A 56,059-nucleotide genomic window follows, 5' to 3' on the forward strand; every position below is an offset into this window, starting at 1 on the left:
CACTTTAGAGCCTTGTAGTCATACGGGTCGTACGCCGCCTTGTGCAAAAGCACTGATAGAGTCTGGCGTCATACGGGTTGTCGTTGCTGGGCTAGATCCAAACCCACAGGTGGCAGGTCGCGGTGTGAAATTGTTAGAACAAGCGGGTATTGAGGTGACGGTTGGTATCCTTACCGCGCAGGCAGAAGCGTTAAATAAAGGTTTTCTAAAGGCCATGCGTACCCAAATGCCTTATGTCAGGCTTAAGATTGCGACCAGCCTTGATGGTCGTACGGCGATGGCGACAGGTGAATCAAAGTGGATTACAGGTCCAGCTGCGCGCGAAGACGTGCAAAAACTGCGTGCGCAAAGTGGCGCTATCATTACTGGTAGCGAAACGGTTATTGTCGATAACCCTCAGTTAAATGTACGCTCTAACCAACTAAGTATAGCAATTGAACAAGTTCCACATCCTAAAGTGGTGATACTTGATAGGCGAGGTCGTTTAAAGCATGATCTACAGTCTGACTATCAGTTATGTCGTCGCCCAGATACCCTGTATTGGCGTGAAGATAATTTAAGAGAGTTATTAAGGGTATTAGTCACTGAGTATCAGTGTTATGACGTATTGATAGAAGCAGGTGCCAGTGTTGCTGGTAGCTTCTTACAACAGCAATTGGTAGATGAGTTGATTGTGTATCAGGCGCCATGTCTGTTAGGGCAAAAAGCGCGAGCGATGGTTGAAATTAACCCCTTATCGCTAGCGCAGCAGTTGCGTTTTGATATTCAATGTCATGAACAGCTTGGTTCTGATCTAAAATTGACCTTATTACCCATTTAATTGTTAATTATCTATCCACATTTTTAATGCAAGATATGATGGTTAGGAATAAATAATGACTACTAATATTAGTTTCACATGAAACTGTGTATAACTTTGTTCCACATGAAACTTTTGATTTTGATTAAATGTTATTTATATAGATAAATTATAGTAAAATCAAATACTTGCATAGTAGCGATTAGATATATAAATATTGAGTCAAAACAATATTAATTGTGGATAACTTGTTAATAACTAAGGCTTTTAAGCTTGCAGGTAAGTATTATCCATTACTTATCCACAGTTTATCCCGAAATATATGTGATATAGCACGTTTATTGCTGAGAAAAGCTATGTATAACGACAATAAAATAATGAGAAGAGGTTGATATGTTTACCGGAATTATAGAAAGTGTGGGAAAGGTTAAGTCGATGCAACCTACAGGCGGCGACATTCGCTTGACTATAGAGTCTGATGGCTTAGATTTTAGCGATGTGAAGCTTGGAGACTCTATAGCTTCTAACGGTATCTGTCTGACGGTTGTAGATTTCGGTCGTAATCATTACTCCGTTGATGTTTCACGTGAAACTATGGCGCGAACAGCGTTAGAAGATTTGAAACCGGGGCATATTGTCAACTTAGAGAAGGCAATGCTACCGACTACACGTTTTGGTGGGCATATTGTCGCAGGTCACGTCGATGGAGTAGGGGTCGTTAGTAAGTTGCAAAAGGATGCACGTTCTATATATATCGAAATTGAGATACCAAAAGAGCTGGCGCATTATACAGCGACGAAAGGATCTATTACTCTTGATGGTATTAGCCTCACGACTAACTTAGTGCGTGATAATATTGTTTCACTCAATATCATTCCGCATACAGCTCAAGTGACCAATATTGCACAGCATTGGTTGGTAGGAGACAAGGTCAATGTGGAGGTAGATATTGTGGCTAGGTATTTGGAGCGTTTATTAAATAAGTCGCAGGAAGACACTGCAAATATTAGCCCGCAAAGCAATATTACTGAAGCTTTTTTAGCAGATAATGGCTTTATGAAGTAAGTCATATTTGATACAACAGTCTTATCTTACTGCAAATTTTATATTAGCAGTAAGTGAGAAGTATGGAAGCTATCTTTTTTTGGCATGGTTTTGTGTAAGTGATCACTAACATCCTTTATGAGTTTTAGTGGTATTTTTTAGGGTTTAATTAGTGCTGTTAAGACGTCTTGTAGTTTATCCTTATTAATAGGTTTGGCTAAAAACTCATCCATACCTACCTTTAAGCACGCTGAGCGGTCTTCTTCAGTATTGTTCGCTGTAAGTGCAACGATAGGAATATCATCACCTTGCGCTCTAATTGCCTGAGTTGCTTGCAATCCATCCATCACTGGCATCCGGCAATCCATCAGAATAAGATCAATCTCTCGACGCTGCGCTTGCAGTATATCTAATGCTTGCTGACCGTCTTCTGCCACCACGCTACGATAACCAAGTTTGGCGAGCATTTTGCAGGCAATTTTTTGATTGGTAGGACTGTCTTCTACCACTAAAATCAGAGGTGAGATGATTTCATCAGACCTATTATCTGCTGACACTACAACGCTGTCGTTATACTTAATATCTGCTGCTTGTATGAGTATCTGTCTGGTAGGAAGTGTTAAGCGCAGTAGCTCAGAGAGCAGTAAATTCACATCTAGCGGCTTGGTTAAAAATCCATCACATCTATCCAGTAGTATAGAAGCGATACGGCGCTCAGACTTCATACTGAGTAATATCTTTGGTAGCGATACATTAGCCAATAAGTGATTTAATGTATGCTGTCTGTCAATATTGCTAGATAACGTATTTGCTAACTCTTCTTCTTTTATTTGTTCCTCTACCATATTGGCATGGATGCTTTTTTCATCTTTCATCTTTGATTGATTAGATAAAGCAAGCGTAATGCTTTCATAATAATCGTAGTCGAGGAGCAATATTGGAGCAAGTGTACGCTGGTTTTGCATCAGTTCGTCGTCGAGCTGCTGTAGGGTCACGCTATCAGTAGACGTAAAAATAGTGACTGTTATAGATAAATGGGTACATAGGCGTTTTAGATGTTCAGCGGCAAGTGGCTGATTGATGATGGCAATAAGATGCAATCGCGTTAACTGTTGATTGAGATGGTAGATGGGTTGGTAGTTTGGATTTTGGCAAGGCAGATAAAGATCAAAGGTACTTCCAATATCAGGTGTGCTGTGTAACTCTATAAAACCACCCAATAATTTAGCAAAACTATGAGCAGTTGTTAGTCCTACATCTGCTTGACTGACTTGAGTATGAATTTGGCTGGCTTTTTGCGAGTAACTCGACTGGTCTAATTGCGTGTTTCCTAGTTGAGCTGTTTGATTAAAATAACTATGAATTTTATCTCTCTGGGTTGTCTCTAAGCCAATGCCACTATCTTGAATACTAAAGCGAACCCAGTCATGCGCTGGGTTTGTTTTTTTATTGGTATTATTAGGCACTAATTTATTAGTTGCACCGTTCACTAAATCATTAACCAGAATGGTATTTTTGGCTGATAGTTGTTCTGTATTCACAGCTTCAATCGTCAGTACAACGTAACCTGAACTGGTATATCTAATAGCGTTATCCAGTAAGTTACGTAAGATTGTCTGCAGACGTTTATGGTCGGTATCAATGAGGCGAGGGCAATCAGGCGTGAAAAAGTATAGTAATTCAAGCCCATGTTGTCTCGCATCTTTTGTGACTAAATGACTGACATGTTGCCCTATTTTATAAATGTCGACAGTTTCAATATTCAAACGAGTTTTTCGAACTTCTATCTCCCCTATATCCAGCATCTCGTTGAGCATAATAAGCATAGCATGACTGGTTTCAATCAGAGTATTGACAATCTGATGCTCTTTGACAGTCAAAACGCTAGTATCAATCGGTTCCAAAGTATCAATCATAGCCTCTAATGGCAGCCGTAAGTCATGACCCATCGTTGATTTGAGTGTATTAAATTCATCGAGTTGTCGCTGTATTTCTATATTTTGTTGCTGCAGCTGTTCGTTTTGACTTATCAAATCATTAACATTATTCAGTAAGACTGTAAAACCGTGAACCTGACCATGCTCACCAAACCACGGGGTAATATGTAGCTGATAAGCTTTTTTATTAGCCAGCCCATGTACCATAAACGTACGCGTAACACGAAGATTTTCTAGTTGTTGCAGCAGTAACTGGGTAGATTCATCTTCAGTAAAAACAAAATCTGTTAATTTATAATTGCTGTCATTTTGAAAGGCAGTAGAGAATACTTGCTCAAAACGTTGATTAAAGAAGCTAATTTGACCTTGTCTCATAACCATCAGCATCGGTAGTGGGGCATGATCAACCAAACGCTCTAGGCGATGCTTTAGAGTGGTAATATGACGATGATTGTTATGCAATTGATAGTTAATCCGACTAAGTGCATGACCCAATTGCAAAAATTCAGGCGTAGATTCTTTGCTGACAAACGGTGGTGGTGTATACGCCTCTTTTGCATGACTGCTTAAGTTGTCGGTATAAAGCAGTAACTGTACCCAATTGGCGCGGCGTTTTAAGGTATATAGTAGTGCCAAAGTAAAAAACATGATGGCGGTCATTAAAGGCAACCAATAGCGATAAGATACCCAGTTAATATTGAGCGGCTTATGACGCAAAATGGTATAAAATTTATGACCACTTTTAAGCTCGATGGTCCCGACTAGTTTTTCGTTGGATAACGTATAGGTGCTATGAGTATTCTTATTTGATAATAGCGAAGTCTCAATGCTTGGAAACATAATTCCCGTAAATTCAGGTTCATCAGCTTCAGTTTGATGGTAAATGAAAGTTTGGCCGGAGGGCATCATAAAAATCAGCTGATAACTGATTCCTGCCAAAAAAGGCTTCTCTACTATCTTTTTAACGGCGGGGTTTATAGGATTATTAAGCTCGGAAATCTGATACTGCAGGGTATGAAACGTCTCTACACTGTGCTGCTTACTCTCATTCTTCATTTCATGAAACATGATGAAATAATACAATGACAACATGGCAAGTAATGTCAAAGTATAGAAAGCCAACAGGCGTTGCAGAGACTGAAATTGTGGCATAAAGGCATGACCCTAAGTCGGCATAATAATACACAGTAAATTTAAAATGGTTTCGTTAGATTTTACTGCTATATTCTTTATTATTAGCCTACAACAAAGCAATAAACAATATTGATAGCTAGCTAGTATATGACAATGTGAAAAATGAGACTGAATCTTATTGCTATTATAAAGATAATCAGGCGCATTAGTAGCGCTTGATTGTGGCTATTACAGTCATGGCACAACGCTACAAACTCCCCTATAATAGCTTTATTACTTATTAATACTGCCTAACTATGACCACACTTGCTTGTACTCCTGATGTATCTCTTAATAATGATAACTTTAAACCGACGTGTACAGAGCCGTTAAGAGTGGTATTTGCTGGCACGCCTGAGTTTGCCGCCGTGAGTCTTGAGGCATTAATCAAGCAGCAACAGGCATTGAATATCAGTATTGTAGCGGTCTATAGTCAGCCTGATCGTAAAGCTGGCCGCGGACAAAAGCTGGCGGCATCTGCGGTCAAGCAAGTAGCATTGGCACATGATATCGCTGTTGAGCAGCCAGAGACTTTTAAAAAATCAAGTATAGAAGGGGTGACAGCAAGGCAAACCTTGAAAGATTATCAACCCGATGTAATGATTGTTGCTGCTTATGGGTTGATTCTTCCTATTGGTGTCTTAAATACGCCGACTTATGGTTGCTTAAACATCCACGCCTCATTATTACCACGCTGGCGTGGTGCAGCGCCTATTCACCGCGCATTATTGGCGGGTGATAGTGAGACTGGCATTACCATTATGCAGATGGATAAAGGGCTTGATACTGGAGACATGCTTTATAAAGTCAGTGCTAGTATTGAGTCTGATGATACGGCTGCCAGCCTACATGATAAAATGGCTGAGCTTGGTGCGACCGCCATTATTACTGTGCTACAAGATTTACCACACTATCAAGCTCAGGCTATAGTACAAGATGACAGTCAAGCCAATTATGCTGAAAAGTTAGTCAAAACTGAGGGTGAAATTGATTGGACGCAGTCTGCCACTGTGATTGAACGACAAATTCGTGGCTTAACTCCTTGGCCTGGTGCTTATACCTTTTTGGCAGGTCAGCGTGTCAAAATTTTAGCCAGCTTGCCTGTGAATGCATCGCAACCAACCGATAAACAAGCAGGTACAGTTATTAGTGTGGGACGCAAGGCGATTTTAATCGCTTGTGGTCATAACGATAATATTGATATTAATATAGACGCTAATACGCTGCAAGCCAGTACTTTAGCGATCACTCAGCTACAGTTTGCAGGTAGCAAACCTGTGAGCGCCGAACAAATCTGCCATGGCAATCAGCTCAATGATGGCGACCAGTTTAGTAAAGAAGCGAAATAACTCCATTTAGATATACTTAATCCAAATCGCACAAGACGCTAACTATTAGACGTCAAGGAAATTCAATTTAATGAGACAAACCAGCACTGCGCCAAGAAACAACAAGCTCAAACCATCAAGCAACCTTATCATGAATGGTAGCGTCCGCGTTCGCGTCATTCGTACTTTACTGGCTATTCAAAATGGTCAGTCGCTTGCAAGCGTCCTTGATCCGTTACTAAACAGTTTGCATGACGGTGATAAAGGTTTTGCTCATGCGTTATTGCTAACCACGTTGCGCCAGTGGTATGCCCTTGAGCGTCTACTCGATAGTCTGGCTGATAACTCGATTGATGAAAAAGAAGTACGTACGACGATTCAAGTAGGTTTGACGCAGCTGCTCTATTTGCAAGTGGCTGACCATGCGGCAATTCATGAAACGGTTGAAGCAGCAAAAGAAATCGAATTTGCGCATGCGACGGGTTTAATCAATGCCATCTTGCGTAAGGTTGCTAAGAACCCAAGTAAGTTCCGTAAGAAGTGTGATAAAAAACACAGCTTACCGAATTGGCTTGCCTATCAACTTAAGCAAGATTGGAGTGAGCAGTATGAAGATTTGATGCAAGGTTTACGTCAACCTGCGCCGATGTTTTTGCGAGTGAATACAGCGGTTACCTCGGTAGAAGATTACCAGCAAGCATTAGTAGAATTTGAAGTTGAAGCAGATTTGGTTGAGCTAACCAGTGGTTTACAACTTGAGAAATCGTCGGCTACAGCGACATCTAATAGCATATTAACCCAAGGGTTAAGATTGCATCAAAGTACCGCAGTCAATGCTTTGCCTCAATTCGCTGAAGGCGCTGCTAGTGTACAAGATATGCATGCTCAGCTTGCAGCGCCGCTTATCCATAATGCTCTACTTAATAAACTGAGTATTAAAAACAATGATACAGACGGCGATGTAGATACAAGCAACGACGAAGTCCGTATTTTAGATGCTTGTGCCGCGCCCGGTGGTAAGCTTGCTCATTGGTTAGAATTAATCAGCTCAAATGAGTCTTCGTTGTTTCACGTGAAACAAGATAATGCTGAAACGTTGCCTGTGATTTCGAAAGTGAAGATTACTGCGATAGATAATGAAGCGCCACGTATCGAGCGCATTCATACTAATTTACAGCGCTTAAATTTAAGTCAGCACGACTTGAAGCAAGCTGAGAAAAACATCGAGCTCAATATCGTCTGTGCTGATGCGACGACATGGCAAGGGGCTGGTAAGAAAAAGAGCAAGCTCGTATTTGACGCTATATTGCTAGATTCACCTTGTACGGCGACTGGCGTGATTCGTCGTCATCCTGATATCAGTATCTTGCGTACTGAAGAAGACGTCGAACAAACCGCACTTTTGCAAGCCGATATCTTGCATAATCTATGGCCACAACTTAAGGTTGGCGGTTACCTGTTATATGTTACTTGCTCTATCCTAAAGCAAGAGAACGTCGAGCAGATGCAGGATTTCATGACTCATTATAATAATGTAGCAGCTGTTGAATTTAGCGACGGTTGCAACTGGGGTATCGAACAAGCGATTGGTCGCCAGTGCTTGCCCATTGATAGCGAAAGCGGTGATGGTTTTTATTATGCCTTGCTGCAGAAAACTGCTGAATAAACCGTTTCAACTAATAATCTCATTGTAGACAGGACAATCTAATGAAATATATCAGTACCCGTGGTCAGACAGCGCCGATGGATTTTAGTGATGTGTTATTAATGGGTCTTGCACCAGACGGTGGTTTGATGTTGCCTGAGCATTATCCGAATATTGATAGTGCGACGCTTACTGAGTGGCGCGCGCTGAGCTATCCACAGCTTGCGATGGCGATTATGCAGCGCTTTGCGACTGATATTCCTGCGACTGATTTGCAGGATATTATTGAGCGCACTTATACCGCTGATATATTTGGCTCTGATGAGATTGTTCCTGTTCGCAAGCTTGAAGACAATTTACATATTTTAGGCTTGTCGAATGGTCCGACACTGGCATTTAAAGACGTTGCCATGCAGTTTTTAGGTAATGCTTTTGAATATGTGCTCAAAAGAAAAGACGCGCGTATTACTATTATTGGTGCAACCAGTGGCGATACGGGCAGTGCAGCAGAATATGCACTACGCGGTAAAGAAAATATCGAAGTCTTTATGCTGTCACCGCACGGCAAAATGAGCGAATTTCAGCGCGCGCAGATGTATAGCCTGACTGATAAAAATATCCATAATATTGCCATCGACGGTATGTTTGATGATTGCCAAGATATCGTCAAAGCGCTACAACAAGATGCTGATTTCAAAGCGGCTTATAACTTAGGTACAGTTAACTCGATTAACTGGGGTCGTATCCTAGCGCAGATTGTTTACTACTTTAAAGCTTACTTTGCCGTGACTTCAAGTAACGATGAAAAGGTTAGTTTTAGTGTGCCATCAGGCAACTTTGGTAATATTTGTGCTGGTCACATTGCACGTGAAATGGGTCTGCCAGTTGATCGTCTAATCGTCGCGACTAATGAGAACGATGTACTGAACGACTTCTTTAATCAAGGTGCGTATCAGCCGCGTCCGACTGCCAAAACCTATATTACTTCAAGTCCTTCAATGGATATCTCTAAAGCTTCTAACTTTGAGCGTTTTGTTTATTTGTTATTAGATAAAGATAGCGCGCGCGTTCATGAATTGTTTGAAGGTGTGAAATCTGGTCAAGGTTTTGATTTGCCTGATTTGATGGAGGCGGTCAATACTCGCTACGGTTTTGCAGCAGGTAAGTCGACCCATAATGACCGTTTACAAACCATTAAAGCGCTTTATGAGCAGCATGGAGAGTTGGTTGATCCGCACACCGCTGATGGTATCAAAGTTGCTAAAGAGTTACAGCGCGAAGGTGAAGTGATTGTTTGTGCCGAAACAGCATTACCGGTTAAGTTTGCCGATACGATTGTTGAAGCAATAGGTCAAATAGATATTGCTCGTCCAGCCCATACTGAAGGTTTAGAGAGCTTACCGCAACATGTGGTGGTGCTTGATAATGATGCTGAGTTGGTTGCTGAGCAAATCCGTCAACAGGTCACGCCAAATCCTGCCTAGTCGATTTTATTTTTAGTTAATTGTTAAAATGAATATCCAGTTTAAGGTTACGCTATTGTAAAAAAGTGTTTATGATTGTGTTATGGTGGATATAATTGTAATATTAGAAATCGCGTCAGTAGGTCATCGGTTTACCAGACGCTTTTTTAGCAATCATACCTGTCACTCATATCAGTCACTAACACTGAATAGCTGCTCTATAGACGTTATGATAAGGTGCTATAAGTCTTTATTTTTCCTTAATTCTTTGTTGTTATTTTTAAATAAAGGTAAAATAAGCCAACTTAAGTAGCCTTGATTATGGCGCTAACAGCGTTACATATTGTGGATATAACCATGAAGATGAGCTTAAAAAATATCGTAAAAGCGCTATTGGTGACAACCTTTAGTGGTGCAATGCTGATGAGCACCGCCCACGCTAATAATCCACCGCCGACCATTAAAGCGGATGCGCCCAATCGCTATATTGTCAAAAAAGGCGATACTTTGTGGGATATCTCAGGACGTTATCTGGATAGTCCATGGCGCTGGAAAGAAATTTGGGCGACCAATAAGCAAATCAAAAACCCTCATCTTATTTATCCTAATGACGTTCTGATTTTATGCGTCATACAAGGTAAAACTCTGATCGGCGTTGATACGGGCGAGGGTTGTGCAGGGATTGAAAAACAGTTAACAGGTAATGTGGTGACTACGACAGTCGCTGTTACCTCTGCTGTCAATAGCATTCCGCCGATTCCTTGGTCTGCCATTCAGCATTGGCTTGATAAGACACTGATTGTCAATCCGCAAGATTTTAATACCACGCCTTATATTCTAGCCTCTAAAAAAGGCAATTTAATTACGGCTAGTGGTGACAAGGTTTATGCCAAAGGCGTGCCACTGCTTGTAGGTCAACGTTATGGTATCTACCGTGAAGGCGAGATGTATATCGAGCCAAAAACGCAAAAAGTCATTGGTTTAGAAGTCACACAAGTGGCAACGGGATTGGTTACGTCTACGGCAACCAATGGCGTGACGAGCTTGCAGCTTATCGACAGTTACGGTAAAGAAGTTCGTGAAGGCGATCGAGTATTTGTTGAATTAGACAATGCTATCCCACCAGTCTTTTATCCGACGCCTGCAACCGTTAATCGCGGTGGTATGATTGTTCGTGTGATGGATTCTATCAGCTCAGCTGCCAAAGGTAGTGTGGTGGCAATTAACTTGGGTCGCATACATGGTGCGAAGCCGGGTGATGTGTTGACTGTTTATCAAAAAGGCGCAGTCATACGTGATATCAAGGACAATGATACACCGGTACGTTTGCCAAGTGAGCCAAGCGGTATGGTGATGGTGTTCAATAGTTTTGACAATATCAGTTATGCTTATGTACTTGAGTCTGAGCTGCCACTGAGCATTGGTGATCAGCTGTTGCCACCTCCTTATTTATAACCCTGCCTTAAGTTTTAGCGAGCAGATCTTAAATAAGCCTATAAGAGTCATACGATGATGACGGTAGCCACTTTTACTTTATCAGATGAGCAGCGTGCAATACTGGCGCTGTGGTTTGAGTTAAATGCGTCATTATCCTCTTATCATAAACTCATTCATAACTATGATAGTGCGCAGCTTGCGTGGCAAGCTGGCGTAGAGTCGTGGCGTCAATTAGGGATTCATCATAGCCATTTAACTCGTCATGAACACCCAGAGAAAACGCGCGCCAGCATCGATACCATTCAACAAGCATTGATAGAAGAGAAGTACGGTCTATTATTTGCCGACCAACTTAATTATCCTGCTCAATTGTTAGAAATCTACGATCCGCCGCCGCTGTTATTTTATCGAGGTAATAGTGAATTGTTGCGTTGGGCGCAAATCGCTATTGTTGGCAGTCGCAAGCCGACGGTACACGCACAAAAAATTACCTTTGATATGGCACAGTATCTTGCACAAGCAGGCTACGTCATTACCAGTGGACTTGCCATTGGTGTGGATAAACGTGCCCATCTTGGCGCATTGGCACAAACCGATGTAGCGTGCCAAGGTCGGACAGTCGGCGTTATGGGGACGGGCATTGATGTTAATTATCCCAATCATCATGATCGTCTGTTTAGCCAAATTATTGAGCAAGGTGGTTGCATCATCAGTGAACTATTACCGCATACGCTACCACATAAGCATACTTTTCCACGTCGCAACCGCTTGGTTGCAGGGTTGAGCCTTGCGACCATCGTCACTGAGGCAACGATTAAAAGTGGTTCGCTAATTACTGCGCGCCTCACATCCGAGCAAGGCAAGCAAGTTTTTGCAATTCCAAGTCATATAGACAATAGTAATGCTGAAGGGTGCCATCATCTAATACGTGAGGGTGCGACCTTGGTTTATCATCCTCAGCAAGTATTGGATGATATCAGTGTGCAATTGCCAAGCCAGTCTAAGCAGCATCAACTTGATCATAATTCAAAAGCACAAAGTCTTGATAAGTCAGTATTTAAGCAGTCTGCTACCATTAAAAAAACAATAAAACCTCAGGAAGTGAAGCCAGCGCCTAGTATTACTGTACCTGAGCATCTAACCACCTTGTTTGAAAAGTTGGACTGGCATGGTCAAGATTTGGATGCACTTATCCTTGTGACTGAGCTTGTGCCCGCACAATTGATTGGGCAGTTGATGGAGCTAGAGCTATTGGGCGCAGTGACGGTCCAAGGTGGACGCTATTTACGTATTTAATGATACTGATGTTTTTAAATATACTTGCAGCACTGCATTTTTTGTAAAATAAATTCACGCTATCTCTTTTCATTCTCTTTGTTCTAAAGGCATTATTTATGTCCTTATCTACACCTCTTATTACTGACTCTACTATACAAGCAGCTACTTGGCTTAAAAAGGGGCAGCTACTTGCTTACCCAACCGAAAGTGTGTGGGGCATTGGTTGTGACCCATTCAATAAGCAAGCAGTCATGCGGCTACTTAATATCAAGCAGCGTCCAATAGAGAAGGGGATGATTGTGGTCACTGATAGTCCCAGCCGCATTACGGCTCTGCTAGAAGGTTTGAGTATTGACCAACGTCAAAGGGTGCTTGATAGCTGGCAAGCTGATTCGAAAGACGCTACTGTCAAACAAGCGCATACTTGGCTACTACCTATTCCAAAAAATCTGCCGATTACTATTCCATCGTGGATTACGGGTACTCATGGTAGTGTTGCCGTACGTGTGATTGATCATCCATTGGTTAAGCAACTGTGCGCGCAAATGGTGTCAGTTAGCAATCCTTACGGTTTTGTCGTCTCAACAAGCTGCAACCCATCAGGAAAGCCACCTGCTCTGTCACTCATCGAAGCACAGAGTTATTTCTTAGGTGACAATGTAAACTCAAATGAGTGCGTTGGTTATCTTAAAGGGGAAACACTAGGCTATCAATTGCCAAGCCAAATAGGCGATGCATTGACAGGACAAGTTATTCGATAGTCTAATATTTAATAGCTAAAATTTCGTATCACTATCTCCGATTCTCATTACTCAGCCATAACGTCTACACTTGTCCCCTTGTTTTCATCGCGTGCTTTTTGTCACACTGATGAGAATATAATCAATAATAAGGATAATAAGTGATGAATATTCTAATTAGCGGTGGTTCGGGATTTTTGGGTAGTGCTTTTAGCCAAGAGCTCTTGATGCGCTACCAACAGATGGGAAAAGCGTTACAGATTACTTGGTTGACCCGTGATAGTAATCAAGCACATCCTAGTGATATCACAATGATGACCTATGATGAACTTGCAAATTCAGATGCATACTTTGATGTGATTTTAAATCTAGCTGGCGCAGGTATTGCTGATGCGCGCTGGAGTGACGATCGTAAAGAGCAATTGCTAGCCAGTCGAATGAAGCCGACAAAAGATATACTGGCATTTGTTGCCCGCAGTCATGTAAAGCCAAAATTGCTTGTTAGTGGTTCAGCGATTGGTTGGTATGGCAATCAAGGCGATAAACCCTTGACCGAGAGCAGTGGTTTCCAGACAGATTTTGCCCATCAGTTATGCGATGACTGGGAGCAACTGGCGCTACAAGCAACTGAGTTTGGTGTGCCAGTGACGCTTGTACGTACGGGTGTGGTCATCCATCCTACAGGCGGTATGCTTAGCAAGCTCTTAACCCCTTTTAAAATAGGTGTTGGTGGGCAGTTAGGTAATGGTCAACAAATCATGAGTTGGATCAGTCGTGATGATTGGGTAGTGGCAGTAACATTTATTATAGAGCAGCAGCTTAACGATAGTACTTTTCAGGTTAATGAGAATACGCGGACTGCTCGCCATACACCAAGCAATAAAGTCGCGAAAATTTATAATCTAACCGCGCCAAATCCTGTCACTAATCATACTTTTACCAAAACATTAGGCGCTTGGCTACATCGTCCGACCTTTTTTACTTTGCCGGAGTTTTTACTTAAGTTGATATTTGGTGAAATGTCGACACTGCTTATTGATGGACAGAAGGTGCTGCCGAAAGCCTTGCTTGATGGTGGGTTTGAGTTTAAACATCAAACGCTTAAAGAAGCCTTGGAACAACAAGCAGTAAAATAGTCCTCATCAAATCTGGCATAATAAATCTATAGTAAGCGCTATAGCTATTTCATAGACTAAAAAAGCGGATTGTTTCACATGAAACAATCCGCTTTTTTGGTTTTTATAAAGGGATAAAAACATAAATAGTGTCAGGTTTCAATAAACAAAAACTCTGTCTTCAACAGGTAAGAATATTGACGTACTATACGTGCGTCTTTGGCTGGTTAAATTTTGTTATGTGGCTTTTTATTATAGGTACGCAACTACTGGCGTTTATGACGAGTATGATATTTTGGTGGTTAATCAAACCAAAATCTCGCTTTAGTCGTATAAGTTTAGTCCTCAGTATTTTTGTGATTAATAATACTTTTCTTATCTACGGGCTGAGTGAGTTTTGGCGAGAGCGCTTTCATGTCTATCTGGCCGCCAGTATTTTGCAAGGCTTTCTGTTGTATGCTGGTTTGGTCACCGCTATCATTGCTATTATTTATACTCAGGTTTTTAAACGGAAGCTCAATAACGTATCCATTCGCGCGTTTGCAGTCGCTGTTTATACGGGAATTATAAGCTTGGCAGTATTTAATGCCTACTCTCCAGTCATTCATCATTTGACGGTAAAAACGGACAAAAACTTAGTCAAACCGATGAGAATAGCCTTAGTTTCTGATACCCATTTGGGTAGATGGTTTGGTAATCAGCAGATAGATAAAATGGTTGCGCTAATAGATGGGCAAAATCCTGATGTGGTGCTCATCGCCGGTGACGTCATGAACGACTCTACTGATGCTTATGATAAAACCAATATGCATGAGCATTTATCAAAATTAAGAGCGCCACTTGGTGTCTATGCAACTTTGGGTAATCATGATTACTCTGGTAATGAGATTGCGATTGCCGAAGCGATTGAGCGTGCTGGCATACAGGTGATTGATAATACAAGCGTATGGTTGGATGATGCTGTATTGCTGGTTGGGCGTTCAGATGCGACAGACCCTAAGCGTCCTGCGGCAGCAGATTTGATGGGTGACATTCAAACTGATAAACCAGTGCTGTTTTTGGAGCATAGTCCTGAAGCTTTAGCAGAAATAAAGGACTTGCCGGTTGATTTACATTTATCAGGGCATACCCATGGCGGTCAAATATTTCCTTTAACCGTTTTACTAAAATGGTTTACGCCTTTGGTTTATGGCTTTAAAGCAGTAAATGGTAGCCAGTTTTTGGTCACTTCAGGCTATGGTATCGGGGCGGTGCCATTTAGGCTAGGGACGCGCTCTGAGATTTGGTTGATTACTTTACAACCGACCTAATGCGCTTCAATATATTGTGATTAAATGAATTTAGCTCAGAATAAACACACAGTGCTTAAACCCCGCTCAAGGATTTCCTCATGCGTTACGCCTTTATTCTCACCATTATTGTGCTGCTAGAGCTTTTTAGCACGGGTGCAGCGCTCAGCTTGCAGTGGTGGCTGCAGCCTTGGATAGATTCTACAACTACATCGATTGCGGTATGGATAGGGGTGTTTTTAATCACTCATGTTTTATTATTACTAATCGTTACCAAGCTATTTTCTAATAGCTATCGCTGGATGAGTGGTTGGATGTTGGTAATGCATTTCATGATGCTGACTGCGGTAGCGACTGGTATATTGTATGGAGGGTCTTGGTTTTTAATCCCTTTGCTTGATAGTACGCTTGACCATTCAGAGACAATTACTACTGGATTACGCATTTTTGCGCTGTTGTTTTTTATAGGGCTATTTGCATATGCTTTATATAGCGCTTATATACCTGTTGTGCGTGAGCTGTCGATTCATATTCATAAATCTTTAAACAATCCATTGCGTATCGCGGTCGCTAGTGATTTACATTTAGGTCGGCTATTTGGTAATAAAGCCATTGAGCGGCTGCATATCATGCTAAGCAAGTATCAAGCAGATATCTTATTGATGCCGGGCGATATCATGGATGACAATACACAGGCATTTAACACTTATAATATGAAAGATAGCTTGGCAAAACTTGTCGCCAGTTTGCCATATGGTGTCTATGCGACGTTGGGTAATCATGATTTATATGGTCATGAGCAGCCCATTAGCGACTCTTTACGCGCGGCGGGCGTGCAGTTATTAAATGATGAAGCAACACACTTCAGCCATCAAGGAGAAGTGGTATGGCTTATGGGACGCTTTGATAATCACAAGCGTCAGCGCGTCGCAACGACTGAGCTGCTCGCACAAGTAAATAGTGCTGAGCCAGTGGTTCTTTTAGATCACAGACCCAGCGCTATCATCGAACACAGTCAGCTACCAATAGATTTACAAGTATCAGGACATACCCATAACGGTCAAATATTCCCTGCTAATTTTATCGTCAGCGTGATTAACCGTTTAGGTTATGGCTATGAAGCCATTGGCAAAGGACATTTTGTGGTGTCCTCAGGCTATGGATTTTGGGGGATACCGTTTCGACTAGGCTCCCGATCAGAGATTTGGATCATTAATCTTATAGGTACCAATATAGGTACTCAAATTTAAGATCAATAAGCACTCAAATATTAAAATTCTCATTAAGCGCTCAATAGCGCCCTTGTTTTTATAATTTCACGCACAAAATTAGCAAATCCTGTGATGATGTGCTGAGTTTCTTGCCCTAATCTTTGGTGAACGCTCATAAAGTGAATAAATCCATGCGGTGCGCCAAGTACCGTATGGGTTTGTACGGCTATACCATAACTCTTTAGCTGATTGGCATAAGCAAACGCTTCATCACGTAAGACATCTAATTCTGCCGCAACGACATAACTGGGGCAAACCTGTCGATTGTCCCCAAGCATCGGTGAGGTCAGGATATGCTGACGCGGTAACGGACTATTTTCTAAACAAGCGGCATCAAAAATGGCAACATCAGCATGGTCGAGTAATAGACCTTCACCATATAACTCCCAGCTTGGATAATCGGTCTCAATATCGGTCACAGGATATAATGGCATCTGTGCCATAGGATGTGGTAAACCTTGTAATATATCAAAGGTCTTTTGACCTTCATCACCTAGATCTAACCAAGCCTCTTTATTTGGCGTGATGATTTGCTGAGCCATCAAAGTAGATAATCCACCACCTGCGCTATCACCTGCTAATACAATGCGTGATGGCAAAGCACCAAATTCTTCACAATGTTCAGCCAACCAAGCATAGGCACTGATACAGTCTCTTACGGCAGCAGGGGCAGGGTGTTCAGGTGCTAAGCGATAATCAACACTAACGACCGGCCAACCCGTCTGTTCACAAATGGCATGACAAAATTCATGATGGGTATTAAGGTCACCAATACAAAATCCACCACCATGAAAAAACAATAGCACGGTCTCATCAGGATTACTGGTTTGCTCTTTTTTAAAGCCAAAACCATTATCAGAGGTCTCATTTTGATAGCAGCGAATGGTCATATCACTGTCGTCGGCATTGGCAATCGTTCTATCTTGCCAACTGATAGCGCTATCGCCTTTTTTATGAAACTGTTTTAAATTGCTAAGCAAGTTGTCAGAAGCCTGCTGCCATACTTTTGGTGCTTGCATAGCGACCGCATCTGTTGCAAAGCGTTTACGCAGCTCAGACATCTCTATCAGCTGCAAAGGCGTTTTTAGCTTGCTATTGACTGCAAGTATTAAGCGCAGATGGGCATCAACATGCAAATATTGCTTTGAAGTAGGTCCATCTAAACACTTTATCAAACTCTCAAGAATCGGCGTAGGTAAGCAGCCAAAGCTTTTTATGGCATAGTGCAGTAGATGCGGTTGATAGTTGGTCATCAGATGGTGCTCGAGTATCTTTTCTTTGATAGATAAGCTTTTATCCTCGCGACTATTTTGCAAGGCACTCTCTTCTAGATCCATTATTTCAGCTGATACATTGATATCAGTGCTTTTGGGATTCTTATCTTGTCCAAATGACATAAGATTTAGGGTCTTCACCGCTTTATTGAGTAAGGTGTTGACTGATAGTACTGTTGAATTAGACATAACACCTCTTAAAAATCATGGTGAGTACTTATTAATGGTAAGTACTCACTGTTAGTATTTTGCTAATATTTGGCAAATGTGTAATGACTGTTATGCAGTCAATTTTGATTATAGCAATCATAAAATAATCAAAAATTAAGTTGGGTATTCTTTGGTAATAGTTTGGGTACAAAGCGTAAAGGATTGGGAATAAATGACGACTTTTTGTACCTTTTGTTGGCTTAACTACATATTTATGGTTAATAAAGATCAGCAATGTGTATGCAAAATTGATAGATATCCGGCTGTTTTTTCTTTATTTGCATAGTGTTTTTTATTGGTGAGAAAAATTCCTTTCATTGGGCTTGAAATTTGCCTTCACAACCTTTATCAAGCAGCTATTGAAAGGTGATTACATATAGTTATATAAAGAACCAGTAATAAAGGTTAAGTAGGCAGTATAAGCCTATGAATTATGAGTAAATGCATTAGTAATAACCACAGAGTGGCGAGCGCTGCGTCAATTTTTTGTGTACTACATTGCATCATTATTACGACACTATTGAATTATGACGCTATTAAATTATGACACTATCAAGGAGTTATCATGAGCGAGCAAAATAACAACCACGAATCGATCGATCAAAATGTTTCACATGACAATGTCTCACATGACAACGTGGCACACGATGAGAGCATCTTAGAAGAGACTTTAAAAGAATTTGACCCACAAAATAATGCTGGTGAAGAAAGTGTCATCGAAAATGATATTGATCTTGATACTTTTAAAGCCCGTATCGCTGAGCTAGAAGGCGAAGTTAAACAAGCTAAGGAAAGTACCGCTCGTGCCAATGCCGAAACTTACAATGCGCAAAAGCGTATGGAGCAAGAGGCAGATAAGAGCAAACGTTTTGCACTACAGAAATTTGCCAAAGAGCTTTTGGAAGTGGTGGATAACTTGGAGCGTGCGATTGAAAACGTCAATGCAGACGATCCTGTTACTGAAGGCGTGAGACTGACACATAAAGCATTGCTAGATGTGCTGAACAAAAATGGCGTCGAAGTGGTCGAGCCACAAGGCGAAAAATTCAACGCTGATTTTCATGAAGCGGTCGGTATCGACGCTGATGCGCCAGCCGATACTGTTGGTACAGTCTTGCAAAAAGGCTATAGTTTAAATGGACGTTTATTACGTCCGGCGATGGTACGTGTCGGTCAGTAGTAAGTAGGACAGGCGCTAAAGCGGTAGTATGCTAAGCATATAACGTCGCCAATGTAGTCCTAGATGCTTATAGAGTATATAGGCAAAAGATATTCAGTCTTTAACTGTGCTAAACCTTATTATTAGTGAGGGTTTTCACAAAAAATCACACAAAAGGCATTATTTGCATGGCTATCGACTTGAAAAAATACATAAGCAAACCGATATAAAGCAACAAGTGACCGACTACGATCTAGTGATCGACGGTCTGATGAAATAAAATTTTATTTAAAAATAAATTAGGAGCAATTCATTATGGGTAAAGTCATTGGTATTGATTTAGGTACAACCAACTCATGTGTCGCAGTAATGGAAGGTGATAAAGTTAAAATCATCGAAAATGCTGAAGGTACTCGTACCACCCCATCGATTGTCGCTTATAAAGATGACGAGATCCTTGTTGGTCAGTCAGCCAAGCGTCAAGCGGTTACCAACCCAAACAACACGCTTTTTGCTATCAAGCGTTTGATTGGTCGTCGTTTTGATGACAAAGTCGTGCAAAAAGACATTGGTATGGTGCCTTACAAAATCGCCAAAGCCGATAACGGTGATGCATGGGTTGAAATCAACGGCAAAAAACTAGCACCACCACAGGTTTCTGCGGAAATCTTGAAAAAAATGAAAAAAACAGCCGAAGATTATCTTGGTGAAGCGGTTACTGAAGCAGTCGTTACTGTACCTGCTTACTTTAATGATTCACAGCGCCAAGCAACTAAAGATGCCGGTAAAATCGCCGGTCTTGATGTAAAACGTATCATCAACGAACCAACTGCTGCTGCTCTTGCTTATGGCATGGACAAAAAGCAAGGCGATAGCACTGTTGCAGTTTATGACTTAGGTGGTGGTACCTTTGACGTATCAATCATCGAAATCGCTGATGTTGATGGTGAGCAGCAGTTTGAAGTATTAGCGACCAATGGTGACACTTTCCTTGGTGGTGAAGATTTTGACTCAGCATTGATTGACTTCTTAGTCGCTGAATTCAAAAAAGACCAAGACGTCAACCTAAAAGGTGACTCTCTTGCGATGCAGCGTCTCAAAGAAGCGGCAGAAAAAGCAAAAATTGAGCTATCAAGTGCCCAAAGTACTGAAGTAAACTTGCCGTATATCACTGCTGATAGCAGTGGTCCTAAGCATTTGGTTGTTACTATCAGTCGCTCAAAACTTGAGAGCTTAACTGAAGAATTGGTACAACGTACCATGGGTCCTTGTAAGATTGCCCTTGAAGATGCAGGTATAAAAATCGGCGATATTGATGATGTCATCTTGGTTGGTGGTCAGACTCGTATGCCATTGGTACAGCAAAAAGTACAAGAATTCTTCGGTCAAGAGCCACGTAAAGACGTGAACCCTGATGAAGCAGTAGCAGCCGGTGCAGCTATTCAAGGTGCGGTATTGTCTGGTGAAAAAACCGACGTATTGCTACTTGATGTGACACCATTGACGCTAGGTATCGAAACCATGGGTGGCATCTTGACGCCAATCATTGAGAAAAACACCATGATTCCGACTAAGAAATCACAGGTATTCTCAACGGCTGAAGACAACCAGCCAGCGGTTAGCATTCAGGTTTATCAAGGCGAGCGTAAAATTGCGAACCAAAATAAACAGCTTGGTCGTTTTGACTTAACTGATATTCCACCAGCACCACGTGGTTTGCCACAAATCGAAGTAAGCTTTGACATCAACGCTGACGGTATCATGAATATCTCAGCGACGGATAAAGGTACTGGTAAAGCACAAAGTATCCAAATCAAAGCGGATTCTGGTTTATCGGACGAAGAAGTTGAACAAATGATTCGTGATGCTGAAGCCAATGCTGCTGAAGACGAGAAATTCGCCAATCTTGCGCAAGTGCGTAACGAAGCGGACGGTCGTATCCATGCGGTACAAAAAGCGCTAAAAGATGCGGCTGATAAAGTATCTGACGATGAAAAATCATCAGTAGAAGCGGCTATCTCTGAGCTTGAAGCAGCAGCGAAAGAAGATGACCATGAAGAGATCAAAGCCAAGCTTGAAGCATTAGACAATGCCTTCTTACCAGTTAGCCAGAAGATTTATGCTGATGCAGGCGCTAGCGCCGAAGGTATGGATCCAAACCAGTTCCAACAAGGTGCGGATAATGCTGGCGAGAGCAACCAAGCAGACGACGATGTGGTCGATGCTGAGTTCACTGAAGTAGAAGATGACAAAAAATAATTATACTGCTAATAAGTAGTTAAATAAAAAACGCATCCTTCAGGGTGCGTTTTTTTATTTCATTAATAAGATTGCAATTCACATGTCACGCTTTAAAAGCGCTTATCATCAGCACATCATAAGTCAAATTCACATGAAGTTGACCATCTTTATTTAATTCAGAAAACTGTTGCCAGTAATCTTGCTCAAATTGTTTTAGACGGGACTTGGTCCATGTAAATGGCTGACCACTGCTTGACTGCGCTTGATTGGTCGATACCCCTGTTAGCTTCATATGTTTAAGAACAGCGTAGGGATTGGCAAAAGGTACATCAAAGCGCTGAGTTAATAGTTTGATATTCTCAAAACCTACGACTTCTAATGCTGATTGCCACTCACTGATAGCTGGATAATGCAGCCCTTGACCCGTTAGTTGCTTAATTTGCAAAAAGTTATCTGGCGTAAAAGTATTAAAGACTAATTGCCCTCCTGCTCGCAAACGCTGGGTAGAGTGTTTTACAAAACTCAATGGGTTATCAAACCACTGTACCGCATTTGCACTGACTATTAGGCTGTGCTCTATCAAACTAGGGTTTATTGAGTTAGAGCCTTTGGATAATTCAATGGTTTCAGCATCGCCAATTATTATATTAGCTGTCGGTACTATCGATTGCAATATCGCTGCCCTTTCAGAACACAGCTCATTGATAAACCAGTGCTGACTTTGAACGTTCTCTGACAACAAACGTGTCATTTGACCTGTGCCTGCACCGATTTCAAATACGCTATCTTGCTTAGTACGAGCGATAAGGGCAAGGAGATGCTGACAGATTTGCGCTTGAATATGGGCATGCTGGTCATAATCGCTAGCAGTGGCAAAATGACGCGCGATGGTTTGTTTTCTTGTGCTGAGGATGTCAGGTGTAGCAGGAGGTTTCATGTTGTTTGTTGCATCCAAATAATTCGCTTAACGCTAAAAGAAAGTAGTTACTAAAAAATAATCGCATTATAAATGCGCTATCAGCCGCTGACAGTCCTCATGGCTAAGCGCTGCATTCATCACTAAGCGAATACGAGCAGTATTGGCAGGAACAGTAGGCGGTCTGACAGGTAAGGCATAAAATCCTGCTGCTTGTAGCTGCTTTGCTTTTTCGACAGTGAGCGCATTATCGCCTAGTATATAAGGCACGATAGGGGAGGCATAGCCTGCATCTTGATGAATTAACGACACGCGATATCGTTCGGGAATAGCGTCACTAAGCGTGGCGGATAACTGTGCCAAATGAAGGCGCTGCTCCGTTAAGCTTGGCATTTTTGCTAAAATAAAACGTGTCCATGCGTGATTAATGGGTGGTAATGCGGTGCTAAAAATGAGGGGGCGCATCTGATTAATTAGCCAGTGTTTGACGACATCATCACACATGATATAAGCGCCAATAGAGGCAAAAGCTTTACCAAAAGTCCCCACCAGATAATCAATATCAGCCAGTGTTTGGGTTTCTTCTGCCAATCCTAAACCTGAATCACCTAAGATACCGATAGCATGGGCTTCATCGATATACAGCTCAATACGAGCATCTTTTGCTTTTAGTTGTACCAATTGCGCCAAGTCAGCGCGGTCACCATCCATACTAAAAATACTCTCGGTGACAATGATAATGCGCTCAACACTTGAATCTGCTTGCTCAATAAATTTGGCTAAATGCTCATAGTCGTTGTGACGGTAACGATGATAGCTGACTAGCTTACTTTGGCTGAGGCGTATGCCATCGATAATACTAGCATGCACCAGTTTATCTGCCAAAATGAGCGTTTTGATTGGCAATGTCGTCAGTGCAGGCAAAATACCTATATTGGCATGGTAGCCGCTGTTGAATACCAGTACCGATTTTGATGAGGATGGGTTTTTCTTGTCTACAGCGTTTTGATACCATTCTTGTAGTTCAGACTCCAATGCTTGCAGATGTTCATCGTTACCTGTCAAGAGCCTAGAGGAGGTGGCACTCATCCTAGGTATGCTATCGACTGGAAATTGATTGAGTTGATTAAGGAAATCGCTCTGGAGTTGCTTATTACTGCCCAAGCCAAGATAATCGTTGCTAGCGATATTGAGTAATCGATTGCCTTCGCTAATCACATATCGCTCATGGTGTTGTAAGTTAGGTATCTGACGGTATTGATTCGCTGCTTTTAGCGCGTTGAGCGACTCTTGCAGACGATTGATAATAAGAGCAGTCATTGAGGTCCCTTTTTTTATTTAATCGCTTTTATTTAATCGTTTTTACTTATTAAAATGAGGTTCTGAGTAAATCGTCTCAAGAATAAGTAGGGATTATTGCACAAACTGAGTGGTTGTAACAAAAGATTTCATATATCGGCCTTTGTAACTTGAACATTGATAAACGCTTGCAAAACTTAACTTTCTTACCATTAAACACTGACAGAGTTTCTGACATGGTTTGTTACTATGTATACATCGTTAGCAAACAAGGCGATATGACTAAAAAGTTCACATGAATAAATAACTTGTTTGTCCACAGTGATTTTAAGGAGATACACATGAAAACTCTACAGAAAACTCTAATTGCATTAGCAGCCGGTTCATTATTAAGCATGGGTGCACAAGCTGCCGTTTCTTATGGCAACGGCTACACTGGTCAACCATACGTTGGTGCTAAAGTCGGTCAATTTGATTTAGACGTTGATGGCGCTGATGATCCAACCGCATATGGCGTATATGCAGGCTACAATTTCGATCCTAACTTTGGTATGGAAGCTGAATTTGTAGGCTCAGATGACGCAGATTACAGAGGCGGTGACATCGACGCAAAAACTTACGGCGCTTATGGTACCTACCGTTATGCTTTCCCAAATACTGGTCTATATGCTAAAGGTAAGTTAGGTGTTGCAAGAACTGAAATAGAAGCGACTGGTACTGCGTTTAATAACTTCTCTGACAGCGATACTAGTTTAGCTGGTGGTGTTGGTCTTGGCTACTCAGTAAACCCTAACTTCAGTGTTGAAGCTGAATATGACAAGCTAGGTAGTGACGCAGATCTTATGACTGTCGGTGCACAGCTAAAGTTCTAATTTCTTGATACTTAATCTCTTTATATTAAAGTATTAATTTATATTAAAGTATTAATAAGAACGCCCAAAATAAAAAACGATCGCTTCGGCGGTCGTTTTTTTTTGCTTTTTTTAAGCACAATATAGATAGTCTTAGTTTAAGGCAAATATGGATGCGCTTTAATACTAAGAAAGTTAATAGGATTAAGACATTGTTTTTATAGCGCTTTTAAAACGTCCTTGGAGGATGAAATGTGCTACATTGAAAGCTAGGATAACAAAGATAGGGAATAAAGCAATGATGGAGATTCTTTGGATGATTGAACCTTGGCATTGGCTGGTATTAGGCTTTTCGCTGCTGATTGTCGAGATGTTTGTGCCAACCTTTGCCAGTCTTTGGTTTGGTGCTGCTGCTATCATAGTGGCTGCGCTTGCATGGCTTCTGCCTGTTTCGGTATCCGTACAAATCATTATCTGGTTACTCCTCTCCGCTATCTTTTTGCTGGCATGGTTTAAGTTTATCAAACCTTTAGCGGTTGATCGTACTAAAGCAGGACTTGGCGGCAGTGTGATCGTTGGTGAAACAGGCATGATTATTGTGCAGCCACAGCCAGATAGAGCTGGTATGGTGCGTTTTAATGTGCCTATTGTGGGTGCCGCTGAATGGATGTGCCGTACTCGAGGCGAGCAAGTGGCAGTCGGTGATCGAGTAGTGGTAACAGATATCGTTGGTAATGAGCTGATTGTGAGTAGCATGACATCGAAGGCAGCTGTGAACCAAAATATGCGCGTATAATAATAAGGATAAATTATGGAAAGCTTTAGCATTGTTATGGTGGTTTTGGTTGCACTGGTAGTCTTTACCGTGTTTAAAGGTGTGCGAATCGTACCACAAGGGTATAAATGGGTGGTACAGCGCTTAGGGAAATATAGCCAAACGTTAGAGCCAGGTCTAAACCTTATTATCCCTTATGTCGATGATGTTTCTTACAAAGTAACGACCAAAGACATCGTCCTTGATATTCCGTCACAAGAAGTGATTACCCGCGATAACGTCGTGATTATCGCTAATGCTGTTGCTTACATTAATATTATTCGCCCTGATAAAGCGGTCTATGGCATCGAAGATTATGAGTATGGTATCCGTAATCTAGTACAAACGTCTTTACGTTCAATCATCGGTGAGATGGATCTTGATAGTGCCTTATCTAGCCGTGATGAAATAAAAATGAAGCTAAAGCATGCCATCTCAGAAGATATTGCAGATTGGGGTATCACGTTAAAGACAGTAGAGATTCAAGATATTAATCCGTCGCAGACCATGCAGGCATCAATGGAAGAGCAGGCAGCGGCAGAGCGTCTACGCCGAGCGACAGTGACCCGTGCTGATGGTCAAAAGCAAGCGGCTATCTTAGAAGCAGATGGGCGTTTAGAGGCCTCACGCCGTGACGCTGAGGCGCAGGTGGTACTGGCGAAAGGCTCAGAGGAGTCTATCCGTCTAATCACTGCGGCAATGGGTACGGAAGAGATGCCGATTGTCTACTTACTTGGCGAGCAGTATATTAAAGCGATTCGTCAGCTGGCTGAGTCTGATAACTCAAAAATGGTGGTATTACCCGCTGACATTCTAAGTACCGTAAAAGGCATGGTCGGTGATAAGCTTAAGGTTTAAGCAGCTGTGCTTTGACCACATGCTATAAGCACCACGTATAAAAATAGCCAGTGAGTATGCTAAGCACTGGTTATTTTTTTGCCTTTAACTTATCTATCATTTTTTATGAAATACCGTATTTTGAATACTAGAAATATTGAGATAAGGAAAATGCTAATGACTGAGCAGAAGCTAAATATAGAAATAATCTCAATTGTGGATTTTCCGCAAGGCAGTCCATTACCTTATAGCGTGCTTGACGCAACGCATACTAATGCTGCCTATCCTGAGAAAAATCTAGAGATACGCGGTGGCGGTTATGGTTCAGATGCGGCGGCACATCCAAGCAATGCCAATCAATTCTATGTACTTACCGATCGAGGTCCCAATGCGGACTTCGATGGTATTGTAGGTAAAGGCAAGCAGTTTTTAGTGCCCAATTATACGCCGTCTATTGGACTGTTTGAGTTGCAAGCGGATGGCAAAATCATCAAGGTAAAAGAGATATTGCTTAAAGATAGCAATGGCAATCCTATCTCTGGACTACCGAATCCAAGAGCCTTTGGCGGTACCAATGAAGTACCTTATGATATTAATGGTCAACCGATGACGGTGAATCCAGATTTACCGTTTGATGAAGTGACCAACCCTATTAAAAGTGATATCAATGGCTTAGATCCCGAAGGACTTGCCGCGCTCAAAGATGGCAGTTTTTGGATCAGCGATGAATATGGTCCACATCTCGTCCACTATGACGCGGATGGGGTGGAAATTGCCCGTATCAATCCTTTTGCGCATGACGAACGTAATAATGTGATTATTAACGGTAAGCAGGTGTTATTACCGGCAGAGTTTACCAAGCGCCGCGCCAATCGTGGTATGGAAGCATTAACCATTATGCCAGATCAGACTACGCTTGTAGGTATCATGGAGTCCTCTATGGACAATCCTGACAAATCGGGTCGTGGCTCTAGTTTGGTTCGTATCGTCACTATTAACTTAGTTTCAGGGAAAATAGAGCAATATTTATATCGTCTTGACGCAGCAGAGCATGTAGCGTCAGGGATAGTCGCTATCAATGAACATGAATTTTATCTCATTGAACATGACCGCAAGTTTCCATTACAAGATAAATCGGCAAAAAAACTCATTTATAAAGTCGATATCTCTCAGGCAACAGATATCGAAACCATTATCAGTGCTGATAATCCACATATCATCCAACAAGATCATACTTTCGGTTTGACTATTGACGGTCAAACGCTCGAGAAATTGATAGCAGAAAACGAAGCAAGCTGGCAACTACTCGAAAAGCTAGCTATCAAGCCTGTTAAAAAAACTTTGGTCGTCGATGTGCTTGCTACTCTAGATTATCCGCATGATAAGCTTGAAGGATTATGGTTACGGCAAGACGGCTCGTTAGGTTTGCTCAATGATGATGATTTTGCGCTGACAGATACCGAGATAATCAATGCAACAAGTACCGTTGAGCAAAAATACCTAGATAAAGATAAAACCATAGAGGATGCCAATCGACTGTATCTTGTGATGCCTACTGCATAAAGACGGTCTCTAATAATAAGACATTACATTTATCACTAACCAAAAAAAGACCTCAATCGAGGTCTTTTTTATTATTTATATTTTAGAGGCTAATGATTTAAATAACTTTTGAGAAGCGGTTTTTATGTTTTTTATCCAGATATTCATCGAATACCATGGCTACATTACGACCCAATAAACGACCTCTTGGTAATACGCGAATGCCAGCAGCATCCATATCAATCAAGCGGTCTTCTTGCATTTCACCAAGCTGTTGAATCTCATGAATAAAATAGGTAATAGCATCGATGCCAAATTTCTGATTGATGTCTCTAAAGTCCATATAATCGTGACACAGTAAATTCATAATCACGTATTCGCGTAAGCGATCTTTGATAGAGGTTTTAATCACGTTAACCGCTGGCATGATGGTAGGGTTATTACGTGCCGCATCGATATTGTCTTTATATACTTGCAAATCAGTATGGTTTTGTAGGATATAACTGCTGTTGGCATCGGCAATTTGACTGATTGAAGACACGCCAACGCCCAATAAATCACAATCGCCCATGATGGTATAACCCTGAAAGTTACGATGCAACCTGCCTTCACGCTGGGCGATGGCCAGCTCATCATCAGGTTTGGCAAAATGGTCAATGCCAATATATTGATAATCGGCTTCAGTTAAGGTATTGATGGTATTACCGAGCATCGTGAGCTTATCAGATGGAGTAGGTAAATCGTCCTCTTTGATTTGACGCTGCGCCTTAAAGCGTTCAGGCAAATGAGCATAATTAAATACCGACAAGCGATCTGGCGACATCTCGATAATACGGCGCACGGTTTTATCAAAGGTTTCAGGCGTTTGATGTGGTAAGCCATAAATTAAATCGACATTGATAGAATGAAAGCCTAATTCGCGCGCCTCATTTAATACATTTTCAATAAGCTCTGCTGAATGTACACGATTAACGGCAATTTGTACGGTCTCGTCTAAATCCTGTACGCCTAAGCTGACGCGGTTAAAACCTAAATTACGCAATACTTTTAAGGTCTCGCTACTGAGCTCGCGCGGGTCAATTTCGATAGAGTAATCACCTTGATCTTCTGGTAAAAACTCAAACTGGGTCTGCAAAAACTCCCACAGTTGTATCAACTCATTGTCTTGTAAAAAGGTTGGCGTACCACCACCGAAATGTAGCTGTTTAATCAGTGGTTTTTTACCGTCTTCTGGTGGCGTTAATAAGCTACGTTTATGTTTAATTTCAGCAATTAGATACTCTAAATAATCGCCTGCATCGCTATTCTTTTTGGTGACAGTTTTATTGCAAGCACAGTAATAGCAAAGATGGCGACAAAACGGGATATGGAAATAAAGTGATAGCGGTGCATGAGCTTCGCGCGCTTGCAGGATTTTTGTCTCAAGCCCTTCTGGTATCGATGAAAACTCTAAAGCAGTTGGGTAAGAGGTATAGCGTGGTCCCGAACGATTATACTTATTAATGATATCTTGATCGAATGCTGGCAGCTGTTTGCTGGTGATGCTGCCACGAGTACTGGCATAGGGATTGTCCGGCTGCATAACAGGACGCACTGTAGTGGGCTGCTCACTCGCGTTGATGGCGTGTTCAGGTGTGCTATTGATAGCAAGTTGTTCTGACATGCGAGATTCCTCGTTTGACTGTATCGACCGCTATTTTGCATAAGAAAATTATGGCTTTGCTAATAGCTGTATTTCTTACGAAGGCTAATAAAAAGCGATTGAAATAAGTAATGACTAGTATAACAAATCACAGCTTATAGTGGCATGGACAGCGAGGTTAGTTATACAGCGACGTTAATCATATAGCTATAAAGTTGTATAGTTAGGTGATGAAGAATCTCGCTGACAATATTTTTTAAGTAAATTATTAATAAATACGCAACATTTGCGCACTGATTAATAATCCTCTATGATCGATAAATCTCTCTATAGGAAAGGCTTATGTCGTTTGCTCAAGTCTATACCCGCTCGGTAGTCGGGCTGCACGCACCTGAGGTCATCATTGAAGTACATTTGTCGCAAGGACTGCCAGCATTGACCATTGTTGGTTTGCCTGAAGCGGCGGTACGTGAGAGCAAGGATAGAGTGCGCTCAGCGATACTCAATTCTGGATTTCAGTTTCCTAATAGACGTTTGACGATTAATTTAGCACCCGCCGATTTACCAAAGGATGGTGCTCGTCTTGATTTACCTATTGCTATCGGTATTTTGGCAGCCAGTGATCAGTTAGATCCAACGGTATTGTCAGGGTTTGAGTTTATTGGGGAGTTGGCGCTCAATGGTGAGCTGCGGCAAATAAGCGGTAGTTTGGCGGTTGCACGAGCAATGAAAGCTGAAGTATTGGCGACGCAACTGTTAAAAGGTAATGAGAAGATGATGTCGTCAACACGGCAACTCATTGTCCCAACCATCAATGGGGCAGAGGCTAGCCGTGTGGAAGGAATAACCGTATTGGCAGCGTCAAATTTAAAGGCTGTATGTAATCATTTGCAATCATTTACCGATAGCAGTTTTTTGGATGAACGCTTAATCGAAGTAGAACCGAATCAAATCCAGCAGCATATAGGCTATCAAGTAGATTTGGCAGACGTAAAAGGACAGCATCATGCACGGCGTGCCTTAGAGATTGCAGCGGCAGGTGGTCATTCATTGTTACTTACAGGACCACCGGGTTCAGGCAAAACCTTGATGGCGTCACGCCTGCCAACTATTTTGCCGGATTTGAGTGCAGAAGATGCGTTAGAAGTTGCCAGTACGTATTCGGTTGCTGATAGTGATTATGATTATGGCACACGACCTTTTAGACAAGTTCATCACACCATATCAGCAGTGGCATTGGTCGGTGGCGGTTCACGTCCCAAACCGGGTGAGATTACCCTTGCCAATAAGGGCGTATTATTCCTTGATGAGTTGCCTGAATTTGACCGCACAGTATTAGAAGTACTGCGCCAACCACTAGAGGCAAAACAAATCACTATTAGCCGTGCCAACTCACAGATGACCTTTCCAGCAAATTTTCAACTGGTGGCAGCGATGAACCCGTGCCCGTGTGGCTATGATGGTGATGGCTCAGGGCGTTGTCGTTGCAGAGCTGAGCAGATTAAGCGCTATCAAGATAAGCTATCAGGTCCGCTACTTGATCGTATTGATTTGCATATCACCGTACCAGCATTACCGATTGCGGATCTGCAAAATGCTCAGGCGGGAGAAACCTCCGAGCAAGTACGTACTCGAGTATCGGCAGCACATAATCGCCAATTAATACGACAGAACAAGGTCAATAATGAGCTGAGTCCTAGTGAAATTGATAAATATATTCAGCTAGGGGCGGGCGAGCAGCAGCTATTACAGCTCGCTCAGCAGCGCCTTAATTTATCTGCTCGTGGTTACCATCGGGTACTACGCGTTGCACGAACGATTGCTGATTTGGCGGACAGCGCGGATATCACGAGCGCCCATGTATCTGAAGCGCTCAGTTATCGTAGTAAATGATAGTTTTAAGATTTAATTATAGTAGATACACTTTTAAAAGAATACAGTGCTACTGGGATTAATTATTCGCAGCCTCTGTCTGCGTAGACACAGTAAGCAAGAAAAATTGATACCAGTAGTACCTTATAATTTTTGTACTTCTTTTATTTAAGACTGACTATATTTGCAGGCTAACTCTTTAATAAATAGTCCACCAAAGCGCTAAAATCATCAAAGGCTTCGGTAGGGTTGAGCTCACGAATATCTTGCCCATAGTTATAACCATAAGACAATGCTAGCGTGTCCATATTGGCATTTTGTCCCGCTAAGATATCATTTCTTGAATCACCAATCATGACCGCTTGTTCTGGATTAACATTCAACGTCTCACAGACATGTAGCAGTGGCGCGGGGTCTGGTTTTTTACTAGACAAGCTATCACCGCCAAGCACTTCGCTAAAGATGTCTTGCCAGCCAAAGGATTGCAGTATTTTTGGTACAAAACGAATCGGCTTATTGGTGACCAATGCCAGTTTATATCCTGCTGCTTGTAGCTTTCTGAGCCCACTATCAACATCGGGATAAGCGACAGTTTTGCTGCCACTGATATTTTTATAAGCATCAAAAAACACTTGCTCAGCATGGTCGATGCTTTCTTTAGTTAATTCACCCTCTAACACCTCTATCTTACCAACCAAGGCGCGCTCAACAAGCATTCTTGAGCCATTACCGACCCAGTTACGAATGCTATTGAGAGGATAGGGCGTTTTGCCAAGGGTAGTCAGCATCGCATTGGTCGCATCCGCTAAATCTGGCACGCTATCAATAAGGGTACCATCAAAATCAAAAATTAAAAGTTGCTTATCCATTATTTCTACCCGTTAAAAGTTCTGCATTTTTTATTCATACTTGTTTGGTGGTGATTACCATAGCATAAGAAAACAGTAAGCCTTAATTTTGCTATCCTATTCAATATCTTTATAGCGCTCTCGGTGTTCAGCTTTCATCGCTAAATAATCTTTATTTTCACGGCATAAATCCCATTTTTCTTTAAAAATACGTGCCGACTCTGCTTTGATAGGGTCTTCGGTTTGCCGAGGCAGCTCTTCACGTCCATGAGCACCGCTTTGACCTTTTTTATCATCAGGGACTGCCCCTTTATACTTTTTACCGCCTTTATGATTGGCATAGCGGCGGGCACGGGTAAAACCCATTTGAATAAATTTGCGTGCCATATCAGCGCCTACAAAGTCATTGGCTGCTAGATAATCTAAAAACATCTGATAAATAGTATCGCTACTCTCAAGCGCAATCTCAGGGGTGGCAAAGCGCCAATGCGGTAGGATTTCAGACTTATAAGGTTCTACCAATAATACGCCTTGTTCACCGCGACCGACACGGTATAGCTCAGGCTGCGCGCGCAAATCTAAATTTTTATAATCCAAGTCATAATCAAATTCTCTCATTATCTTACCTATCGGCTATCCATAGATGCCTTAGTATAAAGAGACTACACGATTTAAATGTAGCATAGATATGTTATAGATAAGTGAAAGTGAGCATTAACAGAAGTGAGTCATGATTGCAGGCATAAAAAAAGCCTCAAACAGTGATGTTTGAGGCTTTTTAGAATACTTTAAACGAATGGTGGCTCGAGGCAGGTTCGAACTGCCGACACACGGATTTTCAATCCGTTGCTCTACCGACTGAGCTATCGAGCCGTCTTCGTTGAGGCGCTATTAAACTAAATATAGCGCTTACTGTCAAGAGGTTTTTGCATTATATGTAATAAAAGGGCAAAAATAATGAACGATTCATCGAAATAAGCCTATTTAGGCTAAAATTAATCCTTGACGCGTAGTAGCTCGTATTCAGTCATAATACGATGAATCTCGGCATCAACCGCAACAAATGCACGCACGCCTTTTTTGACTTCAGCATCATAAACCAGTTTGATAAACTTAGCATCAATCGCACGACCGCGATTTTGCAGATGTACGGTGAGATACTGCAAGCGTTTGGCATCGGTCTGCCCATCATCAAAGCAAGCAACTGCGGCGATAGGCTTGTCATTAAACATACCGACATACAGCGTTTGACCACGTTTAAAACCTTGCTCAATAATAGCCAATACGTCAGCACCATCAGGCTGGCTATCATCGGTGTCATAGAGCGCCTCTAAGCGCTCGGCTAATTCGTTTTCACGAGTAGGCTTTTTGATGAGTGGCGCATCCAAACTATTGATGGCAATGGCTTCTAAAGGCATGTTCAATTCCTATAATTTAATACAGCAAGGCATAATAGAATCAGCAAAGGTGACGATTGATAAAACTGAAGCTATTATTTTAGCAGAATACGAGAATTTTGTGCGTGGTTTACTGCTTGGTCATGGCAGTAAATGGTAGGGTTTGCTATGATGAAGATAGACAAGGTTCTGTGTGCATCAAGCCTCATATTTTGGCTTGTTGAACAGGCTTTTTGAATAAGCATTGAACTTATTTTTAGCCTGATTGTTTTATTATCTATTTTAGACGCTAGTAAGAATATATTGGGCATTTTTCGCCCTATTTTATTGACCGCTTTTCATTTATAGAGAGTAGCCATGACCGCCAATTTAACGACGACAGCCAATATACCCAATACAGCTGAGCAAGATCCTACGCAAAAACTAAATTTACATGGTCGCCCTGAACGTATCGCGACTGTTGAGCGTATTACTGCTGAGACCCAAGTGACCTGTACGGTCAATCTTGATGGTACAGGGCAAGGTACTGTGGACACTGGCGTCCCGTTTTTGGATCATATGATTGACCAAATCAAGCGTCACGGTTTGTTTGACTTAGACATCAAATGTACCGGTGATACTTTCATCGATGATCACCACAGTGTTGAAGATACAGGCATTACGCTTGGTCAAGCATTTAACAAAGCATTAGGTGATAAAAAAGGCATCCGTCGTTATGGGCATTTTTATGCGCCACTAGACGAAGCATTGACGCGAGCAGTGGTTGATTTATCCGGTCGTCCAGGTTTACATATGGATATTCCCTTTACGCGCTCGCATGTCGGCACTTTTGATGTCGATTTATTTAGCGAATTCTTCTACGGTTTTGTGAATCATTCGTGGATGACCGTGCATTTAGACAATCTAAAAGGCAAAAACAGTCATCATCAAATCGAATCTACCTTTAAAGCCTTTGCTCGTGCCCTGCGTATGGCGTGTGAATACGATGAACGTGCGCTAAATACATTGCCATCGACCAAAGAGGCGTTTTAGATGAGTCGTGCCACAAAAATTGCACTATTAGATTATGGTATGGGTAATTTGCACTCAGCCAGCAAAGCATTGTCAGCGGTCGGGGCAGAAGTTTCTATCACCAACGATCCAAAAGTCGTCGCGGCAGCAGATAAGATTTTCTTCCCGGGTGTTGGTGCTATGCGTGATTGTATCGCTGGAATGCATGCAGCAGGTATTGACGAGGTCATACGTCAGGCGATATTTAATAAGCCTGTTATGGCTATCTGTGTTGGCATGCAGGCGTTATTCGAGCAGTCTGCTGAAAATGGTGGCACGCCTTGTTTGAGCATCTTAGATGGCACGGTACCCGCTTTTGATCCAGCATGGAAAGATGAAAAAGGCGCACAAATAAAAGTACCACATATGGGCTGGAATACTATTAGTGGTATGGATTTTGAGCATCCATTGTGGAACGGTATCGAAGACAAGGCGCACTTTTACTTTGTACACAGCTATTACTGTGAGCCAGCAGATAGCTCGCAAGTGGCTGCCATTTGTGATTATGGTCAGCCGTTTTGTGCCAGTATCTTGCAAGATAATTTATTTGCCACCCAGTTCCATCCAGAAAAAAGCCATACCGCAGGTTTGCAGTTATTAAAGAATTTTGTAGACTGGGATATTTAAAAATAAGTATGACTTAGTTGCGCAGTCAGGTTGGCAAAGGCACAATCTGAGCGAGGAAGGAGCACAGTACTGCTTTGCTCTCGCGCAAAAGAGTTTGCATGGTCGCAAACTCTTTTTTATTCTTATTTTAAGCTTAATGACTTCCTACTCTCTTATATGTGGAATAAATAGTGGACTTTTATCTCTTTAAAAACGGCGTCGTGAGTGCCACAGGATTAGAAAAAGATGCCCTACATATCTATGTGGGCATCAGTGTTTATCTATTGAGCGTTATTTTGCTGCGTCCAATCTTCAAAAAATACAGTATCAGAGCGTTTATCGCTTTAATTATGGTGACCTGTATTGCTTTATTAGGCGAGTATTTGGATAACCGTCAGACCATTACCGAGCTAGGTCTCGCAGGGATAGAAAGCGCAGAGCTGATGGCAAGTATCCACGATATTATCAATACTTGTATGCTGTCGTATGTGCTTTATGGACTTACCATGTGGACGAAGATTTTTCAGTCAATCAATACAGTCAAACCTATGATCAAACGACAGAAAAAAACGGACTATTCATAAGTCCGTTTTTTTTACTATTTAACTATTTTTATCATTGAAGTTATGATGCTTTGTTATTTTTAGCTTCATCATACAACTCACGCACCACTTCACCAATCACTCTAATACCATCAGTTAGCGTCTGCTTGTCAGCCGCGATACTCATACGAATACACTCGTGCGCATGCTGATAATCGCTAACATCGACACCAGGGAAGAAGTACTCGCTTGGCACAATAAGGGTGCCTTTTTCTTTTAGGCGCTCGTACAGCTCAAGCGTACTAATCGGCAAGTCTTTAAACCACAACCATAAGAATATCGCACCCTCAGGCTTATGAATCACTAAAGGATAATCGCCCAATGCTTCTTTTAATAGCTTCACAGCGAGGTTCGCCTGCTTTTGATAAAAAGGTTTAATCTCATTATCCGATAATTGCTTGATACGGTCGTTTTCTACCAACGGCGTGGCAATCGCTGCGCCAAAACGTGTCGGTGCTAGGTTTACTACCGCATTCATTGCGCTAACAGCCGCAATGACTTTAGGAGCAGCGACGATAATCCCCGTACGCATACCGGGTAGACCAATCTTAGATAAACTAAAGCAGAGAATGGTATTGTCATCCCAAGTGAGATGAGCGTCTGAATAAATAATGTTAGGGAAAGGCATTCCGTAGGCATTATCGATAATCAGCGGTATCTCATAACGCTTGGCAATCTCAGCTAAATGCGCCATTTCGTCATCGGTCAGCACGTTGCCAGTAGGATTGGTCGGGCGTGAGCAGCAAATCGCGCCGATGCGACCTTCCTTTAATGCTGGCAAGTTCTCTAACGCTTCAAAGTCGACGCGATATTTAAAGAAACCTTCCTCGCCATCATGCGTCACTTCATCGATATGCGGTAGTACCGCTGCGAAATGCTGACCTTCGACATGCACGTCGCTATAGCCGATATACTCAGGGGTCAATGGCAGAAGAATCGATTTATCTACAGACTGGCTTTCTTTATCTTGACTGTTTTCATCAACGAAAGCGCCGCCGAATAGATTAAACAAATAGAAAAACGCGTTCTGTGAGCCGTTGGTCAGGGCGATATTTTCTGAGGTCAGATTCCAATCATAATGACGATTAAAGAAGCCAACCAAGGCGTCGATGAAGCCTGCATCACCTTGTGGGTTAGAGTAATTCGCCATGCTAATGATAGCGCTACTATTGGCCTCACCCGTATCATTGTCATTACCAAGGGCCTTATACGTCTCCAAAAACAACTCATTGACGGCATCAATTTTGGCAGGGTTACCACCGCCCAGCATGTTGACTGGCTGATCGCTTTTTAGCGCATCGCCCAGATCATCCATCAATTGTGAGATGCCAGTGGGCTGGGTAAATTTTTGACCGAACTTTGAGAATTTCATAAGGTTACCGTGCTGTTATAAAGGATTATAAGAGAATATAAAATGTCATACAGTGATATGGAATGTATTATTTAAAAAATAGGATAGCAAATAGCAAAATTTAAAGAGGTTAATACTAAACTAAAAAATAGGTTAGCTTAAGCTAAATAATGCTCAAGCTAACCTAAATTTTGAAAATGTTTACTAATAACAAGAAAATATTAAATCATCGCCCGTACTCGCGCCATAATGCCGCGCCCAATCACCAGTCTCACATAAATAATGGCAATGGCAAACAGCAATACGACTAACGCCATACTACCGATACTCAGGCTTGCCCATGGCACACTAAAGCGTAGATTAAACCATTGGGTGAGGGCAGCCCATGCGCCAACGCTGGCGATAATGATCGCAAATGTCGCCGCACTAATTCCCAATACCCCAAGCTCTAGTATGTTCAGCATATACAAGTCGCGTTTTTGCATCCCTAGTAGCCTAAATGAGGCGCTTTCTTGCAGACGGTCTTGTGAGGTGGATAATAACGAGCTAATCAATACCATAACCCCAGTCAGTAAGGCAAGTAGCGTAAAGACGTAGACCAAACGGCTCATTTGCACCACCAGCTCTTGGATTTGCTGAGCAATTGCGGTCCCGTCTATCGTCGTCACCGCAGGGAATTGTCGTACCATTTTCCCTTGCAGGTCTGGAATATCATCAGCGTTTACATGGGCGGTGGCAAATTGAATCTGCGGGGCAGCAGAGAGAACGGCTGGCTCAAATAAAAAGTAGAAATAAGGACTGGGACCTTGCTCGAAACGCGAGCGGATACTGGTAATCTGCCCGACGATTTCAATCCCTTGAATATTAAAACGTACCTCATCACCCATACCGACATTCAGTAAGCTAGCAGCAGTATCCAAAATAGATAAGGGCGCAACGGTTGACGCTGTGTCTTTATTTTCAGTGTTAATGGGTGCATACAGCTGATTGTCTGCTACAGCATTCGTAATAAATTCAGTGTCCATTACTGTATCTGCATAGCTGAGATTAAAGACACGTGCAGGGTCATCAAAGCCATCAGCAGGCTCGATATCCTGCACAGGTATATTATTGGCAGTCACTACTCGAGCACGAATAACAGGGTAGTAGCTCACTGGTGCGCCAATAATGCTATCAATCTCAGCATGCTGATCGCTCTGAATGTCTAACAAAAACAGATTGGGCGCATCTTCAGGATAAGCGTTAATAAATTGGGCGTTGATACTGTGATTGAGCGTTGTAATGAGAGTCAGTACCGCCACCGATAGTGCTAAGGTGACGAAAAATAATGCCGATTGGTTGCCTTTACGCGCAAGGTTATGAATCGCAATACGCTGCATCCAGCCGATTTTAGCGTTACTTGCAATACGTGCTAGTAACCACAGCCAGCCACGTGCCAATAGCCAAAATACGCTCACAAAGCCAATTAAACCAATTAATAACTGCGCGCCAAATAACCATCCGCCTACTTCATAAACAAAAAACACATATAGACCAGCCAGCATTAACCCATACCAAAGTAACGGCAAGCGTTTATACCAAGGCAGATGTTGCACAGCTGAGCTTGCACCTTGATTGAGCAAGGTAGCAGGTTTTGTGGTGTTCAATGTGCTCAAGCCGCGTTGGGCGATGAGTAGCGTGAGCACCAAGGCTATGACGGTGGTTTTGATGGCACTGATAGGATTAATAGCCAAGCTGACGTCAGCTGGTAAGATAGCCACAAGATAAGGCTGACCGACTTTGAGTAAGCCAAAGCTGACTAAAATTGCTGCGATACAAGCGATGATGGCAGTGATAATAAGGAGCTGATAGTAGCTGCGTTTTAGCGACTTAAGGGGCTCACCCAGTGCCAAACGTATCGCATTGCTCGACTGCTGCTTGGTCACAAATGCTGTGATGACGCCATACATAGCCACTGCGGACAATAACAATACGGCAATGACCAAAAGCTTTAAAAACATCAATACATTATCAGAGATACGCGATACCGAGGTGTCCGCAGATTCTGCATCAGAGAGCTCGATATCAGGATAATTGGTCAATATTTGCGTCAGTTTATCACGCTGAGTCGCCATCAATTCTGCATTACCTGCCAGCTCAATACGGTAATTAATACGGCTACGCTGTCCCAATAGATTGGTTGCCTCTAACGCCTGCTGTGGCATCAAAATACGACCACCGAAGCCAAAGGCGCTCAGTGGACGGTCAGGCTCTTTTGTCAGCACATCACTAATGATAAATTGCGCATCACCAATAGTGATTTGGTCACCAATATCAGCATTTAAACTTTTGAGCACTTCGGGGGCGACCACTATATTATTGGCTGTAAGCTGCTGCCATAATGGCTGTCCTGATGCCAGCTCGACGTCACCATATAATGGGTAGGATTGGGAAACCGCTTTTATGCTGGCAAGCAAAGTCTGCTCATCAGTGACGACCATCGCGCTAAACTGATAGTCAAAAACCGTTTGTGTATCGGCAAGGGTATCAATCTGCGTTAATACTTCGCTTGGCCAATCTTGCTTACTGTTTAATATTAAATCGCCACCGACCAAAGCGCGCTGATTGTCATTGATATAGGTGTCAACTGACTGCTGGATAGAGTCAAGTGTGAGGTAGGTCGCAAGTGACAGCGTCAAAGTCAGTAAAAATAATACTGGATATATCCAGCGCTGCCACCAGCTCCGACTAAGTGCTTGCGCGCCCAATCCTTGTAAGCCTAGTTTTTGTAAACCAAGGGTAGTCGTCAATAGCTGGCGTACGATACCGCCACTAGTGTCTGACTCTTTAGCCATGGTGGTATTAGTAATATCAGTCGATGAGGTGTCTTCTATATTCTTATTATCCATCAAGATATAATCCGCCCATCATGCATGGTAATAACGCGATCTGCCATGTCAGCAAGTGCTGAATCATGGGTGACCACCACCAGTGCCGAGCCAGTTTTCTGACGCAAATCCAGTAATAGCTGCATCACTTGATTGGCATTTTGTTCATCTAAATTACCGGTAGGCTCATCAGCAAAGACAATCTTTGGGCGTGATACCAATGCGCGTGCAACTGCTGTACGCTGCTGCTCGCCACCGGATAATTGGTTTGGCAAGCTATGACGCCTATGACCCAAATCAACCGCCTCAATCAATTCATCGACACGCGCCGCATCTGGACGACGGGCGATGTCTAATGGAAAAGCAATATTTTCAGCAACGGTTAACGTTGGTAGCAGATGAAAAGACTGAAAGACAAAACCCATATCACGCTGACGAATAACCGCTAAAGCATCTTCATTTAATCGGCTTAAGGTTTGACCTGCCAGCTCAACGTCGCCGCTATCAGGATAATCTAATGCCGCTAACAAACCCAGCAAAGTGGATTTGCCAGAGCCAGATTTACCCATGATCACCACAAACTCGCCAGCATTAACGTGAATGTTGACGTCTTTAATAATAGATAGAGACTGGTCACCAACGTGTACGGTTTTATTTAGCTTAGTGGCAGTGAGCAGCGCTGCTTGCGAAGTAGGTAATGCTAATGTCATTGTGCTGTCTCAGTAGGCGTATTGGTCACATTTGACGGATTTATTTTTTTAAGCTCAGGCTGTAATATCGGCAAGATATTGTTATTAACGATCAGCGTATAACCTTCTTTGGTCGGATGAATGGCATCGGCTTGATTGAGCTTAGGGTCGCCACCTACACCGTCTAAAAAGAACGGAATAAGCGTTACGTTCATGTCTTTCGCCACTCTTGGATATATCGCTGCAAAGGATTTTACATAATCAGAACCAAGGTTGTCATAGATCTGCATACCACCTAGGATGACCACGCTATCATTGTCTTGTAAGCGCTTTACGGCAGTACGAATATTGGCTTCAACCGTCGCGACATCAATACCACGAATAGCATCATTGGCACCAATGGTCAAAATAGTGATATCAGGTTTGGTCTGTAATACCCAATCCAATCGATTGACCAAGCCTGTACTGGTCTCGCCACTCAATCCTGAATTAATCACTTTAAGGTCTTTATAACCCAGTTCCTGCAAGCGTGTTTGTAGCTGAGCGGGATAATTGGCATTATTATCCACCCCAAGCCCTTCTGTTAACGAGTCACCTAATGCCAATATGGTCAAAGGCGCTTGTTGTTCAGCAGGGTTCGTTGTAGATGTGGTTTGAGGCAGTTGGGTATCGGAGGTTTGACTGGTATTTTTATTGCTGTTTTGAGTGCCAGTATCCGTCTGAGCTTCATTAGCATCAGGCGTTTTTTGGCAACCACTGATGGCGATTGTTATCGTTAGTGCTACAACCGTGAGCAAGCGCTGCGGTAAGCGGAAAGGTCTGTTTATCATAATTCTGCTGTCCTATAGGCAATAGAGCCAGTCTAGCAGAATCAGATAAACAGCAATATGGTGCAAAAGTTAATCGATTAATGATAAAAACTAAACCTTCTTCCCATCGACCATCACCGGACGGCTGACCAGCCACGCAAATCCTACGTTTACCACCATCAATATCAGCATAATAAGTAAGGGTAAATCCCAGCTATCCGTTGCTTCATGTAACCAACCAGTCCCCAATGGACCAAAAAACGCAATCAAATAACCGACCGCTTGCGCCATACCCGACAGCTCACTTGATTGATTGGCGGTATAAGTACGCATCGAAAACAGCATCATACTTAAGGTAAAAATCGCTGAACAACCAATGCCCATCAGCGCCGACCACAACCACGCCAAATCAGCAGATAAATAGCTGACACCTAAGATACCAATCACATTTAAAACCGCTGCAAGTACCGCCAGTGCCTGAATAGGTCGTCCACGATTGACCAGCCACGTTAAGCTTAAAATTGCCACAGGCGCCATAAACTGGAATACCGAGTTCATCTGTCCCGCACTTACTGCTGACAAGCCTTTACTGAGCCAAATCGACGGTAAAAAACTGGCAGCTGTATAAAAAATCAGCGATTGTAAACCCATGAATATGGCAATTTGCCAAGCAAAGGGTGTGCGCCACATAGAGATGGGCGATGGGGCTTGAACGCCTTCAGCAAGCGGTACTACGGGCTGATGGTTTGAAGAACCCAAACGCAGTCGTAGCAGCACCCAAATCACTAAGGCAAAGACGCCCAAAATCGACCAACCACCAAGCGCCCATTGCCAGCCTACTTGCTCAGATAATGGCAAGACCACGCCCGCGACAATCCCTGCCGACACGGTCATAGTGAGACTGAATAATCCAGTAACTAAAGGAATATGATTGGGTGTACGTTGCTTGATAACAGGCGCCGCAAGGGTATTGGCAAAACCAATCGCTAACGTCAGCAGTAATGTGCCGCCCAAAAAACCCATCCAAGTCGGAATAAGGCTGCGAATAATCATACCTATTGTTAGGAGGCTAATCATCGCAATTAAAGTGTTTTCAAGCCCAAACCGCTTACCAATCGCTGGCGAAATAAAAGCCCCAAGTGCAAAAGTCAGCATCGGCACCGCGCCAAGCCAGCCAATTTGGGTTTCGGAGATATTGAGCGCTCCTTGAACCACCGGTGCTATAGAACCTAGTGCCACAATCGGCGAGCGCATATTGGTCGCCAATAGAATCATGGCACATAGCACCAGCCAAAACGTAAAGCGCGAAGAGGGTAGCTGAAACGGCAAAGGCTTATCCGTTTGAGACTGTAAAGGCAAATCATTTTGCACATTAGGAGAGGTAGACATGGCAGCACGACTATTATTAGAATAAGAAAAAGGACACGTCATTAAACAGCGCCGAAGAGTCGTCGCTTGCAAAATAACACCGAAAAATCTCACAAAGAAGATGAGTGAGACGAAAAAATAGAATATCGAAATATTGGCAGAAAGCAATTCATATGAACTTGCTACCTTAACAGGTAAGGCAATATGAATATCTATAAGTAGTGATGTAGAACAATAACGCTGCGCCATAAAAAATAGCGCCAGCCCTTTTTTTATAAGGTCTGGCGCTATTATAAGAACAAATGACGGCTAAATACTACCAGCGTATGGTAACAAACCGACTATTTATACTGATTTGCCCAATTGAGCCGCTTTTAAAGCGTTTTCTTGTTGTTCGGCGATTAGAGAATCGCATTTATTAGGATCATCACCGCAGTACGAGCATTTCTCATTGCCCATCAATTTGGCAACACCGCCACAAGACCCTCTAAGCGGCTTTTTATTGACCATATAACCGATACCCATAAAGATAAAAAACAGCATGAATACGGTAAAGGTGATAGCAAGCATGGGAAGCAGTTGGCTAAGCATAGAGGAGACCTCGCGTTAAAAGTAGGACGGTTATCTGTGTGATAACCTCTTAATAGTATAGCAAAAATTCATCTTGTCCGTTTGAGCTTCTCAGCTTAGTAAAATAATTTAAGAAAGATACCGAATTAGCTTCTATTAGTGTTTTTAGATTTAGCTGGACTTTTTATCAGCACGTAATACTTGCATAGCAGGTGTTTGCACCACTTGCCAATCATCAATGCTGTCCGCAGCTGCTTCTATGCTCACACCATTTGCCAACACGACAAACAATGCCGCTATGTTTTGCTCCTTGGCGACGCTCAAAGCTTTTTTGTAAGGCATAGCAGTTAAGGCGGTTGCCCAAGCATCAGCCAGCGCGACGGTGTCTGCCGCGACGGTTACCGATGGCGCACCACCTACAATCGGCTCACCTGTGGTCGGGTCAATGGTATGACTGTAGTGCTTACCATCAAAGACGACTGAGTTGCGATAGTTGCCAGAGGTCGCCAGATGCATCGTGTTGCCATTATTTATCGGTTGGCGAATCACTGCCATAGTTTGACGCTCGCTGACGGTACTACCTTCAATTGGTGCATCTAGCGCAATTTGCCAAGGTTGTTGTTGCGCACTGACACCAGAGGTTGCCACCTCACCACCAATCTCAACCATATAATTGCGAATTTGATAATTGTTTTTTAGCACATCAGCGATGACATCGACACCATAGCCTTTAGCCACTGCTGAAAAATCAAGCCCAATGCCATCTTTGGCTTTATAGATAGTCTTATCTTTTTGAATGATACTTTCAAAGTCGACCAAGGCTTTGGCTTGCGCAATCTCAAGCGCCGTCGGTGGACTTTGCAAACGCTCAACGGTCATCGTGCTACCAAAGCCCCAAGTGTCTATCAATGGCATCACTGTAGGATCAAAGGCACCACCCGATAGCTCATAAACTTGTCTTGAAGCTACCAACACATGATTAAAATCTTCATCGATGGTAATAGGCTCATCTTTGCCTAGTTGATTAAATTTAGAGATGGTAGAGTCCGCTTGATAAGTGGACATACTGTCATTGATATCTTGCAGGCGCTTATCGATGGCTGCTTGTATGGCCGCTTCATCAGCGCCCTTAGGCAACTGATAGCTAATATGATAGCTGGTGCCCATGGTCTCACCGCTCAGATTATTATAATCGGTCTTTTGCTGGCAAGCGCTCATCCCTAGTGCAGTGCTTATAGCGATAATAGGTAGTAGGGCGGTATTCATCGATTTGACAGAAAATGAGAGTGGTATTGATTTTTGTATGCTTGGGTTTTTCATATGAGTCATCACAACTTGATATAGCGAAGGGATAAATGAGGCGTTAGCTATTAAGTAAGCTAAGCGTTGCCTATTTTACACCCCTTGTCACCCATAACGCCAATTGTCGGCTTAAAACATTTTCAGACATTGATTGCTATGTAATATATATAGCTAAAATACTTAAAAAAGCTACGGTAGGGCTGGTATGAATTTTTTGCGGTCTATGTAGGCATAGCAAGCAAGAAAAATTAATACCAGCCGTACATGATGTAGCGATATCACATGTCACTAACTATAGTTATTTAACATGCTAGATTTATTTGACTTGCGACTCACGAATGAGCTTATAAAGTTTTGGCGGTGATAGGCGATTAACCTTGGTGGCGAGCTTTTCTTTACGACCAGCAACGATAATATACTCTTCCCCTTTGGTAAGGGCTTTGACGACTTGTTTGGCAAAGCTAGTCGCCGTCAGACCTTTATTGGTTGCCGCATCCATCGTCCCTTGTGCACTACCATCACCAGTCAAGGCATTAATAGAGATATTGGTTTGAATAAATCCTGGGAATATCGTTGCTACTTCTATTCCTTGTTCGTGCAGTTCAGCACGCAGACTGTTCGCCCACATATGAATAGCCGCTTTGGCAGCACCATAAGCACCGCGATATTGTGTACCGAGTAACCCTGCAACACTTGATATCATCACTATTTTGCCGCCACCTTGTTCGAGCATATCTGGCAATACCAATCTGCTCAGACGCGTCTGCGCAAAGTAATCTATCTCCATAATTTGTCGCTCGACGTCTTCAGTGGTATCCATGATAAGCGCGCGTTGACTGATACCTGCATTATTAATCAGCCAATCGATTTTTCCTGCTTGAGTTTTAGCGGTAGCGTATGCTTCTTTCACTTGCTCAACATCGGTTATATCAAAAGGGATAACGATATGTTTTTTACTATTTTTACAGCGGCTTTTTACCAGTGCTAGTTTCTCTTTATCACGTCCACTTAGAATAATACGAGCGCCGCGTTTGGCAAAGGCGATGGTTAATGCTTCGCCGATACCGCTTGATGCGCCTGTTATCCAAATGGTCAAATCTTTATAGTTGGTTTTCATAGGAATCCTTTCCGTTTCGCCCATAAAAAAAGAGCCTCAATTGAGACTCTTAATTTAGCATATATTATTCTGTTAATTGTGGTTGCTTAACGATTAAGCTTAACCATCCCAATTAACCACCAAAGTCATCAAGCATGATATTTTCATCTTCAACACCCATGCTGTGCAGCATATCGATGACCGCCGCATTCATCATCGGTGGCCCACACATATAGTATTCACAATCTTCTGGATTTGGATGGTCTTTGAGATATTCCTCTAACAAGACATTATGGATAAAGCCTGTATAGCCATCCCAATTATCTTCTGGTAATGGATCAGACAATGCCACATGCCATTCAAAGTTAGCAAACTCTTCTTCTAGCTGATCATAATCTTCAACGTAGAACATCTCACGAATAGAACGCGCGCCATACCAGAAACTAATCTTACGATCAGAGTTGAGGCGTTTGAGCTGATCGAAAATGTGTGAGCGCATCGGTGCCATACCAGCACCACCACCGACAAATATCATCTCGGCTTCGGTCTTTTTGGCGAAGAACTCACCATAAGGACCAGATACTGTGACTTTATCGCCAGGTTTTAGGCTAAAGGTCCAAGAAGACATTTTGCCCGGTGGAATACCATCAGGACCGCGCGGCGGTGGACTGGCGATACGAATGTTAAATTTGATTAAACCTTTTTCATCCGGATAGTTAGCCATCGAGTAAGCTCGGATAACAGGCTCATCAACTTTTGAGACGTATTTAAAGATGCCAAAGTTATTCCAATCGTCTTGATACTCTTCAGCAATATCAAAGTCTTTATAATGCACTTCATGCGGTGGCGCTTCTAATTGTACATAACCACCAGCGCGGAAGTTCACTTCTTCACCATCTGGAATCTTCAGCACCAATTCTTTAATAAAGGTTGCAACGTTATCATTAGAAATAACTTCACATTCCCACTTTTGCACATCAAAGAATTCAGGATCAATCTCGATTTTCATGTCTTGCTTAACGGCTACCTGACAGGCAAGACGCATATGATTGCGAATCTCACCTTGGGTAAAGTAACCTTCTTCAGTAGGCAGAATAGATCCGCCTCCTTCAATCACGCGGCAACGACACTGGGCACAAGTACCACCGCCACCACAAGCTGAAGATAAGAAAATACCTTCGCTTGCCAATGTTTGTAGCAGTTTGCCGCCTGCAGGTGTTACAACGTCATTCTCGGGATTATCATTAATATGGATAGTAACATCGCCTGAACTGACCAGTCGTGAGCGCGCTGCCAAAATAATGGCAACGAGACCCATGATGATCAAGGTAAACATAGCAACGCCACCAATCGCCGTAGCGTAATCCATGGTAGGTATCCTTAATCTATGGAGTAGGGGAGCGAAAAGACGTCATTGCGTTTTCTCTGAACCCCTACCGAATAAATGAATTAAATAGGTCAAATCGCTAAACAAGCTTTTAAGCTCAGCGGTTTAAATTGACATACCGCCAAACGACATAAAGCCAAGTGACATCAGACCAACCGTGATAAAAGTAATACCAAGACCGCGCAGTGGCGCTGGAATGTCTGAGTATTTCAATTTTTCACGAATACCTGCCAATGCGGTAATCGCCAGTGCCCAACCAAAGCCTGCACCGACACCGTACACCACTGATTCACCAAAATTATAGTCACGTTCTACCATGAACAGTACGCCACCTAAGATGGCACAGTTAACGGTAATAAGTGGCAAAAATACACCAAGAGCGTTATACAGACTTGGGACGAACTTATCTAAGAACATCTCTAGAATCTGTACGGTGGCAGCAATCAAACCAATATAACTGAGTAAGCCTAAGAAGCTTAAGTCGATATCAGGGAAACCTGCCCATGCCAATGCACCATCTTTTAGGATGAACTGGAACAGTAGGTTATTTAGCGGTACGGTAATGGCCATCACGACAACGACTGCTACCCCAAGACCGATAGCGGTTGAAACCTTTTTTGATACCGCTAAAAAGGTACACATGCCTAAGAAGTAGGCCAGCGCCATATTCTCGATAAAGACCGAGGTTATAAATAAACTGACATAATGTCCCATTAGTGACCGCCCCCTTGAGCCATGCCTTTAGATTGCGGCTTCATTACAAATTCAGCGTCTTCGACCTGATCAGGTTTCCATGTACGGATAATCACGATAAACAGGGCGATAATGAAGAATGCTGACGGTGGTAGTAGCAATAAACCATTTGGTACATACCAGCCACCGTCGGTCGCAGTTTGTAAAATGGTGATACCAAACCAGCTGCCTGCACCCAAGATTTCACGAATACTGGCGACAAATAATAATACGGCTGAATAACCCAAACCGTTACCGATACCATCCAAGAAACTTGGAATAGGCGGATTGCTCATGGCAAATGCTTCAGCACGTCCCATGACGATACAGTTGGTGATAATCAAACCAACAAATACCGACAAGCCTTTACTCACATCATAAGCGACCGCTTTTAGTATCTGATCGACCAAGATAACCAATGAAGCAATAATCGTCATCTGCACGATAATACGAATGCTCGATGGGATTTGCTTACGGATAATAGAGATAAAAAAGCTTGAAAATGCTGTGACCAAGGTCAATGCCACGCTCATCACCAGTGCATTTGCTACACTGGTCGTTACCGCCAATGCCGAACAGATACCTAATATCTGTAGAGCAATAGGGTTATTGTCAAAAATGGGCGAGGTTAAAATACTTTTTGTATCAGCCATGTTATGCCTCCTTGCCGTGTGCTGCTGGTATTACTGCTACCAGTTCGGTTACAGAATGCGCCTGCTGTTGATGTAAGTGTTGACCCAGTTTTTTATACGGGCTTTGACTTGCTTTTACTTCAGCGTCTACCAGTGTTTTACCACTCTCTTTACGCAGCTGATCTAAGTACGGCTTATAGCCTTGCTCACCCAACCAAAACTGAATCATGTTACTGACGCCGCGACTGGTCAAAGTTGCACCACTAATACCGTCAACCCAGTTCTCTTTTGGATTACCAGCTTTGGTCACGCCAGTAGCAACGGCACCTTTGTCATCATAAGAGTTAATACCACTCCACATCGCACGCCATTCTGGCTCTTCGATACGAGCGCCTAGACCTGGAGTTTCTTTATGGTCATAGAAACTGATACCTTTGATGGTATTCATGTCGCTTTCAAGGGTTAAGAAACCATAGATAGTACCCCAAAGACCGTAGCCTTGGATCGGTAGTACCACTATTTCAGGTTGTCCAGCGTCATCATTTTTGACATAAACTTTGGCATATTTAGGCTTACGACCGATACCGGCAGGATCATTACCACCCAAATCTTCACTCAGTGCTTTATTTTTAGTTGCTTGGCTGGCGTCATAAGCATTACGGTCAGGGATGCCAGCAGCGGTCAGCGCGTCATCATCAAGGTAGTTGCCTTTATTTAGGTCAACGATTTTTACCTCAAAATCTTTAAAGCGCTCCGCCACATCTTCATTGGTATCATACGCAGGGTCAAACATACCCGCGGCAACCAAGATGTTTTTATTACGGTCTAAGCGCGCGTTTTCTACTTGCGCAGGCTTTAGACCCACAGCCGCAGCTGAGACCAATACCGAACACACCAAGCATAGCGTCAACGCCACACTGATGGTTTTTGCGTTATTACTTTTGGGCTTGGACATAGCGAACCCTCCGAGCAGTTTGGCGTTTGATATTTGCTTGAGTGACAAAATAGTCAAACAGTGGCGCAAATAAGTTAGCAAATAAAATGGCTAGCATGATGCCTTCTGGGAAAGCTGGATTAATGACACGAATCAATACGGTCATAAAACCAATCAAGATACCGTAAGCCCAGCGCCCTTTATTGGTATGCGCAGCAGATACTGGATCAGTTGCCATAAACACGGCACCAAAAGCAAAACCACCGATCACTAAGTGCCAGTAAAACGGCAAGCTCATCATCATATTGTCTTCAGAGCCAATCATATTAAACACAAGAGATGTGGCAATCAGACCCACCACACAACCTGCCATGATGCGCCATGATGCAATGCGCGTCCAAAGTAGGACAGCAGCACCCATTAAGATAGCTAGCGTCGATACTTCACCGATACTGCCTTGCATGTTGCCTAAGAATGCATCACTCCACGTGATGGCATTGCCATAAACATCGACAAAATCTTGTGGAACGACGCCGAGCGCAGCAAGACCAAGTGGCGTTGCACCTGAGAAACCATCAACGGCAGTCCATACTGAGTCGCCTGACATATAAGCCGGATAAGCAAAGTATAAGAACGCACGACCCGATAGGGCAGGGTTAAGGAAGTTTTTACCTGTACCACCGAATACCTCTTTTGCCACGACAACACCAAAGATAATACCTAAGGCAACTTGCCATAATGGGATATCGGGTGGCAGACATAATGCAAACAGTACAGAGGTAACAAAGAAGCCTTCGTTGACTTCATGACCACGGACGACGGCGAAGATAATCTCACAGAGAATACCAACCCCAAAGGTCACAAGATAAATCGGTAAGAACTGCATAGCACCGTAGACGAAGCTTGCCCAGATACTGTCTGGATTATAGCCTGCCATACTGGTGATAATGGTGCGCCAGCCTTCAGGCTGTAAGCCGAGGGTTGCAATCGCAGTCAATGCTTGATGACCGATATTGTACATACCCCAAAACATCGCTGGGAAGGTACATAACCAGACGGTAATCATAATACGCTTAAGGTCAATACCGTCGCGTACATGTGATGAGGCGTATGTCGTTGAGCTTGGTTGACGCAAAAAAGTATCAAACATCTCAAAGATGGCATAGTATTTTGTGTGTTTGCCACCCTTGGTGAAAGACGGCTCCATACGATCGAACATATTGTGTAAAAATTTCATCGTGGTTAGCCCTCCAGCTCAATGCGCGTTAAGTTATCACGCAAAATATCGCCGAATTCATATTTGCCAGGAGATACGAAGGTGCATAATGCTAAATCTTCTTCGTCCAATTCAAGTACACCCAAATCTACAGCCGTGATAATGTCTTCGACAATCAAAGCACGCAATAGCTGGGTTGGCAGATAGTCTTGTGGCATGACTTCTTCATAGACACCGATTGGCACCATCGCTCTAGGTGAGCCATTGCTCGTGGTAGTGAAGTTATATTTTTTGCCACCAAAAAACTGCGAAATATAGATAGGCAGTTTAGAGAAGCGGTTGGCGCCTGGCGTAAAGAAGTGGAACGCTGGACGCTCACGACCTTCTGCTAGCACACTGACTTGATTATCAAAGCGACCAAGATAGGCAATATTGCCAAATACTTGACGCCCAGACAGCACTGAACCTGAAATCACACGGTTCTCGCCAGCTGTCAAATTACCTTTGGTCAAGGCAGCAATATCCGCACCGCGTTCAGTGGCGATAATATGAGGATTGCTAACAGCAGGACCAGCTAAGCTCAACAGACGACGCGTATATAAACGCCCGCTAGTAAATAGCTTGCCAATCGCAATCACATCTTGATAACCAATCGTCCAAACGCTTGTACCACGCATGATAGGGTGCAAGAAATGAATGTGCGTGCCTGCAAGACCAGCAGGATGTTTGCCCGCAAAGCTATGATACTCAGTGACATTATTAGCTGCAGTTTTTGCAACTGGCGTCAACTGACTATTGCCATGATGGCAGACAAAGGTCTTGGGGCTGAGTGTTGACAAGACAGCAAGACCATCATTGAACGCCTGCAGTTGCTCGTTAATCAGCAGCATCGGGTCAAATGCCAATGGATTGGTATCCATGGCTGTGACGAAAATAGCGTGAGGACGAGCACCGATTTCAGGAGCACGGCTAAAGGGGCGCGTACGGAACGCCGTCCATTCACCAGAGGCAAGCAGTTGGGTTTCAACGACTTCAGAATCTAGGTCAGCAAGTTGCTGGGAGTCATAGCGCTGAAATTCTACTTCCGCACCATTTGGGTCGACCGCAATTACAAGACTTTCAAACACACGACGTTCACCGCGTTTAATGGCGATGACTTTACCAGCAGCAGGCGCAGTGTAGATAACGCCAGCCCGTTTTTTGTCTTCAAAAACGGGTTGACCTTTTGCTACGATATCGCCTTCTTTGACATTCATCGTCGGCTTCATACCAACGTAATCATAGCCAATAAGTGCCACATGGGCGGGTCTGTGCTCAGATATCTCGCGGGAGGGTTCACCAGTGATGGGTAAATCCAAACCTTTCTTGATGGTAATCATAAGCGAAAACTTAGTCCATAGTCTAAAACGATACCAGACGTCCTGTGTGGTATATCGGCAGCATGAATGGTAACGCCATCACTAAAATAACCAAATCATATCTTATAAAAAGACAGTGATAAGGTTTTTAATAATGACACTTCATGACTACTAGTAAGAGTATTAACGCTGACCTTAGACTCCTTAACAACACGTTAATGTCTTATTCGAATGACCAAAGTGGCGACTGGCTACCAAGGTGTATACTAAAACACTGCAATCTAATTCTCATCTCTTAAAGAAATGGTGTTAGACAAAATACGGTTTTACCATACGATTTATTAAAATCTTAAAATCCATACTATTTGTGAGATTTAAGCAGCACCACCCATTTGCTTAAATACAAATGAGAGATAAATGACTTATGATACTGAGTAGAAGCTATCTAAGCGCTATTGAATAACCTATGATTATAGGGTAAATATTAGGACTGAGTAACAGCCGTTGCTAAGCGAAACGTTTAATAGCGTATCAATACCGCATTATCATCTATCTTGCAATGATCGAAACCATCTATAGGTAGCAGACGATCTGGCTTTATCGCACAAATACAAATTTACCTAGGATTATACGCTAAACTGACCTAAAATTGCCAGTTGGTAATCGAATTTACCCAATGTTGCTAGTAATCCTTTGTGCTAAAACTTATGGTTATGACTGTCTGTTTTCTGCTGCAATAGAGAGAAAACTTTAGTTGATTTTATGACTAGAGTACTTACATCATTTTTAAATCACTATCATGCTTATACATCTTTGGTAGTGAATTGACTTTATCGTGACCCGTTTAAATTGGCAGTTCTAGACATTTTATATTAAGTTTGTGTTTAAATAGCTCTTATAAGCTAACCTACCTCCAAGTTTTGATTATTAATATCGTTTTATAAGGAATCCTATATGTGCGCTGTCCCTGTGATTATCCCTGCTATCGATCTCAAAGATGGTAAGTGTGTGCGCTTAAAACAAGGTCGTATGGAAGATGATACGGTATTTTCTGATGACCCTGTGGCGATGGCGGCACGTTGGGTAAAAGAAGGCGCGCGCCGTCTGCATTTGGTCGATCTAAATGGCGCATTTGATGGGATTCCAGTGCATAAGCAAGTGGTGCATGACATTGCAAAAGCTTTTCCTAAACTGCCAATTCAATTGGGTGGCGGTGTGCGCAATATGCAAACCATTGAGCAGTATATTACTGCTGGTCTGACCTATATTATTATTGGTACCAAAGCGGTTGAAGATCCGGATTTTGTTGCTGAGGCGTGCCGTGAGTTTGCTGGACACATTATCGTTGGTATCGATGCCAAAGATGGTATGGTCGCAACCCATGGTTGGGCAAACGTGACTGACACCAAAGCCACAGAGCTTGCCAAACGTTTTGCTGATGTTGGCGTGTCGTCTATCGTCTATACTGATATCGCCCGTGATGGCATGATGCAAGGCGTTAATGTCGAGCAAACCGTTAATTTAGCACGTGAAGGTGGCTTACCAGTGATTGCATCAGGCGGCGTCACCGATATGAAAGATATTGAGTTGTTAAAACCTTATGGTGATTGCATTGAAGGTATCATTACTGGTCGTGCTATTTATGAGGGCACGTTAGATTTGGGCGAGGCACAACTTTATTTGGACGGTAAATAATATTTGAAAAATACGCTTATCAGATTTTGAATAGATAAGGCGTAATCAAGGATGCTTATGGCCACTTATTTTGACTGCATTACATCACGCAAGTGCCAAAAAATGTGGAGTCAATGGCTGTTGCCATTAAGCATCCTATTAAGTTTACCAGCTTATGCCGCTCAAGAAAGCGAAACTGTTAATCCTATTGTATTAGACAGTAATGCTGCCAAGCCTGCGCTTGATAGCAACGCATTACCTAATGCAGCTAATGACATTAATACTACCCCTCTTCCTAGTAATATTCCTGAAAGCACCAATTTGCCGGCTCAAGCGCCAGCTGTACCACCTCCGTTGATACCTATTTTAATTGAACCTGCACCTCCTATCGATGGCGAGAGCAGTAATAACACTCAAATCGAAACCGCTCAAACTGTGCAACATGATAATGACATCCGCCAACGTATCAGTGGGATATTCTCAGAAATTGAAGGCTTGCAAGCAATTAATGTTGGTGTCACTCAAGGCGTTGTTACTCTAACCGGTGAAACACCCAACGAGAAAAAAGCCCAACAAGCCATTAATCTTACCAATCGTTTGACAGATGTTGTCACAGTCGAAGATAAGATTAACCGAACGCTTGATGTTCAGGATAATGTCACGACGGTTTATCAAAGCATCAAAGCTCAAGCCAAAAACCTTATCAAAGCTGTGCCGTTGTTATTGGTCGGGATTATTTTATTTGCTTTAGTAACTTGGTTTGGTAGTTGGTTGTCCAATCGGCAAAAAATGTGGCAGCGCTTAACGCCCAATCCTTTTGTCGCAGAATTATTGTCGCAGACCGTCAAAGTCATCTTTATCATTTTGGGGCTTATATTAGCACTAAGCTTGATTGGCGCGGAGACGATTTTGGGAACGCTACTTGGCGGCGCTGGGGTCATCGGTATTGCCGTTGGTTTCGCGGTTAAGGATACTATTGAAAATTATATTGCCTCTTTAATGCTCAGTATTCGCCAGCCATTTCGCGCCCGCGATCATATTTTGATTAATGCTCAAGAGGGAATAGTGGTGCGCTTGACGTCGCGCGCGACTATTTTAATGACGTTAGATGGCAATCAATTACGTATTCCCAATGCCGAAGTCTTTAAAGCCACGATTTTAAATTACACCAAAAATCCTGAGCGCCGCTTTACCTTTGAATTAGGCGTTGATGCCAATGACGATCCGCTTGCTGCCATCAAAGTGGGTATCGATGCGATTGCTCAATTGGGTTTTGCCTTAGATAAGCCAAAAGTCACCGCGATTATCAAGGAAGTAGGCGACTCAAACATTATTTTGCAGTTCCAAGTATGGGTCAATCAATCAGAAGCTGATTTTTCCAAAGCCCGCAGTATAGCTATTCGCGAGACCAAGCATGCTTTAGAGGATAAAGGCTTTAGCTTACCTGAGCCCATTTATCAGTTACGCTTTAACCATAAACTAGAACAAGCGTTTGAGTATTTCCAAAGCAGTCGAAATGGTGATAAGTCTCAAGAGGACATAACAGTAACGCCCATCATCGTTAAACCCACTAACGATTCTAAAATAGCTAATGACGCTCAAGCGGCTGAAACTACGATTGAAGATAAAGAGAAGCAACAAGCGAAGGCGCGGGCGAAGCATATCTTGCAAGGTCGGAATGCCGATCAAGTGCTTGATGCGCGCCCTGACGAAAAGCTAATGGAAAAGGTTGAGCAGGAAATTGCCGAAAATTCAGATGAAACTGATTTATTAAGTAATAGTAGCCCGCAAGAATAGTGCTGAATACCAACTATAAAAATCGGCATAGAAAATGCAGCGAAATGTTTATCTACATTTTATCGAACTAGACGAGACATTTTTATGCAAATGAAACATCTGATTATATTCGCGGTCGTTGGTATGGTTGTGTTATTGGGTTTTAATGTCATGAATGGCAGTCAACGTGAACAAAACCGAGAAGTTATAGCAGCGAGTAGTGAGGCAGCTGTATCTGAAAATAATGGTTCTGATACGAGAAATGCTAATGACAGCCATACATCAGATATCGCAAGCAAGCCCTTAGGTCAGCAGCCGAAAGCCATTCTAGATGATGCTACTACCAAGATCGATCAGGCACAGCAAGCAGATGCTGCGCGCTTAGAGCAAATGAGTCCTGCGGAGCAGTGATAGATCTGTTATTAGAAAACTGAAGACACAAAAAAGGCTAACGATAACGTTAGCCTTTTTTAATACTTATGTCCCGTCCTAAAATAAGTTTACGAAAAAGGAGCTTATTCATGGACAAGTTAGACACTGTAAAGGTTAAGCGCACTCAAAAAGATTATACTTTAGGCTTTAAATTAGCCGTCGTTGACAGTATAGAAAAAGGCGACAT

47 protein-coding genes and 1 tRNA gene (1 of these 48 only partly in view) are annotated in these 56,059 nt (G+C 42.6%); 25 read left to right on the top strand and 23 right to left on the bottom strand.

Features of this window, described 5'->3' with window-relative positions:
* On the top strand, nucleotides 1-820 hold the 3' portion of the coding sequence (gene ribD / locus JMX75_RS01260; protein WP_201530633.1) for a bifunctional diaminohydroxyphosphoribosylaminopyrimidine deaminase/5-amino-6-(5-phosphoribosylamino)uracil reductase RibD. It extends 236 nt beyond the left edge of the window; the window shows 820 of its 1,056 coding nt (coding positions 237-1,056); the start codon falls outside the window, past its left edge; its stop codon occupies nucleotides 818-820.
* Between the two features lie 372 nt (nucleotides 821-1,192).
* Nucleotides 1,193-1,864, top strand: a complete 672-nt coding sequence (locus JMX75_RS01265; RefSeq protein WP_201530634.1) for a riboflavin synthase — start codon at nucleotides 1,193-1,195, stop codon at nucleotides 1,862-1,864.
* Between the two features lie 137 nt (nucleotides 1,865-2,001).
* Here the strand turns inward: JMX75_RS01265 and JMX75_RS01270 are convergent, their stop codons facing one another.
* Complete coding sequence (locus JMX75_RS01270) at nucleotides 2,002-4,932, bottom strand: response regulator (RefSeq protein WP_201530635.1); 2,931 nt, start codon at nucleotides 4,930-4,932, stop codon at nucleotides 2,002-2,004.
* Nucleotides 4,933-5,210: 278 nt separating this feature from the next.
* Here JMX75_RS01270 and fmt point away from each other — a divergent pair, with 278 nt between their 5' ends.
* The 9 genes from fmt to JMX75_RS01315 all read left to right on the top strand — a co-directional run bounded on the left by fmt (nucleotide 5,211) and on the right by JMX75_RS01315 (nucleotide 16,498).
* Nucleotides 5,211-6,302 carry a methionyl-tRNA formyltransferase gene (gene fmt, locus JMX75_RS01275; RefSeq protein WP_201530636.1) on the top strand — a complete coding sequence of 364 codons (1,092 nt, stop codon included), beginning with the start codon at nucleotides 5,211-5,213 and terminating at the stop codon, nucleotides 6,300-6,302.
* Nucleotides 6,303-6,372: 70 nt separating this feature from the next.
* The gene (locus tag JMX75_RS01280) at nucleotides 6,373-7,947 is read left to right on the top strand and encodes a transcription antitermination factor NusB (RefSeq protein ID WP_201530637.1); all 1,575 of its coding nucleotides are present in this window, start codon (nucleotides 6,373-6,375) and stop codon (nucleotides 7,945-7,947) included.
* Between the two features lie 41 nt (nucleotides 7,948-7,988).
* Nucleotides 7,989-9,410 carry a threonine synthase gene (gene thrC / locus JMX75_RS01285; RefSeq protein WP_201530638.1) on the top strand — a complete coding sequence of 474 codons (1,422 nt, stop codon included), beginning with the start codon at nucleotides 7,989-7,991 and terminating at the stop codon, nucleotides 9,408-9,410.
* 336 nt (nucleotides 9,411-9,746) lie between these two features.
* Nucleotides 9,747-10,844: a LysM peptidoglycan-binding domain-containing protein gene (locus JMX75_RS01290; protein WP_226939318.1), complete on the top strand. Its 1,098-nt coding sequence runs from the start codon at nucleotides 9,747-9,749 to the stop codon at nucleotides 10,842-10,844.
* A gap of 54 nt (nucleotides 10,845-10,898) precedes the next feature.
* Nucleotides 10,899-12,122, top strand: a complete 1,224-nt coding sequence (gene dprA / locus JMX75_RS01295; RefSeq protein ID WP_201530639.1) for a DNA-processing protein DprA — start codon at nucleotides 10,899-10,901, stop codon at nucleotides 12,120-12,122.
* A gap of 98 nt (nucleotides 12,123-12,220) precedes the next feature.
* Nucleotides 12,221-12,865 (top strand): L-threonylcarbamoyladenylate synthase, encoded by a 645-nt coding sequence (locus tag JMX75_RS01300; protein WP_201530640.1) that lies wholly within the window; start codon nucleotides 12,221-12,223, stop codon nucleotides 12,863-12,865.
* Between the two features lie 143 nt (nucleotides 12,866-13,008).
* Entirely contained in the window at nucleotides 13,009-13,980 is a 972-nt protein-coding gene (locus JMX75_RS01305; protein ID WP_201530641.1) for a TIGR01777 family oxidoreductase, read from the top strand.
* Between the two features lie 335 nt (nucleotides 13,981-14,315).
* Entirely contained in the window at nucleotides 14,316-15,269 is a 954-nt protein-coding gene (locus JMX75_RS01310; protein WP_227673084.1) for a metallophosphoesterase, read from the top strand.
* 80 nt (nucleotides 15,270-15,349) lie between these two features.
* The gene (locus JMX75_RS01315; protein ID WP_201530643.1) at nucleotides 15,350-16,498 is read left to right on the top strand and encodes a metallophosphoesterase; all 1,149 of its coding nucleotides are present in this window, start codon (nucleotides 15,350-15,352) and stop codon (nucleotides 16,496-16,498) included.
* 32 nt (nucleotides 16,499-16,530) lie between these two features.
* On the opposite strand, the gene JMX75_RS01320 is transcribed toward JMX75_RS01315, so the two are convergent.
* Nucleotides 16,531-17,982 (bottom strand): alpha/beta hydrolase, encoded by a 1,452-nt coding sequence (locus JMX75_RS01320; protein WP_201530644.1) that lies wholly within the window; start codon nucleotides 17,980-17,982, stop codon nucleotides 16,531-16,533.
* A gap of 586 nt (nucleotides 17,983-18,568) precedes the next feature.
* Between JMX75_RS01320 and grpE the strand changes: the two genes are divergently transcribed.
* Together grpE and dnaK are read left to right on the top strand one after the other, a co-directional pair.
* Nucleotides 18,569-19,183, top strand: a complete 615-nt coding sequence (grpE, locus tag JMX75_RS01325; protein ID WP_133104039.1) for a nucleotide exchange factor GrpE — start codon at nucleotides 18,569-18,571, stop codon at nucleotides 19,181-19,183.
* Nucleotides 19,184-19,477: 294 nt separating this feature from the next.
* Complete coding sequence (dnaK, locus tag JMX75_RS01330; RefSeq protein ID WP_011514754.1) at nucleotides 19,478-21,421, top strand: molecular chaperone DnaK; 1,944 nt, start codon at nucleotides 19,478-19,480, stop codon at nucleotides 21,419-21,421.
* An 85-nt stretch (nucleotides 21,422-21,506) separates the two neighbouring features.
* Here the strand turns inward: dnaK and JMX75_RS01335 are convergent, their stop codons facing one another.
* Both JMX75_RS01335 and JMX75_RS01340 read right to left on the bottom strand, forming a co-directional pair.
* Complete coding sequence (locus JMX75_RS01335; protein ID WP_201530645.1) at nucleotides 21,507-22,340, bottom strand: methyltransferase domain-containing protein; 834 nt, start codon at nucleotides 22,338-22,340, stop codon at nucleotides 21,507-21,509.
* Between the two features lie 66 nt (nucleotides 22,341-22,406).
* Nucleotides 22,407-23,639, bottom strand: a complete 1,233-nt coding sequence (locus tag JMX75_RS01340; protein ID WP_201530646.1) for an 8-amino-7-oxononanoate synthase — start codon at nucleotides 23,637-23,639, stop codon at nucleotides 22,407-22,409.
* A 320-nt stretch (nucleotides 23,640-23,959) separates the two neighbouring features.
* On the opposite strand from JMX75_RS01340, the gene JMX75_RS01345 reads away from it, so the two are divergent.
* From JMX75_RS01345 to JMX75_RS01360, 4 genes are all read left to right on the top strand, one after another.
* Entirely contained in the window at nucleotides 23,960-24,490 is a 531-nt protein-coding gene (locus tag JMX75_RS01345; RefSeq protein WP_201530647.1) for a porin family protein, read from the top strand.
* A 277-nt stretch (nucleotides 24,491-24,767) separates the two neighbouring features.
* Nucleotides 24,768-25,265: an NfeD family protein gene (locus JMX75_RS01350; protein ID WP_201530648.1), complete on the top strand. Its 498-nt coding sequence runs from the start codon at nucleotides 24,768-24,770 to the stop codon at nucleotides 25,263-25,265.
* Between the two features lie 15 nt (nucleotides 25,266-25,280).
* Nucleotides 25,281-26,141 (top strand): SPFH domain-containing protein, encoded by an 861-nt coding sequence (locus tag JMX75_RS01355; protein WP_011514749.1) that lies wholly within the window; start codon nucleotides 25,281-25,283, stop codon nucleotides 26,139-26,141.
* 156 nt (nucleotides 26,142-26,297) lie between these two features.
* Nucleotides 26,298-27,683, top strand: a complete 1,386-nt coding sequence (locus tag JMX75_RS01360) for an esterase-like activity of phytase family protein (protein ID WP_201530649.1) — start codon at nucleotides 26,298-26,300, stop codon at nucleotides 27,681-27,683.
* 97 nt (nucleotides 27,684-27,780) lie between these two features.
* Here the strand turns inward: JMX75_RS01360 and hemN are convergent, their stop codons facing one another.
* Nucleotides 27,781-29,244 (bottom strand): oxygen-independent coproporphyrinogen III oxidase, encoded by a 1,464-nt coding sequence (hemN, locus tag JMX75_RS01365; RefSeq protein WP_413786611.1) that lies wholly within the window; start codon nucleotides 29,242-29,244, stop codon nucleotides 27,781-27,783.
* A gap of 402 nt (nucleotides 29,245-29,646) precedes the next feature.
* Between hemN and JMX75_RS01370 the strand changes: the two genes are divergently transcribed.
* A complete protein-coding gene (locus tag JMX75_RS01370) occupies nucleotides 29,647-31,197 on the top strand; it encodes a YifB family Mg chelatase-like AAA ATPase (protein WP_201530651.1) in 1,551 nt (516 codons plus the stop codon).
* A gap of 170 nt (nucleotides 31,198-31,367) precedes the next feature.
* Here the strand turns inward: JMX75_RS01370 and JMX75_RS01375 are convergent, their stop codons facing one another.
* The 4 genes from JMX75_RS01375 to JMX75_RS01390 all read right to left on the bottom strand — a co-directional run bounded on the left by JMX75_RS01375 (nucleotide 31,368) and on the right by JMX75_RS01390 (nucleotide 33,442).
* Nucleotides 31,368-32,045, bottom strand: coding sequence for a phosphoglycolate phosphatase (locus JMX75_RS01375; protein WP_201530652.1), 678 nt, complete (start codon nucleotides 32,043-32,045; stop codon nucleotides 31,368-31,370).
* A gap of 96 nt (nucleotides 32,046-32,141) precedes the next feature.
* Complete coding sequence (locus JMX75_RS01380) at nucleotides 32,142-32,642, bottom strand: DUF4385 domain-containing protein (RefSeq protein WP_201530653.1); 501 nt, start codon at nucleotides 32,640-32,642, stop codon at nucleotides 32,142-32,144.
* A 179-nt stretch (nucleotides 32,643-32,821) separates the two neighbouring features.
* Nucleotides 32,822-32,897, bottom strand: a tRNA-Phe gene (locus tag JMX75_RS01385).
* 122 nt (nucleotides 32,898-33,019) lie between these two features.
* On the bottom strand, nucleotides 33,020-33,442 hold the full coding sequence (locus tag JMX75_RS01390; protein ID WP_011514742.1) for a hypothetical protein: 423 nt from the start codon (nucleotides 33,440-33,442) through the stop codon (nucleotides 33,020-33,022).
* Here JMX75_RS01390 and JMX75_RS01395 point away from each other — a divergent pair.
* The 4 genes from JMX75_RS01395 (at nucleotide 33,441) to JMX75_RS01410 (ending at nucleotide 35,661) form a co-directional block, all read left to right on the top strand.
* Nucleotides 33,441-33,581, top strand: a complete 141-nt coding sequence (locus tag JMX75_RS01395; protein ID WP_020444528.1) for a hypothetical protein — start codon at nucleotides 33,441-33,443, stop codon at nucleotides 33,579-33,581. The genes JMX75_RS01390 and JMX75_RS01395 overlap by 2 nt on opposite strands.
* Nucleotides 33,582-33,778: 197 nt before the next feature.
* Nucleotides 33,779-34,453 carry an imidazoleglycerol-phosphate dehydratase HisB gene (gene hisB / locus JMX75_RS01400; protein WP_011514741.1) on the top strand — a complete coding sequence of 225 codons (675 nt, stop codon included), beginning with the start codon at nucleotides 33,779-33,781 and terminating at the stop codon, nucleotides 34,451-34,453.
* A complete protein-coding gene (gene hisH, locus JMX75_RS01405; protein ID WP_149409132.1) occupies nucleotides 34,454-35,098 on the top strand; it encodes an imidazole glycerol phosphate synthase subunit HisH in 645 nt (214 codons plus the stop codon).
* Between the two features lie 170 nt (nucleotides 35,099-35,268).
* Nucleotides 35,269-35,661, top strand: coding sequence for a hypothetical protein (locus tag JMX75_RS01410; RefSeq protein ID WP_201530654.1), 393 nt, complete (start codon nucleotides 35,269-35,271; stop codon nucleotides 35,659-35,661).
* Nucleotides 35,662-35,701: 40 nt separating this feature from the next.
* Here the strand turns inward: JMX75_RS01410 and JMX75_RS01415 are convergent, their stop codons facing one another.
* From JMX75_RS01415 to JMX75_RS01480, 14 genes are all read right to left on the bottom strand, one after another.
* On the bottom strand, nucleotides 35,702-37,051 hold the full coding sequence (locus tag JMX75_RS01415) for a valine--pyruvate transaminase (RefSeq protein WP_201530655.1): 1,350 nt from the start codon (nucleotides 37,049-37,051) through the stop codon (nucleotides 35,702-35,704).
* A 200-nt stretch (nucleotides 37,052-37,251) separates the two neighbouring features.
* Nucleotides 37,252-39,918, bottom strand: a complete 2,667-nt coding sequence (locus JMX75_RS01420) for an ABC transporter permease (protein WP_201530656.1) — start codon at nucleotides 39,916-39,918, stop codon at nucleotides 37,252-37,254.
* On the bottom strand, nucleotides 39,918-40,607 hold the full coding sequence (locus JMX75_RS01425; protein WP_149409137.1) for an ABC transporter ATP-binding protein: 690 nt from the start codon (nucleotides 40,605-40,607) through the stop codon (nucleotides 39,918-39,920). The genes JMX75_RS01420 and JMX75_RS01425 overlap by 1 nt, the downstream gene beginning before the upstream one ends.
* Nucleotides 40,604-41,416, bottom strand: a complete 813-nt coding sequence (locus tag JMX75_RS01430) for an arylesterase (RefSeq protein WP_201530657.1) — start codon at nucleotides 41,414-41,416, stop codon at nucleotides 40,604-40,606. The genes JMX75_RS01425 and JMX75_RS01430 overlap by 4 nt, the downstream gene beginning before the upstream one ends.
* A gap of 90 nt (nucleotides 41,417-41,506) precedes the next feature.
* The gene (locus JMX75_RS01435; protein WP_201530658.1) at nucleotides 41,507-42,826 is read right to left on the bottom strand and encodes an MFS transporter; all 1,320 of its coding nucleotides are present in this window, start codon (nucleotides 42,824-42,826) and stop codon (nucleotides 41,507-41,509) included.
* 282 nt (nucleotides 42,827-43,108) lie between these two features.
* A complete protein-coding gene (nqrM, locus tag JMX75_RS01440; protein WP_011514732.1) occupies nucleotides 43,109-43,354 on the bottom strand; it encodes a (Na+)-NQR maturation NqrM in 246 nt (81 codons plus the stop codon).
* A 150-nt stretch (nucleotides 43,355-43,504) separates the two neighbouring features.
* Nucleotides 43,505-44,653 carry an FAD:protein FMN transferase gene (locus tag JMX75_RS01445; RefSeq protein WP_201530659.1) on the bottom strand — a complete coding sequence of 383 codons (1,149 nt, stop codon included), beginning with the start codon at nucleotides 44,651-44,653 and terminating at the stop codon, nucleotides 43,505-43,507.
* A gap of 298 nt (nucleotides 44,654-44,951) precedes the next feature.
* Entirely contained in the window at nucleotides 44,952-45,752 is an 801-nt protein-coding gene (locus JMX75_RS01450) for an SDR family NAD(P)-dependent oxidoreductase (RefSeq protein WP_201530660.1), read from the bottom strand.
* A 112-nt stretch (nucleotides 45,753-45,864) separates the two neighbouring features.
* Nucleotides 45,865-47,100, bottom strand: coding sequence for an NADH:ubiquinone reductase (Na(+)-transporting) subunit F (gene nqrF / locus JMX75_RS01455; protein ID WP_011514729.1), 1,236 nt, complete (start codon nucleotides 47,098-47,100; stop codon nucleotides 45,865-45,867).
* Nucleotides 47,101-47,223: 123 nt separating this feature from the next.
* Nucleotides 47,224-47,832 carry an NADH:ubiquinone reductase (Na(+)-transporting) subunit E gene (gene nqrE / locus JMX75_RS01460; RefSeq protein ID WP_011281361.1) on the bottom strand — a complete coding sequence of 203 codons (609 nt, stop codon included), beginning with the start codon at nucleotides 47,830-47,832 and terminating at the stop codon, nucleotides 47,224-47,226.
* Nucleotides 47,832-48,503, bottom strand: a complete 672-nt coding sequence (locus tag JMX75_RS01465) for an NADH:ubiquinone reductase (Na(+)-transporting) subunit D (protein WP_011514728.1) — start codon at nucleotides 48,501-48,503, stop codon at nucleotides 47,832-47,834. The genes nqrE and JMX75_RS01465 overlap by 1 nt, the downstream gene beginning before the upstream one ends.
* A gap of 1 nt (nucleotide 48,504) precedes the next feature.
* Nucleotides 48,505-49,437: a Na(+)-translocating NADH-quinone reductase subunit C gene (locus JMX75_RS01470; RefSeq protein WP_201530661.1), complete on the bottom strand. Its 933-nt coding sequence runs from the start codon at nucleotides 49,435-49,437 to the stop codon at nucleotides 48,505-48,507.
* Entirely contained in the window at nucleotides 49,418-50,653 is a 1,236-nt protein-coding gene (locus JMX75_RS01475; protein WP_011514726.1) for an NADH:ubiquinone reductase (Na(+)-transporting) subunit B, read from the bottom strand. Before JMX75_RS01475 ends, JMX75_RS01470 begins: the two co-directional genes overlap by 20 nt.
* A gap of 5 nt (nucleotides 50,654-50,658) precedes the next feature.
* The gene (locus JMX75_RS01480; RefSeq protein WP_011514725.1) at nucleotides 50,659-52,011 is read right to left on the bottom strand and encodes a Na(+)-translocating NADH-quinone reductase subunit A; all 1,353 of its coding nucleotides are present in this window, start codon (nucleotides 52,009-52,011) and stop codon (nucleotides 50,659-50,661) included.
* Nucleotides 52,012-52,944: 933 nt separating this feature from the next.
* On the opposite strand from JMX75_RS01480, the gene hisA reads away from it, so the two are divergent.
* From hisA to JMX75_RS01495, 3 genes are all read left to right on the top strand, one after another.
* Nucleotides 52,945-53,685, top strand: coding sequence for a 1-(5-phosphoribosyl)-5-[(5-phosphoribosylamino)methylideneamino]imidazole-4-carboxamide isomerase (gene hisA, locus JMX75_RS01485; RefSeq protein WP_011514724.1), 741 nt, complete (start codon nucleotides 52,945-52,947; stop codon nucleotides 53,683-53,685).
* A gap of 57 nt (nucleotides 53,686-53,742) precedes the next feature.
* Entirely contained in the window at nucleotides 53,743-55,461 is a 1,719-nt protein-coding gene (locus tag JMX75_RS01490) for a mechanosensitive ion channel family protein (protein ID WP_201530662.1), read from the top strand.
* Between the two features lie 84 nt (nucleotides 55,462-55,545).
* Nucleotides 55,546-55,851, top strand: coding sequence for a hypothetical protein (locus JMX75_RS01495; RefSeq protein ID WP_201530663.1), 306 nt, complete (start codon nucleotides 55,546-55,548; stop codon nucleotides 55,849-55,851).
* The last annotated feature ends 208 nt before the right edge of the window (nucleotides 55,852-56,059 follow it).

This window comes from Psychrobacter sp. LFX-11D (assembly GCF_904846475.1).
GTDB classification, from domain to species: Bacteria; Pseudomonadota; Gammaproteobacteria; order Pseudomonadales; family Moraxellaceae; genus Psychrobacter; species Psychrobacter cryohalolentis.

Coding starts and splice junctions, on each gene's coding strand:
- JMX75_RS01435 (WP_201530658.1), bottom strand. CDS start 42,826: ATGACGTGTCCTTTTTCTTATTCTAATAATAGTCGTGCTGCCATGTCT.
- JMX75_RS01395 (WP_020444528.1), top strand. CDS start 33,441: ATGTTCAATTCCTATAATTTAATACAGCAAGGCATAATAGAATCAGCA.
- JMX75_RS01470 (WP_201530661.1), bottom strand. CDS start 49,437: ATGTCCAAGCCCAAAAGTAATAACGCAAAAACCATCAGTGTGGCGTTG.
- JMX75_RS01270 (WP_201530635.1), bottom strand. CDS start 4,932: ATGCCACAATTTCAGTCTCTGCAACGCCTGTTGGCTTTCTATACTTTG.
- JMX75_RS01430 (WP_201530657.1), bottom strand. CDS start 41,416: ATGATAAACAGACCTTTCCGCTTACCGCAGCGCTTGCTCACGGTTGTA.
- JMX75_RS01300 (WP_201530640.1), top strand. CDS start 12,221: ATGTCCTTATCTACACCTCTTATTACTGACTCTACTATACAAGCAGCT.
- hisA (WP_011514724.1), top strand. CDS start 52,945: ATGTGCGCTGTCCCTGTGATTATCCCTGCTATCGATCTCAAAGATGGT.
- JMX75_RS01360 (WP_201530649.1), top strand. CDS start 26,298: ATGACTGAGCAGAAGCTAAATATAGAAATAATCTCAATTGTGGATTTT.
- nqrE (WP_011281361.1), bottom strand. CDS start 47,832: ATGGGACATTATGTCAGTTTATTTATAACCTCGGTCTTTATCGAGAAT.
- JMX75_RS01370 (WP_201530651.1), top strand. CDS start 29,647: ATGTCGTTTGCTCAAGTCTATACCCGCTCGGTAGTCGGGCTGCACGCA.
- JMX75_RS01450 (WP_201530660.1), bottom strand. CDS start 45,752: ATGAAAACCAACTATAAAGATTTGACCATTTGGATAACAGGCGCATCA.
- JMX75_RS01490 (WP_201530662.1), top strand. CDS start 53,743: ATGGCCACTTATTTTGACTGCATTACATCACGCAAGTGCCAAAAAATG.
- fmt (WP_201530636.1), top strand. CDS start 5,211: ATGACCACACTTGCTTGTACTCCTGATGTATCTCTTAATAATGATAAC.
- JMX75_RS01320 (WP_201530644.1), bottom strand. CDS start 17,982: ATGTCTAATTCAACAGTACTATCAGTCAACACCTTACTCAATAAAGCG.
- JMX75_RS01335 (WP_201530645.1), bottom strand. CDS start 22,340: ATGAAACCTCCTGCTACACCTGACATCCTCAGCACAAGAAAACAAACC.
- JMX75_RS01280 (WP_201530637.1), top strand. CDS start 6,373: ATGAGACAAACCAGCACTGCGCCAAGAAACAACAAGCTCAAACCATCA.
- JMX75_RS01390 (WP_011514742.1), bottom strand. CDS start 33,442: ATGCCTTTAGAAGCCATTGCCATCAATAGTTTGGATGCGCCACTCATC.
- JMX75_RS01350 (WP_201530648.1), top strand. CDS start 24,768: ATGATGGAGATTCTTTGGATGATTGAACCTTGGCATTGGCTGGTATTA.
- grpE (WP_133104039.1), top strand. CDS start 18,569: ATGAGCGAGCAAAATAACAACCACGAATCGATCGATCAAAATGTTTCA.
- JMX75_RS01305 (WP_201530641.1), top strand. CDS start 13,009: ATGAATATTCTAATTAGCGGTGGTTCGGGATTTTTGGGTAGTGCTTTT.
- JMX75_RS01265 (WP_201530634.1), top strand. CDS start 1,193: ATGTTTACCGGAATTATAGAAAGTGTGGGAAAGGTTAAGTCGATGCAA.
- thrC (WP_201530638.1), top strand. CDS start 7,989: ATGAAATATATCAGTACCCGTGGTCAGACAGCGCCGATGGATTTTAGT.
- JMX75_RS01465 (WP_011514728.1), bottom strand. CDS start 48,503: ATGGCTGATACAAAAAGTATTTTAACCTCGCCCATTTTTGACAATAAC.
- JMX75_RS01480 (WP_011514725.1), bottom strand. CDS start 52,011: ATGATTACCATCAAGAAAGGTTTGGATTTACCCATCACTGGTGAACCC.
- JMX75_RS01415 (WP_201530655.1), bottom strand. CDS start 37,051: ATGAAATTCTCAAAGTTCGGTCAAAAATTTACCCAGCCCACTGGCATC.
- JMX75_RS01375 (WP_201530652.1), bottom strand. CDS start 32,045: ATGGATAAGCAACTTTTAATTTTTGATTTTGATGGTACCCTTATTGAT.
- JMX75_RS01345 (WP_201530647.1), top strand. CDS start 23,960: ATGAAAACTCTACAGAAAACTCTAATTGCATTAGCAGCCGGTTCATTA.
- dprA (WP_201530639.1), top strand. CDS start 10,899: ATGATGACGGTAGCCACTTTTACTTTATCAGATGAGCAGCGTGCAATA.
- JMX75_RS01380 (WP_201530653.1), bottom strand. CDS start 32,642: ATGAGAGAATTTGATTATGACTTGGATTATAAAAATTTAGATTTGCGC.
- JMX75_RS01290 (WP_226939318.1), top strand. CDS start 9,747: ATGAAGATGAGCTTAAAAAATATCGTAAAAGCGCTATTGGTGACAACC.
- nqrM (WP_011514732.1), bottom strand. CDS start 43,354: ATGCTTAGCCAACTGCTTCCCATGCTTGCTATCACCTTTACCGTATTC.
- JMX75_RS01315 (WP_201530643.1), top strand. CDS start 15,350: ATGCGTTACGCCTTTATTCTCACCATTATTGTGCTGCTAGAGCTTTTT.
- nqrF (WP_011514729.1), bottom strand. CDS start 47,100: ATGGATTACGCTACGGCGATTGGTGGCGTTGCTATGTTTACCTTGATC.
- JMX75_RS01425 (WP_149409137.1), bottom strand. CDS start 40,607: ATGACATTAGCATTACCTACTTCGCAAGCAGCGCTGCTCACTGCCACT.
- dnaK (WP_011514754.1), top strand. CDS start 19,478: ATGGGTAAAGTCATTGGTATTGATTTAGGTACAACCAACTCATGTGTC.
- hisB (WP_011514741.1), top strand. CDS start 33,779: ATGACCGCCAATTTAACGACGACAGCCAATATACCCAATACAGCTGAG.
- hemN (WP_413786611.1), bottom strand. CDS start 29,244: ATGCAGCCGGACAATCCCTATGCCAGTACTCGTGGCAGCATCACCAGC.
- JMX75_RS01340 (WP_201530646.1), bottom strand. CDS start 23,639: ATGACTGCTCTTATTATCAATCGTCTGCAAGAGTCGCTCAACGCGCTA.
- JMX75_RS01495 (WP_201530663.1), top strand. CDS start 55,546: ATGCAAATGAAACATCTGATTATATTCGCGGTCGTTGGTATGGTTGTG.
- JMX75_RS01355 (WP_011514749.1), top strand. CDS start 25,281: ATGGAAAGCTTTAGCATTGTTATGGTGGTTTTGGTTGCACTGGTAGTC.
- JMX75_RS01445 (WP_201530659.1), bottom strand. CDS start 44,653: ATGAAAAACCCAAGCATACAAAAATCAATACCACTCTCATTTTCTGTC.
- JMX75_RS01475 (WP_011514726.1), bottom strand. CDS start 50,653: ATGAAATTTTTACACAATATGTTCGATCGTATGGAGCCGTCTTTCACC.
- hisH (WP_149409132.1), top strand. CDS start 34,454: ATGAGTCGTGCCACAAAAATTGCACTATTAGATTATGGTATGGGTAAT.
- JMX75_RS01420 (WP_201530656.1), bottom strand. CDS start 39,918: ATGGATAATAAGAATATAGAAGACACCTCATCGACTGATATTACTAAT.